Consider the following 56,723-nt stretch of genomic DNA (forward strand, 5'->3'; position numbering starts at 1 on the left):
GACGCAAACAGAATGCAGTCGGTCATCAGGTAGAGCCAGAAACCGTAGACGGTCATCTCGCCCGAGTCGTGGTGATGGTCATCATGCCCATGGTCATCGACATGGGTGTGTCCAGCATTGGTCACTAAGTTCGACATGGTTTAAGCCTGTTCCAACGAGGTTTCTACACGGTTGGCCGGAATCTTCTTCTCGGCTACCAGGCGAGCGTGCTGCTCGGCTTCGATGCGTTCGATCACGTCGACCGGCACCATGTAGCCTTGATCATCACGAGCCGCGTGGATCACGAAATAGATCACGGTACCGGCCAGGCTCGCGATCGCCAGCCACCAGATGTGCCAGATCATCGCGAAACCGAAGACGGTCAACAGAGCACCCATCACCAAGCCGGTGGCGGTGTTGTTTGGCATGTGGATCGGCTCGTAGCGAGCAGGCTTCTGGTACGCGGTACCGTTTTCCTTGGCTTCGGTGAACGGGTCGATAGTCTCGGCCTTAGGCAGCACGGCGAAGTTGTAGAACGGTGGTGGCGACGAGGTCGACCATTCCAGGGTGTGCGCATTCCATGGGTCGCCGGACACGCACTGGTTCTGCTTGCGGTCACGGATACTCACATACAGCTGGATCAACTGGCAGGCGATACCGATGGCGATCATCACCGCACCGAACATGGCGACGTACAGGTACGGCACCCACTCAGGGTTGGTGGTGGCGTTCAGGCGACGGGTCATGCCCATGAAGCCCAGTGCGTAGAGCGGCATGAACGCGACGAAGAAGCCCGAGATCCAGAACCAGAATGCAGCCTTGCCCCAGCCTTCGTGCAGCTTGAAGCCGAATGCTTTCGGGAAGTAGAAGCTGAAGCCAGCGATGTAGCCGAATACCGCACCGCCGATGATCACGTTATGGAAGTGCGCGATCACGAACAGGCTGTTGTGCAGTACGAAGTCAGCACCCGGGATGGCCAGCAGTACGCCGGTCATGCCGCCGATGGCGAAGGTCACCATGAAGCCCAGGGTCCACAGGACCTGGCTGGTGATACGCAGACGGCCGTGGTAGATGGTGAACAGCCAGTTGAATAGCTTCACCCCCGTCGGGATGGAAATCAGCATGGTCGCCAGGCCGAAGAAGGCGTTGACGCTGGCCCCCGAACCCATGGTGAAGAAGTGGTGCAGCCAGACCATGAAGCCCAGTACCGAGATCGCGCCGGAAGCGTAGATCATCGAGTGGTGGCCGAACAGGCGCTTGCCCGAGAACGTCGAGATGACTTCGGAGAAGATACCGAACGCCGGCAGGATCAGGATGTACACCTCAGGGTGACCCCAAGCCCAGAACAGGTTCACGTACATCATTGGATTGCCACCAAGTTCATTGGTGAAAATGTGGAAATCCATGTAACGGTCAAGCGTCAGCAGTGCCAGGGTAGCGGTCAGGATCGGGAACGAAGCGACGATCAGCACGTTGGCCCAGGTGCAGGTCCAGGTGAAGATCGGCATGTCCATCAGCTTCATGCCCGGAGTACGCATTTTCAGCACGGTGGCCAGGAAGTTGACCCCCGTTAGCGTTGTCCCCAGCCCTGATAGCTGTAGCGCCCAGATGTAGTAGTCAACACCCACGCCCGGACTGTATTGCAGCCCCGACAACGGCGGATACGCAACCCAGCCGGTCTTGGCGAATTCGCCGACGCCCAGGGACAGGTTGATCAGCACGACGCCGGAAACCAGCAGCCAGAAGCTCAGGGAGTTGAGGAACGGATAGGCCACGTCACGCGCGCCGATCTGCAGCGGCACTGCAAGGTTCATCAGGCCGGTGAAGAATGGCATCGCCATGAAGATGATCATGATCACACCGTGGGCGGTGAAGATCTGGTCATAGTGTTCAGGAGGCAGGTAGCCCGGCGAACCCTCGGTGGCCATGGCCAGCTGGGTACGCATCATGATCGCGTCGGCAAAACCGCGCAGGAGCATGACCATGGCGACGATGATGTACATCACGCCGATTTTCTTGTGGTCGACCGAAGTCAGCCATTCGGTCCACAGGTAGGACCACTTCTTGAAGTACGTGATACCCGCGACAAGCGCCAGACCACCGAGGATGATCATGGCAACGGTGACCATGACAATCGGCTCGTGGAACGGTATCGCGTCCAGACTTAATTTACCAAACATCGTTTACTCCTCTGCCCCAGCAGCTGAATGCGAGCTCATATCAGTCCCTTCCACAGCGGCCACTTCTTTCTTCTCGTGCTTGACCGGCTTGCCTGGTTTCATGCCTTCGTACTTGTCGACGATTTTCTGAAACAGGTCCGGCGTGTACGAGGAGTACAGCGCGACAGGGTTGTTCTGGCTTGGCTTGGCAAGGGCTTCGTATTCAGCTTGATCAAGCTGTTTAGGTGCGGCCTTGACTTCGGCTACCCAGGCGTCGAAATCTTCCTGGCTCGTCGAGATCGCTTTGAATTTCATGCCGGTGAAGCCAGCGCCACTGTAGTTAGCGGAGATGCCTTCCATTTCAGCTTTCTGGTTGGCGATCAGGTGCAGCTTGGTCTGCATGCCTGCCATCGCGTAGATCTGGCCGCCCAGAGCAGGGATGAAGAACGAGTTCATCACGGCGTCGGAGGTGATCTTGAAGTTCAGCGGAGTGTGCTCCGGGAACCGGATTTGGTTAACCGTAGCGATACCCTGGTCCGGGTAGATGAACAACCACTTCCAGTCCAGCGCGACCACTTCGATGTTGATCGGCTTGACGTCGGATTCCAGAGGACGATACGGGTCCAGCGCGTGGGTGGACTTGTAGGTCACATAACCCAGGGCAATGATGATGAGGATCGGAACCAGCCAGACCGCGATTTCGATCTTGGTGGAGTGCGACCACTTGGGCGCGTAGGTCGCGTTGGTGTTGGACGCGCGATATTTCCAGGCGAACGCGAAGGTCATCACGATCACCGGAATCACGACCAGCAACATCAGCAGGGTAGCGGTGATGATCAGGTTTCGTTCATCCAGACCGACCTGTCCTTTCGGGTCGAGCAAGGTCCATTTGCAGCCTCCCAGCAACAACATGCTGAGCAGCGGCAAAAAGCCTAGTAATCGGGGGTACCTGTTTTTACTCATCTCACGACCTCTAAAGCAGCTTGCGCAATGCAGTTGGGTTTTGATGGCCAACACTTCACCGTGCCAAGGGTTGGCATTTTTTCTTCGATTGAATAAGGGCCTGCCCTGCGCGTTACGCGCTGTCTGACAAATCCTGGGCTAGCAGTGAGTTCTTATTCGAATTCGTGGTCAAAGGCCTTGTTACAGACCAATTCCATTTGGTGCGGATATTTGGAAGGTGCCGACACCTGGGGTCGCATGGAGCGTTCAACGCCCCTCGACCGCCGCCGTAAGCTCAGGGTGAGCAGCGCCGGAAATTCAGTGCGGGCGATTGTAGATATGTAGCGTTTTATAAACCATGTCTTATCCCGAAATAATTTTTATCGGCTAGCGCAACAATGCGTGACGATTATTGCAACGGGGCGCGATCATATCGATATTCATTCGCAATAAAAAGCCCCGAAAACGCCTTCACGCCAGGTCGGAAAGGGCCCTTCCCAGCGGCGGAAAGTTCGCCCATGGCATCGCGCTATCCCTTGTAGTACGAGGGCTGAACCAATTTATTTAGATAGCAGGCTATGCTTGTTTGGCCGCCGCCGGCGCCAACATGAACTGACAGACTTTTTCCGTCTTCGAGATAAAAAAAACGCTGTGCCGTCATCCGCAGAAACACAGCTGCGACACCCATCGTGTGACAACATGTCGCACTTTTATCGCGCATCCGTTTGCCCCATGTCACGCCTCCTTCACACATTGTCCTACACGTAAAAAAGCCCCGGTTCCGAACATCGGCACCGGGGCTTTTGGGGCATGGGTCAGGCGTTTTGGCGACGGTTACGAATGATGCCCAACGGCACCAGTATCAGCGTCAGCACGAAGGCCACCAGCGCCCATTGCGCCAGGGACAGGCCTAGCACCGGCGGATACGGCGTGGAGCAGAAACCATCGACCTGAAACCCCAGCGGGAAGACGCTCGCCAATGGCAGGCTGTCGACAATGGGTTGCAGCACATCGACACCGCAGCTGACCGCGGGATGGGCCTGGGTGTAGACGTGATGCCCCGCCACCGCCGCACCGAACAATGCGCTGACGACGACCAGCGCTTCCAGCACGGTGATGCTGCGACGGGTGCGCATGGCCGCACCGATGAAAGCGAAAACGGCGATCAGCAGCAACGCGTAGCGCTGCAGGATGCACAGCGGGCACGGCGCCTCGCCCAGAACCACCTGCATGTACAGCGCACCACCGATCAGCGCCAGGCAGATCACTCCCAGCAACACCAGGAAGCGTCGCTCGCGCCCCAAGCGCAGTATGTCGTCTGTCATCCTCAATTCCTTTCTGTCTGTGGTTCAGCCCGACGGCGGCGTTTGCAGCTGCAGCATCAGGCTGAGGTTGTCTTCGATATGCCAATTGGCGGTGATTCGGCCATCGGCGATCTGATAGATATCGGTTGCCCGGAAGTCTACACGCTGTCCGTGGCCTTTGAGTGCATTGAAGGTCCCGCTGAAGTGGCCACGGAAATGCAGGTGCACCACCACGCGATCCCCGGCCACGATCATCTGTTCGATTTGCGCGCTCAGGTCCGGCACCGCCGTGCGAAAGAGCCGCGAGGCCAGCAGCGGCCCGGTCGGGCCCTGGCCCCGCCCTTCCGGCGGCGTCATATCGACGAAGTTCTCCGCCAATGCGGCCCTGGCCAGGCTTTCATCACCGCTGTTCCAGAAACTGCCATAGCGCCGCGCGGCCAGCTCCATGGCTTCACGTTGGGCCTGGGGCAAGCTCCGATCGACGATCAGCGCCTGTGCTTGAAGCAAGGCCGGCTCGGCGAAAACCAGGGGGCTGGCGAGCAAGGTTGCGGCCAGGGTAAAGCGGGGAATGGCTGAGAGCATGGAATGATCCTGATCAGTGCGAACGAGCGCCTATCATCAGCATCGGGGAATTAACGATAAACAGGTTAAGACCGGATTAACCTTTAAAGGATTTTTACGAGTGCGCCCTGTAGCCGCTGGCGCAGCCTGCGATCGGTTGCGCAGCGACCGTCAAGCCTAGCTCGCGGTTTGCCTGAGGTACTCGGGGACAGTGTTGCGAGCGCTACGCGCTCGATCGCAGGCTGCGCCAGCGGCTACAAAGAGGCCAGCCTCCGGGCGGAGGCTGGCCGGTGGGGTTACTCCAGCGCCGCGGCCGGGCCGAAGAACTCGTAGCGGCTTTGTTTTTCCGGTACGCCCAGGGCCTTGAGGTGGCGCTTGATTGCCGCCATGAAGGCTTTCGGGCCGAGGAAGTAGGCGTCCAGGTCACGCTCCTGCGGCAACCATTCGGCCAGTTGCTCCTGGCTCAGCAGACCCACCTTGTCCGCCGCCGGGCTGACGCCGTCGTCTTCGGCGTAGCAGTAGAAGCGCTTGAGTTGCGGATGGCGCGCGGCCAGGCTGTCGACCCAATCGCGGAACGCATGCACCCCGCCGTTGCGCGCGCAGTGGATAAAGTGCACCGGGCGCTCGGTGGCCAGCGCGGCTTCGAGCATCGGCAGGGTCGGGGTGATGCCGACGCCGCCACTGATCAGCACCAGCGGCTTGTCGCTGTCCGCCAGGGTGAACTCGCCCGCTGGCGGGAACAGCTGGATGCTGGCGCCGATCTGCAACTGGTCGTGCAGGTAATTGGAAGCGCGGCCACCGGCTTCGCGCTTGACGCTGATGCGGTATTGGCCAGCGTCGGACAGGGCCGACAAGGAGTAGTTGCGGCGGATTTCCTCGCCATCGAGGAACAGCTGCATGCCGATGTACTGACCGGGTTCGGCAGCGAGAATCGAGCCGTTATCCACAGGCTCGAAGTAGAACGAAGTGATTTCCGCGCTCTCCTGCTCGCGGCGGACCAGCTTGAATTCCCGCGCGCCGCGCCAGCCACCCGGGGCCTGGGCCTTCTGGTCGTAGATCGCGCCTTCGGCACCGATCAGGATCTCCGCCAGTTGGTTATAGGCCGCGCCCCAGGCGTTCATCACCGCTGGCGTGGCGATTTCCTCGCCCAGCACTTCGGAGATGGCGCGCAGCAGGCAGCTGCCGACGATCGGGTAATGCTCCGGCAGGATCTGCAGGGCCACGTGCTTGTTGATGATCTTGGCCACCAGATCGCCCAATTGGTCGAGCTGGTCGATGTGCCGGGCGTACATCAATACGCCGTTGGCCAGGGCCCGTGGTTGGTCGCCGCTGGCCTGGTGCGCCTGGTTGAACAGCGGGCGCACCTGCGGATACTCGGAGAGCATCATCCGGTAGAAGTGGGTGATCAGGGCTTCGCCACCGCTTTCCAGCAGCGGAACGGTGGATTTGATGATGGCACGATCTTCGACGCTAAGCATAAGTACAACTCCTGAGCTTTCTGACTACTTGCAGGTTGCCCTTTACCAGTCAGTTTTCGTGCCAACAATAAAATTTATATAAATCAATAAGTTGAAATAAGTGTAGTCATATCGACACTTCGGCCTTTATAGTCATTTAGACCATACGGAGTCATTATGACCGCAAAATCCCTGCTCACCGCCTTGTTGCCCCTGGTCTCCGACCTGTCCCGCGAACTGCCCGAGGGCGAGCGCTACCGCCGCCTGCTGGAAGCCATGCGCGCCCTGCTGCCTTGCGACGCCGCCGCGCTGCTGCGCCTGGACGGCGAATGGCTGGTGCCGCTGGCGGTGGACGGGCTGAGCACCGACACCTTGGGCCGCCGCTTCAAGGTCAGCGAGCACCCGCGTTTCGCCGCCCTGCTCAGCCACCCCGGCCCGACTCGCTTCGCCAGCGACAGTGACCTGCCGGACCCTTACGACGGCCTGGTGGATGGCCTGCATGAACACCTGGAAGTCCACGACTGCATGGGCTGCCCGCTGTTTATCGACGAACGCCCCTGGGGCCTGCTGACGCTCGATGCCCTCGACCCGCAGCGCCTGGAGCCTATCGAACTGGACGCCCTGCAAGCCTTCGCCAGCCTCGCGGCGGCCACCGTCAACGCCGCCGAACGCATTGAGCGCCTGGCCCTGCGCGCCGAGGACGAACATCAGCGCGCCGAGGTCTATCGCCAGGCCAGTGGCCAGAACCGCGAGATGATTGGCCAGAGCAAGGCCCACAAACGCCTGCTGGAGGAAATCGGCCTGGTCGGCGGCAGCGACCTGACCGTGCTGATCACCGGCGAAACCGGGGTCGGCAAGGAACTGGTGGCCCAGGCCATTCACGCCGCCTCGCCACGGGCCAGCAAACCGATCATCAGCCTCAACTGCGCCGCCCTGCCCGACACCCTGGTGGAAAGTGAGCTGTTCGGCCATGTGCGCGGCGCCTTTACCGGCGCCACCAGCGACCGTCGCGGCAAATTCGAGCTGGCCAATGGCGGCACGCTGTTTCTCGACGAAGTCGGCGAGCTGTCGCTGGCCGTGCAGGCCAAACTGCTGCGTGTGTTGCAAAGCGGCCAGTTGCAACGCCTGGGTTCGGACCAGGAACATCAGGTCGACGTGCGCCTGATCGCCGCCACCAACCGCGACCTGGCCGAAGAGGTGCGCAGCGGCCGCTATCGCGCGGACTTCTATCACCGCCTCAGCGTCTATCCGCTGCTGGTGCCGGCACTGCGCGATCGCGGCCGCGACGTGCTGCTGCTCAGCGGCTACTTCCTCGAACAGAACCGTTCACGCATGGGCCTGGGCAGCCTGCGCCTGACCAGCGATGCCCAGGCTGCACTGCTGGCTTACGCCTGGCCGGGCAACGTGCGTGAGCTGGAACACCTGATCGGCCGCAGCGCCCTCAAGGCCCTGGGCAATTGCCGCGAACGGCCGAAGATTCTCAGCCTGAGCGCTGCCGACCTGGACCTGCCGGACGCCTCGGCCCCGGTCGCGCCCGCAGCCCCGGCCCCCTCAGAATGGACAGACGGCCCAGGCATCGGCGACCTGCGCCAGGCCACCGAAAACTATCAGCGCCAATTGATCACCGCCTGCCTTGAGCGCCACCAGCACAACTGGGCCAGCGCCGCCCGCGAGCTGGGCCTGGACCGCGCCAACCTGGGGCGCATGGCCAAGAGGCTAGGCTTGAAGTGACTCACCTGTAGCCGCCGAAGGCTGCGATCGGCTTGGGCGGCATTAGAGCGAAACGCCAATGAACCCGACACATGCGGTGTGACCGAAACCACGCAATGGCTGATCTTGCGAGGACCGCGTGCTCGATCGCAGCCTTCGTCAGCGGCTACAGGTTACGCGGGTCGCGGATATTGGGATTAAACCTAAAGCCAGCCCTCCCCGCGTCGATAACCCGTTATCGCTAGCTGTTCGCGGCCCATGGCGCGAACCACCTTTTTTCCACAGAAGGTTTTTATGTCTTCCAACAAAGCCCGCGCAGATTCTCTTTCGCTTCTGCTGTTCACCTTGCGCAGCGGCAAGCTGATGGCGATCAACCTGCTCAAAGTCAGTGAAATCATCCCCTGCCCGCCGCTGACCAAGCTGCCGGAATCGCACCCGCACGTGAAAGGCATCGCCACCCTGCGCGGCAATTCGCTGTCGGTCATCGACCTGAGCCGGGCCATCGGCGAACGACCGCTGGAAGACCCCGAGGGCGGCTGCCTGATCGTCACCGACGTCAGTCGCTCCAAGCAGGGTCTGCATGTGCAGGCGGTGAGCAAGATCGTGCATTGCCTGACCACCGATATCCGGCCGCCACCTTATGGCTCCGGCGGGGTCAAGTCCTACATCACAGGGGTTACCCAGGTCGACGGCACGTTGGTGCAGGTGCTGGACATCGAGAAAGTCATCCACGGCATCGCCCCGGCGCAGATCGAGACCGCGCCGACCGAGCTGAGCATGGAAGACGCCGAACTGCTCGGCAACGCGCGGATCCTGGTGGTCGACGACAGCCAGGTGGCCTTGCAGCAATCGGTGCATACCCTGCGCAACCTCGGCCTGCAATGCCACACCGCACGCAGCGCCAAGGAAGCCATCGACTGCCTGCTGGACCTGCAAGGCACGGCCCAGGAAATCAACCTGATCGTCTCGGACATCGAGATGTCGGAGATGGACGGCTACGCCCTGACCCGCACCCTGCGCGAAACTCCGGACTTCGCTCACCTTTATGTCTTGCTGCACACCTCGCTGGACAGCGCCATGAACGCGGAAAAGGCCCGCCTGGCCGGGGCCAACGCGGTGCTGACCAAATTCTCCTCGCCGGACCTGACCCGCTGCCTGATCGAAGCGGCCCGGCACGTCGCCGCCCAGGGCGCCTGAACCGTGGCCGACGACTACTGCCTGCTGATGCGGCGCGACCTGACCGGGCAACCGGCGCCCGCCAGCTGGCCTGCCGCCTTCAGCCTCGAACGCTATCGACCGGAGCGGGCCGAAGCGGTGCATGGCCTGATGCATCTGGGCTACCAGGACGGCGGCGGTCACGTGCCAGCGCTGGACAGCTGGCGCCAGCGCTTCGAAAGCGATGCCGAATACGACCCGCAACTGTGCCTGGTGGCCCAGGACGGCGAAGGCGTCGTCGGCGTGATCCAATGCTGGACCAGCGCCTATATCAAGGACCTGGTGGTGCACCCACGGGCCCGTGGCCAGGGCCTGGGACGAGCCTTGCTGCTGCAGGCCTTCGAGGTCTTCCGCCAGCGCCGCGAAGCCTTTGTCGACCTGCGGGTGTTGGAAGACAACCAGCGCGCTCGCGGGCTCTACGACAGCGTCGGCATGCTGGTGATCCGCCGCGAGCAAGTCCCCCCAACGCCGCTGCAATCCCTGTAGCCGCTGCCGCAGGCTGCGATAAGGTCCGCAGGACCTTCAGCGACTTCAAGATCGCCGCGGCCGTTCCGGCCGATCGCAGCCTGCGGCAGCGGCTACAGATCTTTCATCACTCGCGCCTCAGGCATACTCCCTGCGCTTACCCGCGAACGAAGGAACGCCCCGCCATGAAAGCCCTGCCTCTGAGCCTCGCCTGCCTCACCCTCCTCGCCAGCCAGGCCCAGGCCTCCAGCCCGGACGCCTGGGCGGCCTTCGACAGGCAGGTACTCGCCAGTTGCACCCAGGCCAGCCAGTTGAAGAACGCCAAGGCCGTGGGCAACCCCGCGCAATTCGACGACCGGGTCGGCTACACCGCCGTGCTGCTTCAGGGCCAGTACCCGCAAAAACACATGAAGGGCCAGACCGGCATCCAATTGTGCCTTTATGACAAACAGCGCAAGAGCGCCCAGGTCACCGAGTGGAATTCGATCCGCCCCGCCCTCGAGGCCAAGGACCAGTGACTGGCGCATAACTTGCTTCGAAAGCGCAATTTAGAGGGCGACGTAAGTCATTGCGTCGCCGCCTCCACCTTTCGACGATGGCTGCTTGGCTCAATGAATACTCGTTTTTCCTGCGTAGGCTGCGGCAAGTGCTGCAACGATCACCATGTTCCCCTGACCCTCGGCGAAGCCCGCCAGTGGGCGCTGGATGGCGGCCAGGTGATCGTGCTGGTGGAGGGGTTCCTGAGCAATGGCCTGGGGCTGCCGGCCGAGCAGCGCGAACACGCCGAGCGACGTTCCTGCGTGGTGCCCAGCGGCAATGCCCAGGCCCATGTGGCGATCACTTTCGCCGCCTATAACGTCGGCCCCTGCCGGAATCTTGACGAAAACCAGCTGTGCCGGATCTATGAACGCCGGCCGTTGGTGTGCCGCATTTATCCGATGGAAATCAATCCGCACATCCCGCTCAACCCGGCGATCAAGGAATGCCCGCCCGAGTCCTGGGAAAAAGGTCCGCAGTTGATCGTCGGCGGCGAATTGGTGGATCGGGAACTGGCTGAGCTGATCCAGCGTTCACGCCAGGCCGACCGCGACGATATCCACAGCAAGCAAGCCATCTGCCAGCTGCTGGGGATTCACACCACGGCCCTCAAGGGCGATGGTTTTACCGCCTACTTGCCGGACATGGCCGCCCTGGCCGAAGCCATCGAGCGGGTCCAGGCGCAACCGTTGGCGGCGACGGCCAGCGAATGGCTGTTCCATGTATCTGGTGAAGACATTGCCGGGCAGGTGCAGGAGGCCGGCGCCCAAGTGGTGACCGAGGCGCCGCTCACCTACGCCTTCATTTCCTTGCGGGCAGCATGAAGCCCTGCCGCTGACCCGCAGAGTCTCCGGTGTCCGTCAAATAGTTGCGAGCGTGCCGCTCGTACGCAGCCTGCGGCAGCGGCTACACGGATGGGGATATCGCGACATTCGCGGAACTTGTAGCCGCTGCCGCAGGCTGCGATAAGGCCGGAGGCCTTCGGCGATCTTAAGGTCGTGCGCCCGCTTCGCGGTCGATCGTCCGAACGCGGCCCGAGCTTTCGCAGCGGCTACAGAGGCTTGGACTCAGCGTTTGCCCATCGAACGACGAGTGCCGGGTGGCGCTGCGCCTGGGGTCTTGGTGTGGCCGTTGGTGGCGCCATTCTTGTACCAGGGCTGCTGGGCATTCTTGGCCTGGGCGAACTCGGACGGTTTAAACGGAAACTTGAACGGCGCGATCGCCGGCTTGCTTTCGCCAGGCGCGCTGCTGTCGTCGACCTGGTCCGCGCTGGGGGCGTCGGTCACAGGCGGTTGTGCTGGGGTAGTCATGGAAGCTCCGGGGTAGAACCAAAGGCCGGGCCCGGGAAAGCGGGCCGCGAAGGCCGGCAGTATACCCGCGTTGCGGATCTTTGACCGTTGCAGCGCAGGCACACCGCGGCGCCTGCTTCGCCGGCAAGCCTGGCTCCTACGCAAGCTCACCTCCTCCGTAGGAGCGAAGCTTGCTCGCGATAGCGCTACAGCAGGCACACCGCAGCGCCTGCTTCGCCGGCAAGCCTGGCTCCTTCGCAAGCCAACCTCTCCTGTAGGAGCGAAGCTTGCTCGCGATAGCGCTACATCAGGCACACCGCAGCGCCTGCTTCGCCGGCAAGCCTGGCTCCTACGCAAGCCAACCTGCCCCGTAGGAGCGAAGCTTGCTCGCGATGGCGCCGCATCAGGCACACCGCACTTAAAACATCACAACTATTGCTTTTGGCGTAACAGTGCTTATCCTGTTCGGCGCTTTTTCCGGCTGTCGCGAAGTTATATTTTTGTCGCACCTAATTGAACTTGCTCTGCAAGAAGGTCTTCAGAAATGTCCAACAGTATGGGTATTGCCAGCGCGTTTGTTTTGTCCTCCCTGTTCTTGGCCCCGATGGCCATGGCCGAAGAATCGCAGACTTTCGCCGCGCATAACGCCGCACGCGCCGCTGCATTCCAACAAGCCCAGGAAACGCTGGCTGCCAAGCAACAGAATGCCGGTCAGCCGCAGAAAATAACGGCTGAACAACGCCAGGCCGAGGTTCAGAAAGACAGTTGATCTTCGCTGCCAACTTGTTTCCCTCGACAACTTCTCTGCTCTACCCCTGGAGTAAGTTGTCTTAAAGCCGCTGAATAACAGCGGCTTTTTTTTGCCCTGTAGATCGGCCCGTTTCATTCGTTTCACCCAGAACAAGAACCACCCGATTCGACAATAACAATTGTCATCATTCATCCAAGGAGCTTTATACCGGTGAAGGTCACGTCAACATTCAGCCCATTGTTCATTGCAATGGCTGCAACTATCACCACCTGCGCCCAGGCAGCCGATCAGGCCACCCCTGAAGGTTTCGTCGAAGGTTCCAGCCTCAAGCTCAACGCCCGCAATTACTACATGAACCGCAACCGCCACCAGCAGGCCGACGACAACATCGAATGGGGCCAGGGTTTCCTGGGGATCTTCGAGTCGGGTTATACCCAGGGCACGGTCGGTTTCGGCCTCGATGCCAACGCCATGCTCGGCTTGAAACTCGATGGCGGTGGCGGCACTGACAGCTCGAGCATCCTGCCAGTCAGCGATGGCAGCGGCAAAGCGCCGACGTCGTTTTCCACGGCTGGCGCCACCCTGAAAATCCGCGGCTTCGATACCGAGCTCAAGGCCGGCGACCTGTTCCTCAACAACCCGGTGATCGCCGGTGGCCAGAGCCGCATGCTGCCGCAGACCTTCCGCGGGGTCAGCCTGGCCAACCACAGCTTCGACGGCTGGCTAATCGAAGGCGGCCAGGCCAGCTTCACCAAGCCCTATAACCAGAGCGGCCGCCGACGCATCGATACGGCTTACGGTCGCCTGGCGAATGGCGATGAAAGCCGCCACCTGAACTGGGCCGGCGCGGCCTGGAGCGGCGTGCCCGGGCTGACCAGCAGCCTGTACGCCTCCGAGCTCAAGGACATCTGGAACCAGTACTACTACGACCTCGACTACAGCTACGCGCTGAACGAGCTGGTGACCCTGAACCCGGGCCTGCACTTCTATCACACCCAGGACACCGGCGACGCGCTGCTGGGCGACATCGACAACAACACCTACAGCCTGCATTTCACTCTCGGGGTCGGCCACCACAGCCTCACCGCTGCCTACCAGCGCGTGAACGGCAACACACCGTTCGACTACATCAACCAGGGCGACAGCGTCTACCTGGACAACTCGCAGCAGTATTCGGATTTCAACGGCCCCAACGAGCGCTCCTGGAAACTCAAGTACGCCTACGATTTCGCCGGCCTCGGCCTCCCGGGCCTGACCTCGGCGCTTTCCTATTCGCGAGGTGAGCTGGACCTGACCAAGGTCGATCCGCACAGCCGTGGCTACGCCCACTGGTACAGCGCCGGCGGCGAGCACGCCAAGCACTGGGAACGCGACCTCGACCTCAAGTACGTGGTCCAGGGTGGCCAGGCCAAGGACCTGGCAGTCCGTCTGCAGTGGGCCACCAACCGTGGCGGCAACGGTTATGGCGCGCTGGACAGTGACACCGACGAATACCGGGTGATCGTCGATTACCCGTTCAATGTGTTCTAAGCTCCAATAAGCAAAAGGCCAGTATCATTTTGCTGGCCTTTTTTTTGTCTGGGATTTATACATGCGCCCGCAGGCGCGATCGGTCTCTGCAACTCTGCTCGCTTCACCAGAAATACCTTTTAGAAAACGTACACAACGCAGAAGTCAGAACCATGAGTGTGAGCAGTGCGACACCCCGCAACACGACCACTTTGACCAGGTCGGAAAGGATGCTGATTCTCGGAAGCTCGCTGCTGGTTATCTCCATCCTGAGCATCGTGACGTTCTTGCTGATTCGTGAACGCGGCAGCGCCGAAATGGCCGCCACCCGTGCTGCTTCAAACATCGTGCAATTGATCGACGCCGACGTGCTGCGCAACGTCGAACTCTACGACGTCTCCCTGCGTGGCCTGATCAGCGCCTCGCAACGTGACGACCTGAAACAGGTGTCGCCGACCATTCGCCATATGGCCCTGTTCGACCGGGCGACCGCCGCGCCTTACAAGGGCAACATCCTGCTGCTCGATTCGCGCGGCGATGTGCTCGCCGATTCCGCCTCGGTCGAACCGCGCAAGGGTAACTTTGCCGACCGGGAATATTTCCAATCCCATGTGCACAATCCCGATCCGGGCATGTTCATCAGTCGCCCATTCCGGGCCCGCCCACCCGAGCTGGATTGGCGCATCAGTTTCAGCCGGCGGGTTTCCAACGAGCGCGGGGAATTCCTCGGCGTGGCCGAAGCGGCCATGCGCCTGGACTATTTCAACCAACTGTTCAAAAGCCTCAACATCGGCCGGGACAGCTCGATCAACCTGGTCAGCAGCGACGGCATCCTGCTGGCCCAGGAACCGCCGCGGGCCGATAACCTGATCGGCAAGGACTTCAGCCAACGGCCCAATTTCATCCGTATCCTGCGCGAGGGAAATGGCAGCTTCAAAGGCATGTCCAGCAGGCAACAGCCGCGCCTGTATACCTTCTCCCAGGTCGGCGATCTGCCGCTGATCGTGATCGTGGCACTCTCCACCCATGAAGTATTTGCCTCTTGGCAACGCACCGCGCTGGTGGTCGGTGGCGCCACCGGTGCGCTGTGCCTGGGCCTGCTGTGGCTGACCTGGCTACTGTGCCGGGAACTGCGCCGTCGCCAGAGTGCCGAGCAAGAGCTGGCGCAACTGGCCGCTACCGATGCCCTTACCGGCCTGGACAACCGCCGCAGCCTGGATCAGACCCTCGCCCGCGAATGGGGACGCGCACAACGCTCCCATAACGCCCTGTCGCTGCTGATGCTCGACGTCGATCACTTCAAGGTCTTCAACGACCGATACGGCCACCTGCTCGGCGACGACGCATTGCGCATCGTGGCCCGGGTCATCAGTGACAGTATCCGTCGTCCTGGCGACCTGGCCGCACGCTATGGCGGCGAGGAGTTCGCCGTGGTCTTGCCAGAGACCGACAACGAAGGTGCCCGGCGTATCGCCGAGCATATTCGCCTGGCGGTCGAACGCTTGCCACCGATCCGGGACGGTGCCTCGCCAATCACCATCAGCATCGGCCTCAGCACTTGGACTGGCACGTCGAAGTCCAGCCTGCAAGAGTTGTGCTCGACGGCCGACAAGGCGCTGTACCGAGCCAAGGCCGAAGGGCGAAACCGGGTGGTGGGTTAAGGGCCTCATCGCGGGCAAGCCTCGCTCCTACGGGTCCCGTGCTGCCCGCAACAATGTCATCAGTCGCGCAGGCATAAAAAAAGGCCACCCGAAGGCAGCCTTTAAAAACAAAAGGAAAGAGAGTGTTACTTACACGGCCGCAACTGGACGCATGTAAGAGATCGGTGCAGTGCTGGCATCTTCGAAGGTCACGACTTCCCAAGCGTCTTTCTGCTCAATGAGCTTGCGCAGGAGCTGGTTGTTCAGTGCATGGCCCGACTTGAAGCCTTTGAACTCACCTATCAGGCTGTTGCCCAGCAGGTAAAGGTCACCAATTGCGTCGAGGATCTTGTGCTTCACGAATTCGTCTTCGTAGCGAAGACCGTCCTCGTTCAGTACACCATCCGCGTCGACCACGATGGCATTTTCCACGCTGCCGCCGAGTGCGAGGTTGTGCTTGCGCAGGTACTCGATATCACTCATGAAACCAAAGGTACGGGCGCGGCTGACTTCTTTTACGAACGAAGTGCTGGAAAAATCCACGCTTGCACTCTGGGTGCGGTCACGGAAAACCGGGTGATCGAAATCGATCTCAAAGCTCACTTTAAAACCGTCGAAAGGCACGAAAGTGGCGCGCTTGTCGCCGTCTTCCACCGTCACCTCACGAAGGATGCGGATGAACTTCTTGGCTGCGTCCTGTTCTTCCAGGCCGGCAGATTGAATCAGGAATACGAAGGGTCCAGCGCTGCCATCCATGATCGGGACTTCGGACGCGGAGAGCTCGACGTAGGCGTTATCGATGCCCAGGCCAGCCATGGCCGAGAGCAAGTGCTCCACCGTGTCCACTTTGGTGTCACCGTTGACCAGGGTGGTCGACATAGTGGTTTCACCAACGTTTTCCGCGCGAGCAGGAATCTGCACCACAGGGTCCAGGTCGGCACGACAAAACACAATGCCGGTGTCGACAGGCGCAGGCTTGAGGGTCAGGTAAACCTTTTCCCCAGAGTGCAGGCCTACACCTGTGGCACGGATAATATTCTTCAGGGTGCGTTGTTTAATCATGGCTTGGGCCGCTTCAGCGCAAATTGCGAACTGGTATCAACAAAGGCTGGCGATAATAGCAGACCAGACCTTTGCTGAACACCAATCACCCTAATACCCCTGATACATTCCATCAATCGGCCTGGCGACGCAGGAAAGCCGGGATGTCCAGATAGTCCAGATCATCTTGCGGATTCAGCTTCGCCGCAGTCGCAGCACTGGCCTGAGCCTGGTTGCGCATGACGGTCGGACGGTCCAGATCACGGTAGTTGACCGACGGCAGTTCCTGACGGGCAGGTGCTGGCGCCTGTGCAGCAGCCATGGAAGTTTGCACGGTATTGTCGATGACCTTCACAGGCTTCTCGATTTTCGCGCCCAGACCAGTGGCAACCACAGTCACGTGCAGCTCGTCGCGCATGTCCGGATCGATAACGGTACCGACCTTGACCATAGCGTGCTCGGAGGCGAAGGCTTCGATGATGCTACCCACGTCGGAGTACTCACCCAGGGACAGGTCAGGACCGGCGGTGATGTTCACCAGGATGCCGCGCGCGCCTTGCAGGTTCACGTCTTCCAGCAGCGGGTTGCGGATTGCCGCTTCGGTCGCTTCACGTGCACGGTTCGGACCGCTGGCGCAGCCAGTGCCCATCATCGCCATGCCCATTTCGCTCATCACGGTACGCACGTCGGCAAAGTCGACGTTGATCATGCCCGGACGCTTGATGATGTCGGAAATACCGCGAACGGCACCGGCCAGTACATCGTCGGCCTTGGCGAAAGCCGACAGCAGGCTGGCGTCCTTACCGAGGATGGTCAGCAGCTTTTCGTTGGGAATGGTGATCAACGAATCGACGCTTTCGCTCAGCGCGCGGATGCCTTCATCGGCGATCTGCATGCGCTTGCGGCCTTCGAACGGGAACGGACGAGTCACCACCGCAACGGTGAGAATGCCCATTTCCTTGGCCACTTCGGCAATGATCGGCGCAGCACCGGTACCGGTACCACCGCCCATGCCGGTGGTGATGAACACCATGTTGGTGCCCGCCAGCACTTCAGCGATACGCTCGCGGTCTTCCAGGGCGGCTTGGCGGCCGACTTCAGGATTGGCACCAGCACCCAGGCCCTTGGTCACGCCGGTACCCAGCTGCAGGATGGTCCGCGCGCCGATGTTTTTCAGCGCTTGAGCATCGGTGTTGGCGCAGATGAACTCGACGCCTTCGATGTTGCTCTTGACCATGTGATTGACGGCGTTGCCGCCGCCACCGCCGACACCGATAACCTTGATTACCGGACTTGCGGGGACGTTGTCTACGAGTTCGAACATTTTCCCTCTCCTTTCATTTCTCTAGTTTTTTCGCCTACTGCTTACAACGGTGTTGCGGTAAATCTTCAGAAATTGCCCTGCACCCAGCTCTTGATGCGATCGAGCAAGGCGGCCTTGGGTTCGTCGCTGCTGTAGCTGTCCCGGCTGCCGATGCCGGAGAACGAGATACCGTCGGACTGCTTCTGCAGCCCGTACAACAGCAAGCCCACGCCGGTGGAATAAATCGGGTTGCGCACAACGTCGGACAGGCCCTTGACGGTGTGCGGCACGCCCAGGCGGACCGGCATGTGGAAAATCTCTTCGGCCAGCTCGACCGCGCCTTCCATTTTCGAAGTACCGCCGGTCAGCACGATGCCGGCCGGGATCAGGTCTTCGTAGCCGCTGCGACGCAGCTCGGCCTGGATCAGGGTGAACAGCTCGTCATAGCGCGGCTCGACCACTTCGGCCAAGGCCTGGCGGGACAGCTCGCGCGGCGGACGATCACCGACGCTTGGCACCTTGATGGTTTCGCCGGCACCGGCCAGCTTGGCCAGGGCGCAGGCGTAGCGGATCTTGATTTCTTCGGCGTACTGGGTCGGTGTACGCAATGCCATGGCGATGTCGTTGGTCACTTGATCGCCGGCAATCGGGATCACCGCGGTGTGGCGGATCGCACCTTCGGTGAAGATCGCGATGTCGGTGGTACCGCCACCGATATCCACCAGGCACACGCCCAGCTCTTTCTCGTCATCGGTGAGTACCGAATACGCCGAGGCCAGTTGCTCGAGAATGATGTCGTCGATCTCCAGACCGCAGCGACGCACGCACTTCTCGATGTTCTGGGCGGCATTCACCGCGCAGGTCACCACGTGCACCTTGGCCTCCAGGCGTACGCCGGACATGCCCAGGGGTTCGCGGACGCCTTCCTGGTTATCGATCACGTAATCCTGCGGCAGGGTGTGCAGCACCCGCTGGTCGGCTGGAATCGCCACGGCCTGCGCCGCATCGAGTACCCGCTCCAGGTCCGCCGAGCTCACTTCGCGATCACGAATCGCCACGATGCCGTGGGAGTTCAGGCTGCGAATGTGATTACCCGCCACGCCGACGAACGCCGAGTGGATACGGCAACCGGCCATCAGTTGCGCCTCTTCTACCGCGCGCTGGATCGATTGAACGGTGGACTCGATATTCACCACCACGCCCTTCTTCAGGCCGCGCGATGGATGGGTGCCGATACCGACGATTTCCAGCGTGCCATCGGCCGCGACCTCGCCTACCAGCGCCACCACCTTGGAGGTGCCGATATCCAGACCGACGATCATTTTGCCGCTTTGCACGTTTGCCATGGTCCTGCCTCTTCTCAATTCTTCGCGACGGCGGGTTGGGCCGTCGTGGGCGCTACAGGTTCCCGCCAGCCGACGGCCAGGCCGTTGGCATAACGCAGATCGATGCGCGCGATGTTCGTAATCTGTTCTTTCAGCGTTTTTTCATAAATGGCAATGAAGCGGCGCATCTTCTCCACCAGGTGATCGCGTCCGAGCAACAGTTCGATACCAGGACCGGCGCTGCCGGCCCCCGTGGTCAGGAACCAGCTGCCGCGCTCGCGCAACTCCAGACGGGCAATGGAAAAACCCATCGGGCGAAGCATCTGGCTCAACACCTGGTACTGCTGCATCACCTGCTGCTGGGCCCGCTGCGGGCCGAACAACTGTGGCAAGTGCTCATAGTTCGCCAGCTCACGCGGGGTGAATGCCTGGCCCTGGTTGTTCAACAGCGCCTCGTCACCCCAACGGGCCACCGGCAGTTGTTCTTCCAGGCGAATCACCACCTGGTCCGGCCACACACGCCGCACCTCGGCATGCGCGATCCACGGCATCTGCTCCAGCTCGGTACGCATGCTCGCCAGGTCGATGGTGAAGAAGCTCGATGCGACGTAAGGCGCGATCCGCTGCTGCACCGCCTGCTGGCTGATGTAACTCAGGTCGCCCTGCACCGCGACCTTGGTGATCGGCCGGTCGGCATAGGGCAGCAGGCGCTGCGCGCCTTCGTACGTCCCGAAGCCCAGCGCGACCAGCAACACCGGCCACATCAGGCTTTTCAGCACGCCAAAGTTGGCTTTCGGCAGGCGCGCCGACATCGGCTCCTTGGCCACCATCCGGCTGGCGCCACGCGGCACCGGCTTGCGGCCGGTTGCGGGTTGCTGATGACGTAGCTGGGCGCCTTGCATGGCCTTAACCCCGCGGCTCTGCGTTACTGACGACACTCTCCGCCAGGATGGCCAGAACCAACTGCTGGAAATCCAGACCGGCGGCACGGGCCGCCATCGGAACCAGGCTGTGATCGGTCATGCCGGGAGCGGTATTCACTTCCAGGAACCAGAACTGGCCATCGGCGTCCTGCATCACGTCGGCACGCGCCCAACCGGCGATACCAAGCGCCCCGCAGGCTTTCGCCGTCAGGTCCATGAGCTCCTGCTCTTTATTGCTGTCGAGGCCGCATGGAATCCGATACTGGGTATCGGAAGCCAGGTACTTGGCGTCGTAGTCATAAAACGTATGGGGCGTGCCCAGGGCGATCGGCGGCAACACCTGGCCGCGCAGCGTGGCAATGGTGAACTCCGGACCTTGAATCCATTGTTCGACCAGGACTTGTGAGTCGTAGGTGCTGGCCGCTTTCCATGCGTCGATCAGTTCGGACGCGGATGTCACTTTGGCCATACCAATACTGGAACCTTCATGCGCCGGTTTGACGATCAAAGGCATGCCCAGTTCCGTAGCCGCGCAAATACAATCGGCCTCGGAGCCAAGAACGGTGTGGCGTGGCGTCGGAATACCGAGGCTGTGCCAGACCTGCTTGGTGCGCAGTTTGTCCATCGCCAGGGCCGAAGCCAGGATGCCGCTGCCGGTGTAGGGAATGCCCATGCATTCCAACAGGCCCTGCATGCTGCCGTCTTCGCCGCCACGGCCGTGGAGGATGATGAAGGCGCGGTCGATCTTTTCGTTCAGCAGGCGCTGCAGGAAGTCGTCGCCGACGTCGATGCCAAACGCGTCCACACCGGCGCTCAGCAAGGCTTCCAGCACAGCGTTGCCAGACTTCAGCGAGACTTCGCGCTCGGCGCTCTTGCCGCCGAACAGTACGGCGACACGACCGAAGTCCTTCGGCGCGATGGTCGAAAACAGAGAGGTGTAAGCAGCGGTCATTTCGACTTCTCCTGACCGGCAGGCACGGCGCCCGCAAATAACGGACTGTTCAGCAGCTTCGGCGCAAGGCCGCCGATATCCCCGGCCCCCTGGCACAGAAGGATGTCGCCGGCGCGCAGCAGCGGCTTGACCAGTGGCGCCAGGTCGACCCCACGCTCGATGTAGATCGGGTCCAGCTGGCCGCGCTGGCGGATGCTGTGGCACAGCTGACGGCTGTCCGCTCCGGGGATCGGTTCTTCGCCCGCCGGATAGACTTCCATCAACAGCAGGACGTTGGCATCCGCCAGCACCTGGACGAAATCGTCGTACAGGTCGCGGGTGCGGCTGAAACGGTGCGGCTGGTAGACCATCACCAGGCGGCGCTCAGGCCAACCACCGCGCACGGCCTTGATCACCGCCGCGACTTCGGTCGGGTGGTGACCGTAGTCGTCCACCAGCATCACGTTGCCGCCATCCACCGGCAGTTCGCCGTAGACCTGGAAGCGACGCCCCACGCCCTGGAAGCCCGACAGGCCCTGAACGATGGCTTCATCGCTGATGCCTTCGTCGGTGGCGATGCAGATGGTCGCCAAAGCGTTCAGCACGTTGTGGTTGCCCGGCATGTTCACCGAGACATCCAGCGGCTCGCGATCGGGGCGCAGCACGGTGAAGAAGGTCTGCATGCCCTGCTGGCGTACATTGATCGCCCGCACGTCGGCGCCTTCGTTGAAACCGTAGGTGACGGTCGGACGCTTGACCTGCGGCAGGATCTCGCGCACCACCGGGTCGTCCAGGCACAGTACGGCCAGGCCATAGAACGGCAGGTTGTGCAGGAATTCGACGAAGGTTTTCTTCAGCTTGTTGAAGTCACCGTCGTAGGTCGCCATGTGGTCGGCGTCGATGTTGGTCACCACGGCCACCAGCGGCTGCAAGTGCAGGAAGCTGGCGTCGCTTTCGTCGGCTTCGGCGATCAGGTATCTGCTCGTACCAAGCTGTGCATTGGTGCCAGCTGCATTCAGCCGGCCACCGATGACGAAGGTCGGGTCCAGGCCACCGGCGGCGAACACCGAGGCCAGCAGGCTGGTGGTGGTGGTCTTGCCGTGGGTACCGGCAACGGCAACGCCGTGGCGGTAGCGCATCAGCTCGGCGAGCATTTCGGCGCGCGGCACCACCGGAATCCGGCGTTCCAGGGCGGTGGCCACTTCCGGGTTGGAAGTATTCACGGCGCTGGACACCACCAGTACATCGGCGTTGGCGGCGTTCTCGGCGCGGTGGCCGATAAAGATTTGCGCACCGAAGGTTTCAAGGCGCTCGGTAACCGGCGAGGCCTTGAGATCGGAGCCCGAGACCTGGTAGCCCAGGTTCAGCAATACTTCGGCGATCCCGCACATGCCCACACCGCCGATACCGACAAAGTGGATGCGACGGATGCGGCGCATTTCCGGTTGTGGCATGGCTTTCTGATTCTCAACCATGAGCCACCTCCAGGCAGATATCGACCACGCTACGGGTGGCATCGGGTTTGGCCAGGCGACGTGCGGCGTCGGCCATGCTGTTGAGTCGTTCCGGTTGCATCAAAACCTCTGTCAGGCGAGCGGCAAGGTCCGCTGCGCCAGTCGTTCTTTGCGGCATCAGGAAGGCGGCGCCTTCACGAGCCAAATAATCGGCATTGCGAGTCTGGTGATCGTCGATGGCGTGAGGCAAAGGCACGAGCATCGAAGGCAGACCGGCGGCAGCCAGTTCACTGACGGTCAACGCGCCTGCGCGACAGACCACCAGGTCAGCCCAGCCGTAGGCCTGGGCCATGTCTTTGATGAACGGCTGCACTTGCGCCTCGACGCCAGCGACGCGATAGCGCTCTGCAGTGACTTCATCGTGGTTTTTGCCGGCCTGATGAAACACTTCCGGACGCAGCTCGGGAGAGACCAGCGCCAGGGCTTCAGGCAACAATTTGTTCAACGGTTCTGCGCCAAGGCTTCCGCCCAGGATCAGCAAACGCGCCTTGCGTCCGGCCAGGGCCTCGCGCGGTGTATCGAGGAACAGCTCGGTACGCACCGGGTTACCGGTGGTACGCCGACTGCTGGAGACACCAAAGGTGTCCGGGAAAGCTTCGCAGACTCGAGCCGACAACGGCACCAGCAGCCGATTGGCGGTACCTGCGACTGCGTTCTGCTCGTGAACGATCACCGGCACACCGGACAGTTTTGCTGCAACGCCGCCAGGACCGGTCACATAACCACCAAAACCCAGCACACAGACCGGCTTGAGCTGGCGAATGATCCGGCGCGCCTGCAACACCGCCTTGATCAGCACGAATGGCGCCTTGAGCAGCGACAGCTTGCTCTTGCCGCGCAAGCCGGTGACGTTGATCAGGTGCAACTGCAGACCGGCGCCCGGGACCAATTCGTTCTCGATCCCGCGCGGGGTGCCAAGCCAGTGCACGGTATAACCGCGCGCCTGGAATTCACGGGCACAAGCCAGCGCCGGGAACACGTGACCGCCGGTACCACCGGCCATGATCAGCACATTAGCGCCCATGGCTTGGCTCCTCGGCGAAGTCACTCTCACTGAATTCCATCTCTTCGCTGCCCAGGTGGGTCCGGCTCTCCCATTCGATGCGCAGCAACAGGCCGAGACAGGCACAGCAGATCACCAACGAACTGCCGCCATAACTGAGGAACGGCAAGGTCAGGCCTTTGGTCGGCAGCAAACCGACGTTCACCCCGATATTGATCAGGAACTGGCCGATCCACAGGAAGGACAGGCCATAGGCCACATAAGCGGCAAAGAACTGCTTGGCTTTCTCGGCCCACAGACCGATGTACATGCCGCGAATACAGACAAAGACGAACAGCGCCAAGGTGCACATAGAACCCACGGCGCCCAGTTCTTCGGCCAGGACCGAAAACACGAAGTCGGTGTGGGCTTCCGGCAGGTAGAACTGTTTCTGCACGCTATTGCCCAGGCCGACGCCCAGCCATTCGCCACGGCCGAAAGCGATCAAGGCCTGGGACAACTGGTAGCCAGCGCCGAACTGGTCGGCCCAGGGGTCGGCGAAGTTGGTCAGGCGCGCCATTCGATAGGGCTGCATCTGAATCAGCAGCACCACCGCGGCGACCGCCAGGACCACCATCAAGGAAAACCTGAACAGCCCGACCCCACCGAGGAACAGCATCGCCGCCGCCGCCCCCATCATCACGACGGTGGCGCCGAAGTCCGGTTCCATCAGCAGCAGACCGGCCATCGGCAGCAGGACGATGAACGGCTTGAAGAAGCCCATCCAGCTTTCGCGCACTTCTTTCTGGCGACGTACCAGATAGCCAGCGAGGTAGATCACCACGAAGACCTTGGCGATCTCGGAAGGCTGGACGTTGAAGAAACTGAAGCCGATCCAGCGCATCGATCCGTTCACTTCACGGCCGATCCCCGGAATGATCACCATCACCAGCAAGCCGAATGCACCGAGCAGCATCATCCAGCCCAGGCGCTGCCAGGTGGCGATCGGAATCATCATGGTCACGATGCAGGCACCCAGGCCCAGCACGATGTAGATCAGGTGGCGAATCATGTAGTACAGGGCGCTACCCGACTGCACCGCCGCCACTTCAGTGGAGGCCGAGGCAATCATGACCAGCCCGAGGCCGAGCAGTGTCAGGCAGCCGACGAGCATCGGGAAATCGAGGTCGATGCCGCGCCCGGTAATGATCGGCGACGGATAAGGCTTGATGATGTTTCTCAGGTTCATGCCAGATCCTCCACGGCGCGGACGAACTGGTGACCACGGTCTTCGTAGTTCTTGAACATGTCGAAACTGGCGCAGGCCGGCGACAGCAGCACCACATCACCGGCCTGGGCGACGGCACGGCATTGCGCCACGGCTTCGACCAGGGAGCCGACACGAATCAGTGGCACGGCATCGCCGATGGCCTCGCCGATCTTGTCGGAATCCCGGCCCATCAGGATCACGGCGCGGCAGTTGGCCGCCACCGGGTCGCGCAGGTCCTTGAACTCGGCACCCTTGCCGTCGCCGCCGGCGATCAGCACGATCTTGCCTTCGATGTCCGCGCCCAGGCCTTCGATGGCTGCCAGTGCGGCGCCAACATTGGTGGCCTTGGAATCGTTGTAATAACCCACGCCGTCGAGGTCACGCACCCACTGACAACGGTGCTCGAGACCGGCAAAGGTGCGCAGGGCCGAGAGCATGGCGTCGAACGGCAGGCCGACCGCATGGCCCAGCGCCAGCGCCGCCAGGGCGTTGGACTGGTTATGGGCGCCGCGGATCTTCAGTTCGCGCACCGGCATCAGGTTCTGGAATTCGAAGGCCAGGTATTTCTCGCCATTCTCCTCACGCAGGCCGAATGCCTTGAAGTCGGGCTTGCTCAGGCCGAAGGTCCAGCACGGCAGGCCTTCGCCGATCAACGGCCGGGTCAGGGCATCCTGGCGGTTGAACACCACTTGCCGGGCACCACGGAAGATCCGGTGCTTGGCCAGGTGATACGCCGGCAGGCCGCTGTAGCGGTCCATATGGTCTTCGCTGATATTGAGCACGGTGGCCACTTCGGCACCGAGTTGATCGGTGGTTTCCAGCTGGAAGCTGGACAGCTCCATGACGTACAGCTCGACGTCGTCGCTGAGCAGGTCCAGCGCCGGCGTACCCAGGTTGCCGCCCACGGCGACCCGCTTGCCCGCCGCGGCCGCCATCTCTCCCACCAGGGTGGTCACGGTGCTTTTTGCGTTGGAACCGCTGATGGCGACGATCGGCGCCTTCGCGTTACGCGCGAACAGCTCGATATCGCCGGACAGTTTCACCCCACGGGCAGCGGCGGCTTGCAGGGCCGGGGTCGCCAGGGCCAGGCCGGGGCTCACGTAGAGCTCGTCGGCGCGGCACAGGAACTCGACGTCCAGCTCGCCACAACGCACTTCCACATGCGGATAGTCACGGCGCAGCGTGGCCAGTTCCGGTGGATTTTCCCGCGTATCGGCGACGGCAAACGACACGCCCCGGTTCGCCAGGAAGCGAACCAGGGACATGCCGCTCTTGCCGAGGCCGACAACGATGCGGAAGTGGTCAGAAGCGATCAGAGACACTCGTTCTACCTCAGCTTCAGGGTGGCAAGGCCGATCAGCACGAGAATCACGGTGATGATCCAGAAGCGGACGATCACACGCGGCTCGGGCCAGCCCTTGAGTTCAAAATGGTGGTGAATCGGCGCCATGCGAAACACACGACGACCGGTCAACTTGAAGGAGGCCACCTGAATGACCACCGACAGGGTTTCCATCACGAACACGCCGCCCATGATGAACAGGACGATTTCCTGGCGAACGATCACCGCGATGGTGCCCAGGGCCGCGCCCAGCGCCAATGCGCCGACGTCGCCCATGAAGACTTGGGCCGGGTAAGTGTTGAACCACAAGAAGCCCAGCCCCGCACCAATCAGCGCGCCGCAGAAAACGATCAGCTCACCGGCCCCCGGGACATAAGGAATCAGCAGGTATTCAGCGAATTTCACGTTACCCGACAGGTAGCAGAAGATGCCCAGGGCGCCGCCCACCATCACGGTCGGCATGATCGCCAGGCCGTCGAGGCCATCGGTCAGGTTGACCGCGTTGCTGGAGCCGACGATCACGAAATAGGTCAGGACCACGAAACCGATGCCCAGCGGAATGCTGACGTCCTTGAGCATGGGAATCAGCAAGGTGGTTTCGACCGGGGTTTGCGCGGTGACATACAAGAAAATCGCCGCGCCCAGGCCAAATACCGATTGCCAGAAATACTTCCAGCGGCTCGGCAGGCCACGGGAGTTTTTCTCGATCACCTTGCGATAGTCATCGACCCAGCCGATGGCACCGAACAGCAGGGTGACCAGCAGCACCACCCACACATAGCGGTTGCTCAGGTCGGCCCACAGCAGGGTGCTGATACCGATTGCCGAAAGAATCAGTGCGCCGCCCATGGTCGGGGTACCCGATTTGGAGAGGTGCGATTGCGGACCATCGTTACGCACGGCCTGGCCGATCTGGCGAGTCTGCAAAGTGCGGATCATCCACGGCCCCAGCCACAAGGACAGCACCAGTGCAGTCAGTACCCCGAGAATCCCGCGCAGGGTCAGGTACTGAAAGACCGCGAAGCCTTTGTAGAACTGTTGCAGGTACTCCGCTAGCAGCAGCAGCATCAATGTTTCTCCGTGCTGGAATCACACAAAGCCGCGACGATGTTTTCCATCACCGCGCTGCGCGATCCCTTGATCAAAATAGTGGTGTTTGTATCTTGCTCGGCGCCCAGGGCTGCGATCAGCTCGGCCTGGCTGGCGAAATGTTGGGCGTGCTCGCCGAAGGCCGCGACTGCATGGGCCATCATCGGGCCCACGGCATAGAGCGCCGACACCTTGCCGGCCGCATAAGCACCCACTTCGCGGTGCCCCTGCTCCGCCCAATCGCCCAACTCGCCGATATCTCCGAGCACCAGGACGGTGCGGCCGGAAAAGCCGGCGAGTATATCAACGGCCGCGCACATTGACGTGGGGTTGGCGTTATAGGTGTCGTCGATGACCCGCATGCCGTTTTTCGCCAGCTGGGCGACGGTGCGCCCCTTGACCGGCTGCACCGCATTGAGCCCGGTGGCGATGCCGAATAGAGACACGCCCAGGGCATGGGCGGCGGCGGCCGCGGCCAGGGCATTGGCAACGTTATGGGTTCCCAGCAGGTTCAGCTGGACATGTTCGGAGTCGTTGCCAGCGTGCAGGGTAAAGTTCGGGCAACCGCGGGCATCGCGTTCGATATCCGAGGCGTAAAAATCGGCTGCACTGTTGCTCAGGGCGAAACTCAGCACCCGGCGGCCAGCGGCGCGGGCTTTCCAGATTGGGAAGGCCTTGTCGTCGAGATTGAGCACGGCGATTCCGGAAGCATCCAGCCCTTCGAGAATCTCGCCCTTGGCCTCGACGATTTTTTCCGGCCCGCCAAACTCGCCCACATGGGCGGTCCCGGCGTTATTGATAATGGCTACCTGCGGCTTGGTCATCGCCACGGTGTAGGCGATTTCGCCGATGCGCGAAGCCCCCAGCTCGATCACTGCCGCGGTGTGCTCCGGGGCCAGTTCCAGCAGGGTCAAAGGTGCGCCCAGGTCGTTATTCAGATTGCCGCGTGTGGCAAGCACCGGCCCGCGCGTACGCAGGATGCTCGCCAGCATTTCCTTGACCGTGGTCTTGCCGCTGGAGCCGGTAATCGCCGCTACAGGCTGGGTGAATGCCGCTCGATTCAGTGCCCCCAGCTGGCCAAGCGCCTGCCGGGTATCGCTGACCAGCAACTGCGGCAGCGTGCTGTCTGGCACTTCGCGCTCGACCAGGGCACCGACGGCACCTTTGGCGGCGACTTCATTCAGGTAGTCGTGCCCGTCGAAACGCGGCCCGGCCAAGGCAATGAAGAGTTGTCCCGGCTTGATTGCCCGACTGTCGATGCTCACGCCATCGAAACTGCAATCGCCAGCCAGCAGGCGCCCCGCCAGCGGTCCGCTCAGTTCACTGAGTTTCATGGCCTTAAGCATGGGCCACCTCCCACGCGGTCAGCGCCCGATCGGCTTCCACCAAGTCGGAGAAGTCGAGGCGCACGCCGTTGATTTCCTGATAGTCCTCGTGACCTTTACCGGCCAGGACAATGACATCGTCCGCCGAGGCCCCGGCAACCAGTCGCGCAATAGCCAGGCCACGACCAGAAACAAACTCGACCTTGTCCACAGCACTGAAACCGGCACGAATGTCATCGAAGATCTGCGCCGGATCTTCCGTACGCGGGTTGTCGTCAGTGACCAGCACGCCATCGGCCAGGCGCTCGACCACTTCCGCCATCAATGGACGCTTGCCGCGATCGCGATCGCCACCGCAACCGAACAGGCACAGCAAACGACCCTTGGCGTGAGGACGCAGGGCCAGCAATACTTTTTCCAGGGCATCCGGGGTATGGGCGTAATCGACCACCACCAGCGGTTGCGAGCCGCCACCCAGGCGCTGCATGCGGCCGGCCGGACCTTCCAGCTTCGGCAGCACGCGCAGGATCTCATCGAGGGCGTAATCCAGGCCGAGCAAGGCGCCAACCGCAGCCAGCACGTTGCTCAGGTTGAAACGGCCGAGCAAGGTACTGCGCAGATGATGTTCACCCTGCGGCGTCACCAGGGTCGCACGCACGCCTTCGTCGTCGAATTGCGCTTCGCGGCAATACAGGTAGGCGCGAGGATCCTCGAGGCTGTAGGTGATGAGCCGCGAATCCTGCTCGTCGCCGGCCAACAGGCGGCCGAATTCATCGTCGAGATTGATGACCCGGCAACCCAGGTCGGTCCAGCCGAACAGCTTGGCCTTGGTGGAGCCATAGGCTTCCATGGTCCCGTGATAATCCAGATGGTCGCGAGACAGGTTGGTCAGCACCGCCACATCGAAGGCCAAGGCGCTGACGCGGCCCTGGTCGAGACCGTGGGACGACACTTCCATCGCGACGGCTTTGGCGCCGGCCTTTTTCAGGTCGGCCAGGGTGGCCTGCACGGCAATCGGGTTCGGCGTGGTGTGCATCCCGCTTTGCAGGGAGCCATAAAAACCAGTGCCCAGGGTGCCGACGATACCGCAGTGCTGGCCCAGCAGATCGAGCGCCTGCGCCACCAATTGGGTCACGCTGGTCTTGCCGTTGGTGCCGGTCACGCCAATCAGATTGAGGTTGCGACTCGGATCGCCATAAAAACGCCCGGCGATATCCGACAGTTGCGCAGCCAGGCCTTTGACCGGAATCAGCGGCACGTCGGTAATCGGCAGAACGGTAGCGCCTTCGACTTCATAAGCCACGGCAGCCGCGCCGCGCTGCAAGGCATCGGCAATGTGCGCACGTCCGTCGAACTTGCCGCCAGGCACCGCGAGAAACAGATCGCCAGCACGCACATTGCGGCTGTCGAGGGTCAGTTCGCGAATCAGCAGATCACGGCCAGCGTGGGCGAAAATCTTGTTCAGGCTAAGAGACATCAGCCGCGCCCTCCTTTAGCTGGTGCTGCATTGGCTTGTTGGGTAGGTGGCAGGTTGTCCGGCGAGACATTCATCAGACGCAGGGTGCCGGACATCACTTTGCTGAACACCGGTGCCGATACCAGGCCACCGAAGTAACCGGCCTTGCTCGGCTCGTCGATCACCACGACGATGGCGTAGCGCGGGTCGCTCATCGGGCCGAAACCGGCGAACAGCGAGCGGTAGGAGTTCTCGGCGTAGCCCTTGGTGCCAACCGAAGTCTTACGCGCGGTACCACTCTTGCCGGCCACGTGATAAGCCGGCACCTGGGCACGGAACACGCCACGCGGAGCCTCGATCACCTGCTGCAACATGCCTTGCATGGTCTTGGCGACTTTTTCCGGAATCACTTGGGTGGTTTCCGGTGTCCTGTCGGTTTTGATCAGAGTCAGCGGAGCGATGCGACCGTTATTGGCCAGCGCCGAGAAGGCGTGAACCAACTGAATCGCCGTCACCGAGATGCCATAGCCATACGACAGCGTGGCTGTCTCGGCCTTGCGCCACTCGCGGTAGTTCGGCAGGTTGCCGACGCGCTCGCCCGGGAAGCCAAGGCCAGTGTCCTGACCGAGGCCGATTTTCTGCGCCAGGCGGAAAATGGCTTCGCCGCCGATATCAAAGGCGATCTTGCTCATGCCGACGTTACTGGAGTTGATCAGAATCCCGGTCAGGTCGAGCACCGGACCTTCAGTCTTGGATACGTCGCGAATGGTGTATTTGCCGATCTGCAGCGTGCCCGGATAAACCTCGACGGTGTCGCTCGGCTTCCAACGGCCACTTTCCAGCGCCGCACTCATGGAGATGGCTTTCATGGTCGAACCCGGCTCGAACACATCGATCATGGCGCGGTTGCGCATCATCGCCGGTTGCAGGTTGCGACGGTTGTTCGGGTTGTAGGTCGGCTGGTTGACCATGGCCAGGATTTCGCCGGTTTTGACATCCATGATCACCAGGCTGCCGGCCTTGGCACCGTTTTCGACGATGGCATTGCGCAGTTCGCGGTTGGCCAGGTATTGCAGGCGCAGGTCAATCGACAACGCCAAGGGCTTGCCGGCCTTGGCGTTTTTGGTGACCTGGACATCTTTGATCAGTCTGCCGCGCCGATCCTTGATGACCTGGCGCTTGCCCGGGACCCCGGCCAACCACTCGTCGTAGGCCAGTTCGACACCTTCGCGGCCGCGGTCGTCGATGTCGGTAAAGCCGACCATGTGCGCCGTCACTTCGCCGGCCGGGTAGAAGCGCCGGAACTCTTCGATGCCATACACGCCCGGCACCTTGAGATCGAGAACTTGCTGGCCCTGCTCTGGGGTCAAGCCACGCACCAGGTAGATAAACTCTTTATTGGCTTGCGCTTCAAGACGCTCGGCCAGCGCTTTGGGATCTTGCCCCAAGGCAGCCGCCAACGATGGCCACTTGTCCTTGGCCTGTTGCATTTCCTTGGCGTTGGCCCAGAGGGTGGTCACGGGCGTACTGACCGCCAGCGGCTCGCCATTACGATCGGTAATCAGGCCACGGTGCGCCGGGATCGGAATATGCCGAACGCTGCGTGCATCGCCCTGCCCCTTGAGGAAATCGCGATCGACGACCTGCAGATCAATGATCCGCCAGGCAATCGCAGCCACCATGATGCCGAGCAATCCCAGCACCAGGCGGAACCGCCAGGGAAAGAGCGCGCCTTCAAGCTTCATCATGGCGCCACCATCTGGACTTCTGCTGCGCCAGGAATGCGCATTTTCAGTTGTTCAGTGGCCAACACTTCGATCCGGCTATGGGCGGTCCAGGTGCTTTGCTCGAGAATCAGCCGCCCCCACTCCGCTTGCGCCTTGTCGCGCACACTCAATTCGCCGTACAGCGTGTTGAGCAGCTGGCGATTCCAGTGGGCGCTGTAAGACACCGCAATCGCGGACACCAGGACGCCGATAAACAGCAGAAGCATGAAAAAGCTTCCGCCTGGAAGTGGTTTGGCGAAAAGCTTGCTCACCGCAGCTTCTCCGCAACGCGCATGACAGCACTACGGGAACGTGGGTTGGCTTTAAGCTCGGCATCGGAGGCCGTCTGCGCTTTGCCATGGACTTTGATTTTCGGCTCGAAAGCCACGTGACGCACCGGCAGGTTGCGAGGCAGGTTATCCGCCTCGCCCTTGACCAATTTGCGCATGAACAGTTTGACGATTCGGTCTTCCAGCGAATGGAAGCTGATGACCACCAGGCGACCGCCGATTTCCAGGCACTCCAGCGCGGCTTCGAGGCCGGCCTCCAGATCGCCGAGTTCATTGTTGACGTGAATGCGCAGCCCCTGGAACGCGCGGGTTGCCGGGTTCTTGCCCTTTTCCCACGCAGGGTTGGCGACTTTCAAGACTTCCGCCAGGTCGGCGGTACGCTCGAACGGCTTGATGTCACGGCGTTCCACAACGGCACGAGCCATGCGGCCGGAGAAACGTTCTTCGCCATATTCCTTGAATACCCGGGCGATTTCTTCCACCGGCGCGGTATTGACGAACTCCGCCGCGCTGATGCCGCGGGACGGGTCCATGCGCATATCCAAGGGGCCATCATTGAGAAAACTGAAGCCGCGCTCAGGATCGTCGAGCTGCGGCGAAGACACCCCCAGGTCGAGCAGCACGCCACTGACCTTGCCATCAAGGCCGCGCTCCGCGACTTCAGAACCCAGCTCGGCAAAGCTGCGCTGCACAACGACAAAGCGGCCGTCTTCGGCCGCTAGCGCTTGCCCGGTGGCAATCGCTTGAGGATCTTTGTCGAACCCGAGCAGCCGGCCATCCGGCCCAAGCTTGCTGAGGATCAAACGACTATGACCGCCGCGACCGAAGGTGCCGTCCAGATAGCAGCCATCAGGACGTACGGCGAGAGCCTCGACGGCTTCGTCAAGCAGTACGGTGATGTGGTTAAAGCCGCTATCAATAGTCACAGGATCAAATCACGCAGTTCATCAGGCATGGCGCCCGGTTGTTGAATAGCTGCCAGGTCCGCTGCGGAAACAGCATTCCAGGCATCCTCGTCCCACAATTGGAACTTGTTCAGTTGGCCTACCAACATTGCGCGCTTGTCCAACTTGGCATATTCGCGCAGACGCGGCGGAACCAGAAAACGACCACTGCCATCGAGCTCGAGATCGACGGCATTACCAATCAGCAAACGCTGCAAGCGACGGTTTTCCTCACGTAGCGAAGGCAGGGCACGCAGTTTGGTTTCAATAATTTCCCACTCATCGAGGGGATAAACACACAAACACGGATCAACGGCATCAATAGTGACGATAAGTTGCCCGGAACTACGCGAAACGAGCTCGTCACGGTACCGGCTCGGCATGGCGAGACGGCCCTTTGCATCGAGACTGATAGCGTTAGCTCCGCGAAACACGTCAGCGTTTCTCCAAATTTTAGCGTTTTACGCCCAAAAAACCCACTTCATGCCACTTTCCGCCACTTGCGCACACTATAGGAATGCGCCCACCACACCGTCAAGGCACGGAGCGACGGAAAAGCCTTATAGAACGGAGATTTAGGAGACTAAAAGGAGGGGTAACGGGAATTTGGCGAAGGATTTGATGCAATAACTTCAACCAGCTCAAGAAGCTGTGCCGCGAAGTTAAAGTGATTTATTAAGAGTAAGATCTTTTCGGTATTACAAAAGCACTTCTGCTATTGATTCAAGCAGGGAGGGAAAAGGTGGAGAGTCGATCTGTAAGCCGGGTTCTGTCGAGGACAGTCATTCCTCTACGATGGCCATCACTGGACATCTTTAGCAACCTACCCGGTTCCAGCGCGGGCCACGCCTTGGAACCCTATTTGGTCTTGCTCCGAGTGGGGTTTACCTAGCCACGAACTGTTACCAGACGTGCGGTGCGCTCTTACCGCACCTTTTCACCCTTACCGGCACCGAAGTGCTTAGGCGGTTATTTTCTGTGGCACTTTCCGTAGGCTCACGCCTCCCAGGCATTACCTGGCACTCCGCCCTATGGAGCCCGGACTTTCCTCCCCCCTCTAATTTTCATAGAGGGCAGCGACTGTCCAATCGACTCTCCGCCGCGCAGGTTAACGGCAGAGCGGCGGAAGAACAAGCGATAAAAGCCCTTTGCCATTCCGCCGACAGCGTTTACTCGCCTTTCTGTTTATCCAGCGCCACCTGATAGAGAACATTCTTGCGCACGCCGGTAATTTCCGCCGCCAATGCCGCAGCCCGCTTGAGCGGCATTTCCTTGAGCAGCAGATCGAGAACCCGCATCGCCTCACCACTCACGGCCTCGTCGCTGTCAGGGGCCGACCACCCCGCCACCAATACCACGCATTCGCCACGCTGCTGATTGCTATCCGCTTCAACGAAGGCTCGCAACTCTGCAAGCGGCAACCCCTTGAGAGTTTCAAAGGTCTTGGTCAACTCTCGAGCCAGCAACGCCGGACGCTCTCCACCGAACACCAATTCCATATCCTGCAAACATTCGAGGATGCGGTGTGGTGCCTCATAGAAGATCAGCGTGCGCGGTTCTTCCTTTAATAGCTCAAGGCGCCCACGCCGCCCGACAGCCTTGGCCGGCAAAAAACCCTCGAAAATAAAACGATCGGAAGGCAACCCAGCCGCCGACAAGGCTGCAATCAACGCACAGGCCCCAGGAATGGGAACGACATTGATACCCGCCGCCCGCGCCTGACGCACCAAGTGGTAACCAGGGTCAGAGATCAGCGGTGTGCCCGCATCGGAAATCAGCGCAACGCTGTCTCCCGCCAACAAGCGAGTCAGGAAACGACTGCCTTCATCCCGTTCGTTGTGCTCGTGACAGGCAGCCAATGGAGTGGAAATCCCGAAGTGCTGCATCAAGCGCTGCGAGTGACGAGTGTCTTCGGCGGCGATCAGCGCCACCTCGCGCAAGATCTTCAAGGCCCGGGCACTGATGTCGTCCAGGTTGCCGATGGGCGTCGCCACCACATAAAGCGAGCCAGCAGCGGAATTCAAAGAACCTGGAGCAGTCAAAGCGCACACCTCTTGATCGGTAAAAGCGCCATTGTAGCGCGTAGATGCCTTCGCAATACGCCTCGCAGGCAGCTTGTGCCTATCAATAGCAGCAGCCATTCCAAAGCCCTGCAACATTTGCACGACCTAAAATAGACGGTTTATTGCCAGCAACATCGCGCCCCGGCCAGCGCTTGGGTACAATTCCACGCTAATTTGATCGAGTATCAGGAACACTTACATGATCGCTTGCCTGCGGCTGCTCTCTGCCCTCTGCCTTGCTGCCCTTCTGGCGGCTTGCGCCAGCTCGCCCTCCTCCAGCCTTGGCGAACTTCCACGGACCCCGGATGCCAGCATCGAGCAACTGCTCGAACAGGCCGCCAACAGCAAGACACCTGACAAGGCAGCCCTGCTGCGCTTGAGCGCAGCCGACCTGGCCTATCGCCAGGGCAATGCTGGCCAGGCAGCGCAAATCCTGCAGCAAGTACCGATGGAGCAGCTCAAGCCCGGCCAACAGGTTTTTGCCAGCACCCTGGCCGCCGAACTCGCCATGAGCCGCAACCAGCCAAAGGCGGCCCTGACCGCTCTGAGCCACCCAAGCCTGCAACGCCTGGGCGAACTGCCGGAAGAGCAGCAGATCCGCACCGGCACTGTCCATGCTCGCGCACTCGAGGCGGACGGCCAGGCGCTTGCAGCAGCACGGGAGCGCATCTTCATTGCTCCACTGCTCAAGGACGATGCCGCCAGCAAAAACCATGAAGCCATCTGGGCCTTGATCGCCAGCTTGCCGACCGACCAACTGCAAGCCGTCAGCAACGACGACCTGGGCGGCTGGATGAGCCTGGCGCTGGCGGTAAAGACGGCTGGCACCCTGGAACAACAGCAGGCCGCCATCGACAACTGGCGCGCACAGAACCCCAAGCACCCGGCCGCCATTCAACTGCCGCTGCCGCTGACCAAACTCAAGGAACTGGCTAGCCAGCCGCTGTCCAAGATCGCCCTGCTGCTGCCGCAGGACGGCCCGCTGGCCGCGGTCTCCAAGGCCCTGCGCGATGGCTTCATGGCCGCGCACTATCAGGCCCAGCAAGCCGGCCAGAAACCACCCAGCATCGAGTTCTACGACAGCTCGCGCCTGACCTCGCTGGATGACTTCTATCGCAAGGCCCAGGCAGATGGCGTGCAACTGGTTGTCGGCCCCCTGGAAAAACCGCTGGTCAAACAACTCGCTGCTCGCCCGCAACTGCCTATCACCACCCTGGCATTGAATTACAGCGAAGGTGAACAAGGCCCTGCGCAACTGTTCCAGTTCGGCCTAGCCGCCGAAGACGAAGCCCGCGAGGTCTCCCGCCGTGCCCGCGCCGACGGCCTGCACCGCGCTGCGGTCCTGGTGCCACGCGGCGAATGGGGTGATCGCGTGCTCAAGGCTTTCCGCCAGGACTGGGAAAGCAACGGCGGTAGCGTGGTCGGTATCGAACGCGTCGATCAGCCGGTAGCCCTGGCCCAGCAAATTGCCGACCTGTTCCAACTGCGTCAAAGCGAAGCCCGCGCCAAGAGCCTGCAGAACGCCGCCGGCACCCAGGTAGCGGCACAACCTTCGCGTCGCCAGGACATCGAATTCATTTTCCTGGCCTCCACCCCGCAACAGGCACAGCAGATCAAACCGACCCTGAACTTTCAGTACGCCGGCGATGTACCGGTCTATGCCACTTCGCATGTCTTCAGCGCCAGCGGCGACCAGAACCAGTACAACGACATGAACGGCGTACGCTTCTGCGAAACTCCCTGGCTGCTGGATGCCAATGACCCACTGCGCCAGCAGGTAGCCGCGCAATGGCCACAAGCTGGCGGCAGCCTGGGCCGACTGTATGCAATGGGCGTCGACGCCTACCGACTGGCACCCCGCCTGGGGCAACTCAAGGCGCTGCCGGACAGCCGAATCGACGGCCTGTCAGGCAGCCTGACCATGAGCCCGAGCCAGCGCATTCAACGCCAGTTGCCGTGGGCCGAGTTCGTCAGCGGCCAGGTCACCCGCCTGCCTGATACCCCGCGCTAATGCCACAAAGATCACGCCTGCAAAGCGGTCAGGATGCCGAAGCCCAAGCGCTTCGGCATCTTGAACAACAGGGCCTGCGCCTGCTGGCGCAGAACTGGTTGTGCAAACGCGGCGAGCTTGATCTGGTCATGCTTGACGGCGATACAGTAGTATTCGTCGAAGTCCGCTACAGACAACACACGCAATGGGGTGGCGCACTCGGCAGTATCGACGCGCGCAAGCGTCAGAAACTGATACTCGCCGCGCAGTTTTTCCTGCAGCGCGAGTCGCGCTGGTCCAACCACCCTTGCCGTTTCGATGTGGTCGCCATAGACGGTGTCCCAGGCACGACAATTCATTTGAACTGGCTACGGAATGCCTTTGAAAGCTGATCGATGCTCTCGGGCCAAGCCGGATATTTTCACTCAACACTTTTGCTCTTTGCTTTGCGGGCAGCACATTCACGTGCCAGAAAGCCGCGCTACTTAAGGTCACACAGATGGACATGCAATCCCGAATTCGCCAGCTTTTTCAGGCCAGTATCGACACCAAGCAACAGGCGATGGACGTACTTGCACCGCACATCGAGCAAGCCAGCCAGGTCATGGTCAATGCACTGCTCAACGAAGGGAAAATGCTGTCCTGCGGCAACGGCGGCTCGGCCGGCGATGCCCAGCATTTTTCGTCCGAGCTGCTCAACCGCTTCGAGCGCGAACGCCCGAGCCTGCCAGCCATTGCACTGACCACCGACAGCTCGACGATCACCTCGATAGCCAACGACTACAGCTACAACGAAGTCTTTTCCAAGCAGATCCGCGCCCTGGGCCAGCCCGGCGATGTCCTGCTGGCGATTTCCACCAGCGGCAACTCGGCGAACATCATTCAAGCGATCCAGGCCGCACATGATCGCGAAATGATTGTCGTAGCATTGACCGGGCGCGATGGCGGCGGCATGGCATCCCTGCTATTGCCAGAAGATGTCGAGATTCGCGTACCGGCCAATGTCACCGCACGTATCCAGGAAGTCCACCTGCTGGCGATCCATTGCCTCTGCGACTTGATCGACAGCCAATTGTTCGGGAGTGAAGAATGACCCCTAATCGCCTTGGCCTACTGGCCCTGACCCTAGCCTTGAGCATCAGCGGTTGCAGCTCGGTGATTACCGCCACCCGCGAAAGCCCGATCGAAGACGACCGCGGCACCCGCACCTTCGGCAGCAAGATCGATGATTCGTTGATCCAGACCAAAGTCGAAGTGAACGTCGCCAAGGCCAGCCCGGACCTGGACCACAATTCGCACATTGTGGTGACCAGCTTCAACGGCATCGTCCTGCTCGCCGGCCAGACCCCACGCGCCGACCTCAAGACGCTCGCCGAGCAGGCTGCCAGCGCCGTACAGCGAGTGAAAAAAGTCCACAACGAACTGCAGGTTCTGCCACCCTCCTCCCTGCTGGCCCGGCAGAACGACGCCTGGCTGACCACCAAGATCAAGACCCAGATGCTGACCGACTCCAGCATTCCTGGCTCGCGCATCAAGGTGGTGACGGAAAACGGCATCGTCTACCTGATGGGCCTGCTGACCCAACAGGAAGCCACCCAGGCGACCAATCTGGTGCAGGGCGTTTCCGGCGTGCAGAAAATCGTCAAACTGTTCGAGTACATCGACTGATGTAAACGAAAGGTACAGGTACAAAAAAGGCGATCCGGATGGATCGCCTTTTTTATTACTTCACGACCTTCAGACTAGGCCGACCACTTGGGCGTGGCGGCTCGGTATCCGGTGGCGGGATGTCATCATCCGGCTCGATTTCATCGTCCTCGTCATCCAGGGGCGACTCCAGATCGAACACCATACCCTGACCATTCTCCCGAGCATAAATACCCAGGATCGCTGGCACAGGAACGTACAAACTATGCGGGACGCCACCGAAGCGCCCCTCGAAAGTCACCACTTCGTTATCCATGTGCAGATGGCGCACGGCACTTGGCGAAATGTTCAGGACAATCTGCCCGTCACTGGCAAAACCCTGAGGCACCTGCACCGCCGGATACTCGGAATTGACCAGCATGTGCGGGGTGCAATCGTTGTCCACAATCCACTCGTAGAGCGCGCGGACCAGATAAGGTCGACTGGAGTTCATAGCGGCTCCTTAAGCCTTAGCGCATGTCGCGTTCAACGCCAGACAGGCTTGCCTGGAACGTCTCACGGGCGAACTGGCGCTCCATATAATCAAGCAACGGCTTGGCTTGCCGTGGCAATTCAATACCCAGAATCGGTAATCTCCAGAGTATTGGCAATAGGCAGCAATCCACCAGACTTTGTTCCTCACTGAGGAAAAACGGCTTTTCCGCGAACAGCGGCGACACACCGGTCAGGCTCTCACGCAGCTCTTTACGGGCCTGGGCCCGAGCCGCTTCCTTGGTCCGGGAATCCAGTATCTGGTCCACCAGCCCACACCAGTCGCGCTGGATCCGGTGAATCAGCAGGCGGCTGTTGGCACGCGCCACAGGGTAAACCGGCAGCAGTGGCGGGTGCGGGTAACGCTCATCCAGATATTCCATCACCACGGTCGACTCCCACAACGCCAGGTCACGATCGACCAGCGTGGGCAGACTGCCGTAAGGGTTCACTTCGATCAGTTTCGGCGGCTGACGCCCCGCCTCCACACTGATGATCTCGGCGCTGACACCCTTCTCTGCGAGCACGATGCGTACCCGGTGGGAATAGTGGTCGGCGGGGTCGGAGTAACAGGCCAACCGATTGGTCACGCCCATGGCGGTCCTCCTCGCTTGTTGAAATTATCGGAAGCAGAAAAACGAGCGCGCCCAGAGGGCGCCTCCCGTAACGCCTGGATGACCCAGACTCGTTACACCTTCAGAGACGCCCTTGGGCGCGCACGATTAACAGCAATGAATTACAGCTTTATCAATGAACGTCTTTCCAGTATTCGCGCTTGAGCAGATAGGCGAATACGAAGAAGAAGGCCAGATACAGTAACACATAGGTGCCGATACGTTGATGCTCCAGCTTGACCGGGTTGGCCGAGTAGGCCAGGAAGGTCACCAGATTCTTGACCTTCTCGTCGAACTGCTCTTCGTTGAGCGTGCCGGTTTTTGGCAGCACGGTCAGCTGGTCGCAGGCTTCATGGGTCAACGCGGTGCCGGTCAGCGGATCGTATTGTTTCTTGCCGTCTTCAACGATCTGCACCTGTTTGCAGCCAACGACCTGGCGCCCTTGCAGGCCGACCAGAACGTTAGGCATACCCACGTTCGGGAAGACCTTGTTGTTCACGCCCCATGGACGCGCAGGGTCTTCGTAGAAGGAACGCAGGTAGCCATAGAGCCAATCGGTACCACGCACACGAGCCACCAGGGTCAGGTCGGGCGGAGCCGCACCGAACCAGGTCTTGGCGTCTGCCGGCTGCATACCGATATTCATGTGATCACCGATTTTCGCACCCGTGAACACCAGCTTGCTCATCATCAGATCATGAGGAATCCCCAGATCGTCGGCGACGCGCTCATAGCGCTGGAACTTGGCGCTGTGACAACCCATGCAATAGTTGGCGAATGTCCGCGCACCATCTTGCATGGCGGCCTTGTCGGAGAGGTCGATGTCGACTTTTTCCAACTCAGGACCACCGTGCTCGGCCGCAAAGGACAATACAGGCATAGCAGCAAGAATCAGTACAGCAAATAGCTTTTTCATCAGCCAGTCACCCTTTCCGGAACCGGTTTGGTCTTCTCGAGCCTGGTGTAGAACGGCATCAGAATGAAGTAGGCGAAGTACAGGAAGGTACATACCTGCGACAGCAACGTACGACCTGGAGTCGGTGCCAGAACGCCCAGGATCCCCAGGATCACGAACGACACACAGAACACCAGCAGCCAGATCTTGCTCAGCCAGCCCTTGTAGCGCATGGATTTGACCGGGCTGCGATCAAGCCACGGCAGCACGAACAGCACAGCGATCGCCGCACCCATCGCAATCACGCCCAGCAGCTTGTCCGGAACCGCACGCAAGATCGCGTAGAACGGGGTGAAGTACCAAACCGGCGCAATATGCTCAGGCGTCTTGAACGGGTTGGCCTGTTCGAAGTTCGGCTTCTCGAGGAAATAACCCCCCATTTCCGGGAAGAAGAACACGATCGAACAGAAGATGAACAGGAACACCACGACACCGACGATATCTTTCACGGTGTAGTACGGGTGGAAAGCAATGCCATCCAGCGGTATGCCGTTTTCGTCTTTGTGCTTCTTGATGTCCACGCCATCCGGGTTGTTCGAACCCACCTCGTGCAACGCCAGGATGTGCAGCACCACCAAACCGAGAATCACGATCGGCAGGGCTACGACGTGCAAGGCGAAGAAGCGGTTCAGGGTAATACCGGAAATCAGGTAGTCACCACGAATCCACTGGGTCAGGTCGTTACCGATGACCGGGATCGCACCAAACAGCGAGATGATCACCTGGGCGCCCCAGTAGGACATTTGTCCCCAAGGCAGCAGGTAGCCCATGAACGCTTCGGCCATCAGCGCCAGGTAGATCAGCATGCCGAACAGCCATACCAGCTCACGCGGCTTCTGGTAGGAACCGTAGAGCAGGCCACGGAACATGTGCAGATAAACCACGATGAAGAACGCCGAAGCGCCGGTGGAGTGCAGCAGACGCAAGATCGAGCCGTACTCGACGTCGCGCATGATGTATTCGACGGAAGCAAAAGCCTCTTCCGCCGACGGGGTGTAGCTCATGGTCAGCCAGACACCGGTGACGATCTGGTTAACCAGAACCAGCAGAGCCAGGGAACCAAAGAAGTAGAAGAAGTTGAAGTTCTTCGGGGCGTAATACTTGCTGAGATGATCTTCCCACATTTTGGTCGCTGGGAAGCGCGCATCAACCCAATCCATGAACTTGCTCATCACGCTTTCTCCGTATCGACGCCGATGACAATAAGGTCATCCGACTCATAGGAATGCGGGGGTACTGGCAGGTTCAAAGGCGCGGGTTGCGACTTGTAGACGCGGCCAGCCAGATCGTAATGGGAGCCGTGGCAAGGGCAGAAATAGCCACCTACCCAATCCTTGCCCAGATCCGCAGGCGCCACTTCAGGGCGGAAGGTCGGCGAACAACCCAGGTGGGTGCAAATACCGATCAGCAACAGAATCTCTGGCTTGATCGAGCGCACTTCCGGATCGACATAGGTTGGTTGAACAGAGTTCTTGGAGTCGGGATCGGAAAGTTGCCCCTCGATCTTTTTGAGATTCCCCAGGATTTCCTGTGTACGGCGGACGATGAATACCGGCTGACCACGCCATTCAGCAATCATCTGCTGACCTGGGTCGATCTTGCTGATATTCACTTTCACCGGTGCCCCTGCGGCTTTCGCCTTGGCACTGGGAAACCATGACCCCACGAACGGGACCGCAGCCCCCACCGCTCCTGCAGCACCCACCACGGATGTGGCTGCTACAAGGAAGCGACGCCGGCCTGCATTCACGCCGTCATTGCTCATTCAGTCCTCTCCCATCAGCTTTGTGGCCTGTTAAATCAGGCATCTACTAAGTAAAAATCTGAACTTATAAAAATTTTGCCGAATGGTAATGAAAAGCCCCTACTCTGACAAGGTAATTACCAACTTGGCCCTGCCCCAAGCCCTGTAGTATAGGGGCTCCACGGATGTGGCAAGTTGTCACACCGTAAAATAATCGCCCATAAAAAAACGCCCAACTCCGCGAGGAGATTGGGCGTTTTTTTGAACGCGAAAGCGAATTAACGCTTCGAGTACTGCGGACGCTTACGCGCCTTACGCAGACCAACTTTCTTACGTTCAACTTCACGTGCGTCACGGGTTACGAAACCGGCTTTACGCAGGGCGCTGCGCAGAGTCTCGTCGTAATCCATCAGAGCGCGAGTGATGCCGTGGCGGATAGCGCCAGCTTGGCCACTCACACCACCGCCGATAACAGTGACGTAGATGTCGAACTTCTCGACGGTCTCGGTCAGTTCCAGCGGCTGACGAACTACCATGCGGGCAGTTTCGCGACCGAAGAAGTTATCCAGGGAGCGGTTGTTGATGGAGATGTTACCAGTGCCCGGACGCAGGAAAACGCGTGCGGTTGCAGTCTTGCGACGGCCAGTGCCGTAATTTTGAGTCGCCGACATAATGAACTATTCCGTTAAATCTTCAGTTCTTGGGGCTGCTGAGCAGTATGAGGGTGTGCAGCGCCCGCATAGACTTTCAGCTTACGGTACATGTCGCGACCCAGCGGGTTCTTAGGCAGCATGCCTTTTACCGCGGTCTCGATCACGCGCTCAGGGGCCTTGGCGATCAGCTTTTCAAAGTTGATCGACTTGATGCCGCCCGGGAAACCGGAGTGGGAGTAGTACATTTTGTCAGTGGTTTTAGCGCCAGTAACACGTACTTGCTCAGCGTTGATCACGACGATGTAGTCACCGGTGTCGACGTGAGGGGTGTACTCAGGCTTGTGCTTGCCACGCAGACGGCTCGCGATTTCGGTGGCCAGACGACCCAGGGTCTGACCAGCAGCGTCGACGACAAACCAGTCGCGCTTAACTGTTTCCGGTTTAGCAGTAAAAGTTTTCATTCTTTATAGCCTCAGGGGCCGCCCTGTAAATTAGACGGCGGATCTTACTGAATAGTGCGTACTTTGACAAGTCAAAGGCAGCCGGATACAGACGCTATCGGGGGCTCGGGTCAGCGCGTCCGTTATACGGCAAGATTCTTCGGCAGGCGGCGCATCACTTCCACTGCAGAAAGAGCTGCGGAATTATGCAGATTGCGAAAAAAATTTCAACCTGCTTTTATGATTGTTTTGCCGAAGGAGCACCCGATGGACTATCGCCAGCTAGGCCGAACCGACCTGAACGTGAGTGCAATCTGCCTGGGAAGCATGACCTGGGGCGAGCAAAACAGTGAATCCGAAGCCTTCGCCCAGATCGAACGGGCCAAGGCAGCAGGAATCAATTTCATCGACACCGCCGAGATGTACCCGGTGCCGCCAAAAGCCGAAACCTACGCCACCACCGAGCGCTACATCGGCAACTGGTTCAAGGCTCGCGGCGATCGCGGCGACTGGATCCTGGCCAGCAAGATCGCCGGTCCCGGCAACACCATCGACTACATCCGCGACAATCAGCTCAAACACAACCGCAAGCATATCGTCGAAGCCGTGGATGCCAGCCTCAAGCGCCTGCAGACCGACTGGATCGACCTCTACCAGTTGCACTGGCCTGAGCGCAGCACCAACTTCTTCGGCCAATTGGGCTACAAGCACAAGGAAGAAGACTTCACCCCGCTGGAAGAAACCCTCGAAGCCCTGGACGAACAGGTCAAGGCCGGCAAGATCCGGCACATCGGCCTTTCCAACGAAACGCCCTGGGGCACCATGAAGTTCCTGGCCCTCGCCGAGAGCCGTGGCTGGCCACGGGCGGTATCGATCCAGAACCCGTACAACCTGCTCAACCGCAGCTTTGAAGTGGGCCTGGCGGAAATCGCCATTCGCGAACAATGCGGATTGCTGGCGTACTCGCCGCTGGCGTTCGGTTTCCTTTCCGGCAAATACGAAGGCGGGGCGCGCCCGGCCAAAGGCCGCCTGAGCCTGTACAGCCGCTTCAGCCGCTACTTCAACCCGCAATCGGAAGCGGCCTGCAGCCGGTATGTCGCCCTGGCTCGCGAGCATGGCCTGGATCCGGCGCAAATGGCACTGGCGTTTGTCACTCAGCAACCGTTCGTCACCAGCAACATTATTGGCGCAACCACCCTCGAACAACTGGACAGCAATATCGCCAGCCTCGAGCTGAAGCTGTCGAATGAAGTGCTGGCCGGTATCGAGGCGATCCACAAGGATCACCCGAATCCGGCGCCGTAACCTGCCCTCCCGAATAGAAGCGAGCTGGCCCGCCAAGCTCGCCTCTACGCAGGAGACAACGCGCTACAGGGAGCGAGCGATGATTTCCTTCATGATTTCGTTGGTCCCGGCATAGATCCGCTGCACGCGCGCATCCGCCCAGGCCCGGGCCACCGGATATTCCCACATGAAGCCGTAGCCACCGTGCAACTGCACGCACTCGTCGAGCACCTTGCATTGCAGGTCGGTACCCCAGTATTTAGCCATCGCGGCAGTCGGTACATCGAGCTTGCCTTGCAGATGCAGCTCCAGGCAGCGATCGACGAAGACCCGCCCGATCTGGATCTCGGTGGCCATTTCCGCCAGCTTGAAACGGGTGTTCTGGAAGTCGGCGATCGACTTGCCAAAAGCCTTGCGCTCGCGGGTGTATTCCAGGGTCCATTGCAACGCCGCCTCGGCGGACGCCAGACCACCTACCGCCACCGTCAGGCGCTCTTGCGGCAACTCCTGCATCAGATAGGCAAAGCCCATTCCGGCCTGCCCCAGCAGGTTTTCCTTGGGCACACGGACGTCCTGGAAGAACAGCTCGGAAGTGTCCTGGGCCTTCATGCCGACTTTTTCCAGGCGCTTGCCCTTGGAAAAACCAGGCGTATCCGCCTCCACCAGGAACAGGCTGGTGCCCTTGGCGCCGGCCTTGGGATCCGTCTTGGCCACGACAATCACCAGGTCGGCGAGGTAGCCGTTGGTAATAAAGGTCTTGGACCCGTTGATCACGTACTCGTCGCCGTCCAGCACCGCCGTGGTTTTCACCCCCTGCAAGTCGGAGCCAGCGCCCGGCTCGGTCATGGCAATGGCCGTGACCATCTCGCCGGACACCAGTTTCGGCAGGTACTTGTGCTTCAGCGCCTCGCTGCCGTAATGCAGGATGTAGGGCGCGACAATATCGGAGTGCAAGGAGAAACCGATACCGGTCAGGCCAAGGCGCCCCACTTCCTCGATTACCACCGCGCTATAGAGAAAGTCGGCGCCCAGCCCACCGTACTCCTCGGGAAGATGCGAGCAGAGCATTCCCGCCTCGCCGGCCTTGTTCCACAAGGCGCGGTCGATGTAGCCCTGTTTTTCCCATTGCCCATGGAATGGCACGGCCTCCTTTTCCAGGAAGGTACGCACGCTGTCACGAAAAAGTTCGTGCTCAGAGCTGAACAAGGTTCTGGGGATCATGGGGCCACCTGTCGTTATTGTTAGCCGGGATTGGCCCACAGAGCCTAAGCCCACGCGCACGACACGGGACACTGGACACATCCGACAAAAAATAAGACGATCCAGCCGTCTGGTGACCACTTTCCCCTATAAGAACAATTGAATTATGTCTAACCAAACCTCCACGCCTTTGCGGCGCGTCAGCATCCTGGCAATCGACCGGGTTTTCGCCTCCACCCTCATGCAAGCCAAGGACTTCTTCCATCTGGCCAGCCTGCGCTACGGCAAGCAACTGGGCCAGGGCTTGACCCCGGCCTTCGAAACCCGCTTGGTCAGCCCCGATGGAAAACCGGTGTGCAGCTTCAGCAATGTGATCATGCCGGTGGACGGCGCCCTCGAAGATACCGACGTGATCATCCTCCCGGCGTTCTGGGACGATTTCGAAACCCTCTGCCAACGTTACCCACAGATCCTGCCCTGGCTGCGCCAGCAGCATGCCCGCGGCGCCGTGCTTTGCGGCGAAGCCACCGGGGTGTTCTGGCTGGCCGAGGCCGGGCTGCTCGACGGCAAGGAGGCCACCACTTACTGGCGCTTCTTCAATGCCTTCAGCGAGCGCTTCCCCAAGGTCCAGCTCAATCAGGACAAACACCTGACCGATGCCGACAACCTGTTTTGCGCCGGAGGCACCACCTCGGCCTGCGACCTGTACATCTACCTGATCGAGCGATTCTGCGGCGCCAACGTCGCCCAGGCCGTGGCCCGCGACATTCTCTATGAAGTGCAGCGCAGCTATTCCCCGGGCCGTATCGGTTTTGGCGGTCAGAAGCTGCACCAGGACGTGATCATCCTGCAGATCCAGCATTGGCTCGAAGAACACTTCGCCGACAAGTTCCGCTTCGAGGACGTAGCCCGCGAACACGGCATGAGCATTCGCAATTTCATGCGGCGCTTCCAAACTGCCACCGGCGACAAACCGCTGCATTACCTGCAGCGCTTGCGCATCGAAACCGCCAAGGGCCTGCTCTCGGGGACGCGCAAGAGCATCAAGACCATCAGCTACGAAGTCGGTTATGACGATGCGAGCTTCTTCGCCCGCCTGTTCCGCCAGCACACCGAGTTGTCACCGAACCAGTACCGGCAGCAATTCCACCAACAAGCCGCGTAAATGAAAAAGGGCCTGCAAATGCAGGCCCTTTTTTTATCCGGATAACCGTTAAGGCTTGTGCGCCCGCGAAAGAAATTCGTGGGACTGCATCTCCAGCAGACGGCTGAGGGTGCGCTGGAACTCGAAGGTCAGGCGACCGCCGGTGTACAGATCCTTGAGCTCGACTTCAGCGGAAATGATCAGCTTGACGTTACGGTCGTAGAACTCATCGACCATGTTGATGAAGCGACGGGCGATGTCGTCAGTGGTGACGCTCATCTGCTCGACACCACTGACCAACACCGCATGGAAGATCTTACCCAGCTCGATGTAGTCGTTCTGGCTGCGCGGGCCATCGCACAGTTCGCGGAAGTCGAACCAGGCCACGTCATCACAGGTACGCAAGGCACGGATTTCACGGTTCTCGACGATCAGCACGTCGTTCTCCACCGCCTGGGTGCATTCCGGCGTCAGCGCGCGGAAGCTCTTGCGCAGGCTTTCGTGAGCCGCTTCGTCCAACGGGAAATGGAACAGCTCGGCCTGCTCCAGGTGCCGCAGGCGATAGTCCACGCCGCTGTCGACATTGACGATCTCGGTATGCTGCTTGATCAGGGCTATGGCCGGCAGGAAGCGCGCGCGCTGCAGGCCGTCCTTGTACAAGCCGTCCGGCACGATGTTCGAGGTGGCCACCAGGGTCACGCCGTTCTTGAACAGCTCCTCCATCAGCGTGCCAAGGATCATGGCGTCAGTGATGTCGGAAACGAAGAACTCGTCGAAGCAGATCACCCGGGCCTCGTCGGCGAAGCGCTTGGCGATGATGGTCAGCGGGTTCTTTTCGCCGCCCAGGGTCTTCATCTCTTCATGGACACGCTTCATGAAGCGGTGGAAGTGAGTCCGGACCTTTTGCTTGAACGGCAGGGCTTCAAAGAAGGTATCGACCAGATAAGTCTTGCCCCGCCCTACCCCGCCCCAGAAATACAGGCCCTTGACCGGCGCCTGGTCTTTCTTGCCAAACAGCTTGCCCAGCAGGCCCGGCTTGTTGTTCGACGCAGCGATCAAGTCGTCGTACAGGCGCTGCAAATGACGCACGGCGGTTTCCTGCGCAGCGTCGTGGAAGAACTCCGGGCGTTTCAGATCAGCTTGATATCGTTCTAGGGGCGTCATAATTCGTTAGCAAGGCAACAAAAACGGGCCGTCACTGTAGCGACGGCCCTTGAGAATGGCAATCAGCCCTTGGTCGGGAGATTGCGGTTAGTCCTGCGCGGGCGTCAGGGCAACGCGCAACGCGTCGATCGCGGCATCGCGGGCCGCCGCGTCGGCAAAGGCCGGGCTGTCGGCTACGCACTGGCCTTCCAGCCAGATGCTGAAACTCAATGCCTCGCTGCGTACATCCAGAGCCTGGCCGGCTTGCAGCTGCTTGGTCACAGCGCCCGCGGTCTTGCCATCGGCGAAATTGCGCGACAGCAGCAATTGCTCGCCATCGGCGGCCAACAGGCGGAAGCGGAAGCTGCCGTCGTCTTCGCGGAAGCTGACGAAGCGCGCGGCCTTGGCCGCTTTCTTCTTGGTGGTCGCCGCCACTTGCACCTGGTTGACGAACGAACGCAGGCCCACCGCCTCACGCAGCTCGTTGAGGAACGGCGTGGCCACGGCACGGGCTTTCCTGGCGCCGGCCTGGAGGATGTCTTCCAGGTCCGAAGGACGCTCGATCAACTGGTGATAACGCTCGCGCGCCTCGCCCAGTTGATTGTCCAGCAACTGGAACAGGCGATTCTTCGCCTCGCCCCAACCCAGGCCCTGCAACAGTTCGCTGCGGAACTCGTCAGCCTGGGCCGGGGTGGCAAAGGCCTGGAACAAGGTGAACAAGTGAGCGTTATCCGGATCCTTGGCTTCGCCAGGCGCACGGGAGTCGGTGACGATGCGCGAGATCGCGTCCTTCATGTCCTTGGCGCTGCTGAACAACGGGATGGTGTTGTCGTAGCTCTTGGACATCTTGCGGCCATCGAGGCCCGGCAAGGTGGCGACGCTTTCCTCGATCAGCGCCTCGGGCATGGTGAAGAATTCCTTGCCCTGGCCAAACAGATGGTTGAAGCGCTGGCCGATATCACGGGCCATTTCCACATGCTGGATCTGGTCGCGGCCGACCGGCACCTTGTGCGCGTTGAACATCAGGATGTCCGCGGCCATCAGCACCGGGTAGCTGTACAGGCCCATGGTGATGCCGGCATCCGGGTCTTCGCCGGCCTCGACGTTCTTATCCACCGACGCCTTATAGGCGTGGGCGCGGTTGAGCAAGCCCTTGGCCGCGACGCAGGTCAGCAGCCAGGTCAGTTCAGGGATTTCCGGGATGTCCGACTGGCGATAGAAAGTCACGCGTTCCACATCCAGGCCACCGGCCAGCCAGGTCGCGGCGATCTCCAGGCGCGAACGCTGGATACGCAGCGGGTCGTCGCACTTGATCAGGGCGTGATAGTCGGCCAGGAAGTAGAACGAGTCGGCATTGCTGTCGCGGCTGGCGAGGATCGCCGGACGGATGGCGCCGGCGTAGTTGCCCAGGTGCGGCGTGCCAGTGGTGGTGATACCGGTGAGGATGCGCGTACGAGTAGTCATGGGTAATCGCTTATCAGACTGCAATCAGTTCGAGAGTCGTGGCAGCACCAGATCCTTGAGGTCGGTGAGCTTGCCATGAAAAAAGTGTCCGCATTCTGCCACTTTCAGCAGCTCATGGGGGCGCTCAAGCGCGTCGGACCAGTCGTAGACCAGCTGCGGGTCGACCACTTCGTCGGTTTCCGGCTGGATCAGGGTCAGCGGGCAGTTCTGCGGCAGCAGGTCAGTGTCACGCAGACGCATTACCGCGGCGGCGACCATGAACAGGTGCTTGAGCTGCACGCCCTTGGCTTCCAGGCGCCCGCCGAGGCTGGCCGCGACGAAACCGCCAAAGGAGAAACCGAGCAGGGTCATCGGCAGGTCCGGGTGCTTGGCCCGCAGCCACTCGGCAGCCGCCTGCGCGTCGTCGACTTCGCCACTGCCCATGTCATGGCTGCCTTCGCTGGCGCCAACGCCACGGTAGTTGAAACGCAAAGTGATCAGGCCGGCGTCACGCGCCGTACGCTGCAGGGTCGAGACCACCTTGTTGAGCATGGTGCCGCCCTGCACCGGGTTCGGATGGCAGATCAGCGCCACGCCACGGGCATCAGCAACGTCCAGATACAGGGCTTCCAGTTGACCGACCGGGCCGGCAATCACTACGGGGGTTTCACGCATAAGCAAGGAAGGAACTCCGTGACCTCGAATCGGGTCGACTCGTCTAGCAAATTGTCTGTGCCAATCTATTGCGAGTGAATCGCGGTATACAGCGCAGGTTCGAGCCGTTAACGTAAAGCAAAGCCGTTTATAGAGGAAGGACTCGTGGAACACTCGCTCTTAGTTTGGTTGTTGCCGACTCTTGCCCTGATCGCGGGTGTCGCCATTGGATTTCTGGTCGCTCGCCTGCTGCCGAATGCCGCGCCTAACAGCACGCAACGTCAGCTGGATGATATTCAGGAACGTTTTGACAGCTATCAGAACGAAGTGGTCACCCACTTCAACAGCACCGCTACGCTGGTGAAAAAACTCACTCAAAGCTATCAGGAAGTGCAAGACCATCTCGCCGAAGGCGCCAACCGCCTGGCCCTGGACGAGCTGACCCGCCAACGCCTGCTGGCCGCGCTGCACTCCGACTCGGTGCAAGCGCCACGGGAGCGCCTGACGCCACCGCGCGACCAGGAGCCACCACGGGACTACGCGCCAAAGACGCCTAACGCGCCTGGCATGCTCGACGAGCACTACGGCCTGAAGAAGTAATCGGTTTTTCAACCGCCGTAAAAAAGCCCGCCCGATCATTGATCGGGCGGGCTTTTTAATGCCTGGGGTTCAGCCGGGCGTGTTACGGGTATTGCTGGTAGGTCTGGCCTTGTTGCTGCTGGTACTGCTGGCCAGGAATAGCCTTGAGGTTCACTTCCACCCGACGGTTCTGGGCACGGCCATTGACGTCGCTGTTGCTGGCGATCGGGTTATCCGGGCCAGCGCCACGGGCCGACAGGTTGGCACCGCTGACACCTTGCGAAGTCAGGTAGGTCGCCACGCTTTGGGCGCGACGCTGGGACAGGTCCATGTTGTGCTGGCGGCTGCCGGTGCTGTCGGTGTAGCCGACGATTTCGATCTGGTTCTGGTTGAACTCCTTGAGGGAGCTGGCCAGGTTGTTCAGCGGTTGATAGAAGCTTGGCGCGATGTTCGCCGAATCGGTGGCGAACGTGATGTTGCCCGGCATGATCAGTTTGATCTGATCGCCCTGGCGCTGCACTTCGACCCCGGTGTTGGCCATGCTGGCACGCAGTTTCTTTTCCTGCTGGTCGGCGTAGTAGCCATAGCCAGCGGCGGAAGCACCGACCACTGCGGCACCAATCAGCGCGCCCTTGCCCCGGTTGTCGTGGTTGATGGCAGCACCGGCCAGCGCACCGGCCAAGGCACCCAGGCCACCGTATTTTGCAGTTTTGCTCATGCCCGTGGAGCCGTCGGCCTGCCCCTGATTGTCATAGGGGTTAGGCGAAGCACAGCCGGACAACAAGGCCACAGCGGTAGCAACAACGATCAAACGACGCGAGGTGAACATGGAGAAGCTCCTACATTTTACATTCTGTGATGCAGCGGACGTTGGCAACAGACCTTTGCTGGCGTTTGAACACAGCCGCTGACAAAAATTCCATGAAACTTTTGACAGCAAATGTCAGGCCCTGACAAAAGGATTTTCACGCATTTCATCGCCCAGGCGGGTGTCCGGACCATGCCCGGCCACTACCGTCGCGTCTTCGTCGAGGGTGTACAGACGCTGCTTGATCGAACGCACGATGGTGGCCTGGTCGCCACCCCACAGATCCGTGCGCCCTACCCCGCGCTTGAACAGCGTGTCGCCGGCAATCAGCAGCTTAGCCTCGGACGTTAATGTAGGGTACCCAACGTGAGCAAAGTATAGAGCTCGCTGCTATACCTGCCTTCGAACGAGGAGACATCATCGTGCATGAACAACACGACCTCAATATCTCAGTGCGAACCTTCTGGCGTGTGCATGGCCGCAAATACCTACGCGAGTTTCATATCGATCTCTTTGAACTAGGAATTGTCTCAAAAAGCTGGGTGACGGCGGGACTGCGCCTAATAAGCCAATCGTCCCTTGGGGAGCCTACCCCCCGCGACTATTTATGGTGCATCGTCGAATGCATCAAATTACTAGCAGCAGATTCGAACGCTTCAGGCTTGATCAACTTGGGATCTGAGGAGATAAGCTCGCCTGAGCTAAGAGACCTGTTCACTATTCTGGATGACGCTCTGCTCAAAAGCCCCAATAACACGGCCGAAGTCAAAAAGAAATTTTCATATAGCTTTCGAAGCTTTCCTTTCCGCTACGGTTTGGTCGACCAAAAGCATATCAACAGAGACTCTGTTCGATACAAATCAAAAATTGGAAAATTGAAGTCCCTCCCAAGAGAGCTCCTGAACGACACCCCCAAGAACAATATGACTCACTTCGAGCCTATGGGGGCTATTAGCCATGAAAACTACCAAGACCTCGTTGAAAAAACCCTAAAAAAATTAAATGGCGATTTACAAACTATTATAGATGCTTGCCTTGCTGACATTAGAGCTGCTGACGAGCTTCGCCAGAAGATCCGAGATGCTGAAAGCTCACCAACACCAGAAGCGTACATAAAAATAATTGAACGGTTCGTCGTCAAACACTGTACTACTTCGTACGATCATAGATTTTATGACTCCATACCGTTTAAGCACAAACTCCCAAGCTATCTAATAGCATTAAACAACAAAAAACTTTTCAATGCCGGCACCTCATGGAGAAGCTATAAGTTAAGCAAGCTGCTCAACGACACGCTTGTGAGTATTCCTCCAGGTTTCCCCCCCTTACAAATCATGGCACTTTCACAACGCGCGTGCACAATTGAAATTCAAGCCATATTCATTCTTCTTCTTTGCCGTACCGGGTGGAACAAGTCTTCACTGTACAACATGGAGTTGGGCATGATCACCAAGGACGAGATCGATGGACACTATGAACTTCAAGGCTACAAAAGCAAAACAGATGATCTTACCCCACCCGTCTTCATTGACAGCCGTGAGCTTTACTATCACGACGCAGTAACGATGCTGCTATGGAACCACTCCCAACTAATTAAACTGGGGCACATCATACCAACCGAGCAACGCTTGTGGTTTACATGGACTGGAGGCTCAACACCTTACACGGAGCAAACTGTAGTTATACAAATGGCCACAGCGTGCTTCGCATCAAGACACAACATATTCAATTTTTCATACGAACAAATACGCACTCAAGTAGGGAATATTGCAAGCTGTTCATTGAAGAGCATAAACGAAGCGCAAATAATTTACGGACACAAGAACATAGCCACAACCGGTCACTATTTAGACCAACTACTTAACCACAAACTACTTTCATCTATGAATCTAGAGTTTCAAAGGCGACTGGAGAAAAAAATCCTGTTCAACATGAACCAATCGCTTTCGAAAAACCTGATCCCGATAGGGGATGGAGCATTATGCTCAAACCCAATAGACCATCCATTTAAGGAGATACAAGGTGAAGGCGACTGCAGGGCAGAATATTGTCACAGCGGGGACGGCTGTATTAACAGAGTAATTCTGATCAATGAAGAAAGAATCGCTGAACTTATTAGGACCCGTAACTTCTTTCACAGTAACTGGAAAGACCTACACGCTGAAAACCAAGAAAACTTCAAAGCCCGAATAGCACCTCGCATCATTTTCAACAGTGCTCTCTATGAATTCATCAAAGCTTCCGCTTACGGTCACATATTAAAAAAAATAGAAGGGACGATTGACAATGAACGATAAGACCGCAGCCGATTCCCTTGCGCTCATTTCGGCACTTAAGCTTCACAGCGATCTGACCATAACGATTAATGGCTTTCTGAGAATAAGGCGATGTGATGCTAGACATGACGAGCTTGGCTATCGAGAGATTGATCTAAAACGTTTTCATCTTCCTATAAACTCTGTTGATAACGCTCCGCAGAAGCTGATCAACCAACCCCAGATGCTGATTCCAGCTTTGCATGCTATTAGTGAGTACTCCAGTATCACCTCAGATTCAAAAAGCAAGGCAAACCGAATAGCCTTTATGCTTTCTAACATCATGAAATTTCTAGAGTACTTATGGCTGAATGATGTATATAAACTTAGCCAAACACCACCATCTCTAATTTCTGGCCTTCCAAAGATTCTGGCGATTGGGGGCTGGCATAGTGCTCTTAAAATCTCCGACAGGCTCAACTTTTTCCTAGAAACAATGGACGCCCCCCTACATCCTTTGTTCAACTCTACAAATTGGAAAGTGAGTCTAAGCAGCGCTGGATTGCAGCTTGCCATTGGTACCAACATAGCAAACAAGGAGACTACTTGCTACTTCAACCAAGTTCAGCAGTTCAGAGAAACAAAAGGTTGGATGCATTCTGAATACACAATACCCCCCACAACATTTCCTGCCCTGAATTACAGCAGTTTGAGACAGACCTTGGAGTCGATAAACTTCCTTTTTTTTGTTCCAGAAGACCTTCGCCTCGCCTCCATCCCGTTTCCAGATTATGTGAGGATCGCAAAAAAATTAACGACCTCTCCTGGAAGGACTAAGAACATTGATAGCCATGGTGCTGGAAAACTGATGGAGAAGTCGCTAGCCCTCATATACAAACGAAGCGAAGCGATATTAGGTTTACTGAGTAACGCCATAAAGATACTTAGAGACAACCCCGACCACGACAAAAAACTCAAAACAATAACTGACTACGTAAAAGACGCAGAATTATTCGATTTAATCGAGCACAGAAATCAGGAACAGAGATCAATCAAAATAATCGACCTTAATAATTTGCTTAGAGACTTAATTACCGCCTGCTTTCTTTGCATTGCAGTATTCAACGCTCGTCGCAGGGATGAAATACTTCATCCAAAGCTGGGCTTATACCTAGGTTGTTGCACTACATACAACTCAGACCTCAGAATATATGAGATGATGTTTTACATCGAAAAATCACGCAAAGACTATGCGCCATTCTATGTAGGCGACGCCACTCAGAAGGCAGTCGAAACTTTGGAGAAACTTCAACTTATCTTCTCAAGCAAAGGTCATTGCAACCACCGTTGCGGGACGATAATTGACCGTCACCTTGCATTATTTCGATATAAAACACTAACGCATCGCGGCCCCGCCGAAAAATTCACAAACTATAATTTTGAAGCCTACGAAGGTGGACAAGCCTATCACTTCGTTGCCCATCTAAACTTAGCAATAGACGCCACCCCTCATATGTTTAGACGACTCTACTGCACAATATTCATGAATCAGCATGAATACCCACATCTTCCAGCACTTTCCCATCAGCTACAGCATGATAGTTTAGCCACCACCCAGATCTATATCACCAGCCCGGTCTCTCAAAATGAAGCCGCTTTTTTAAGCCGCGTCTATGACTGGAAAATAGATAGTTACAAAACGGATCACCAACAACACAATGAAGAAATCGCTATTCAAATGGCAGACGCCACAAAAGAAAAGTTCTCAGAGATCATCTATTCAATTCTTTCGAAAAAAAGTTCATCTGGAGGCTATTCGAAACTCATCCTGACTCTCTACAAACGCCTATATCACGTAGTTAAATTCGATGCGTTAGACAACAAAGATAGAATCGAGTCTTTTATAAAAAAGTTAGCCGCACGCGGCCACTCCCCCACACCTTTCAAGCATGCACATTGCCTGTCTGAAAACATAAAAATTAGATCATCCTCTAAATGCTACAACAAGGCTGACAATCAGCTGCACAAGGAAAACGCATCTCCAGTTCTTTGCAAGAACTGCCCCTACTCTTGGACATCACCAGAGCATGTCCTCACCTTAGAATCGGCTCACAGAAAGAAAATAATTGCGCTGAATAGTTTTGAAGGCGATTCAATCATACGAAGGGCATTGGAAATAGAGATAAAAAATCTGCAAGCAGTATTGGTTTATCACAAACGCAACATGGAGCCTCTCTGATGAAAACGGCCGAAGCCAACCAAAAAAGAGCGCTGGAAAATATTCTTCTCAAGATAACAGCTCTCCGCGCCATCACCACACATGAGAGCCTAAAAAACGAACGTGAGTATTACCCTAAAACGATCAGGCAATTCAACATATGGAACGCCAGCCAAAATTCGATGCGGTTTTGCGAAAAGTTCCCAAGCCTAGACACTAACGCCAACGCGACACTGAATAAATATCCAGACTTGATAATTGAGCTTAAATCAATTTTCGAATCAGCAAAACTTGAGGCGATAGAGGAAAGCCAGAAAAAGAAGACTTCCAAGCTGCTGG

54 protein-coding genes, 1 other RNA gene and 1 pseudogene (2 of these 56 cut by a window edge) are annotated in these 56,723 nt (G+C 59.3%); 18 read left to right on the forward strand and 38 right to left on the reverse strand.

Features of this window, described 5'->3' with window-relative positions; genetic code table 11:
• The 6 genes from BLV20_RS14540 to hmpA form a co-directional block, all read right to left on the reverse strand.
• On the reverse strand, positions 1-137 hold the start of the coding sequence (locus tag BLV20_RS14540) for a cytochrome o ubiquinol oxidase subunit III (RefSeq protein ID WP_092302553.1). Its footprint begins 490 nt before the window's first position; only the first 137 of its 627 coding nucleotides appear in the window; it begins with the start codon at positions 135-137; its stop codon lies off the left edge, out of view.
• A gap of 3 nt (positions 138-140) precedes the next feature.
• Positions 141-2,159 carry a cytochrome o ubiquinol oxidase subunit I gene (gene cyoB, locus BLV20_RS14545; RefSeq protein WP_092302555.1) on the reverse strand — a complete coding sequence of 673 codons (2,019 nt, stop codon included), beginning with the start codon at positions 2,157-2,159 and terminating at the stop codon, positions 141-143.
• A 3-nt stretch (positions 2,160-2,162) separates the two neighbouring features.
• Positions 2,163-3,101: a ubiquinol oxidase subunit II gene (gene cyoA / locus BLV20_RS14550; RefSeq protein ID WP_092302557.1), complete on the reverse strand. Its 939-nt coding sequence runs from the start codon at positions 3,099-3,101 to the stop codon at positions 2,163-2,165.
• Positions 3,102-3,895: 794 nt separating this feature from the next.
• The gene (locus BLV20_RS14560) at positions 3,896-4,405 is read right to left on the reverse strand and encodes a disulfide bond formation protein B (RefSeq protein WP_092302559.1); all 510 of its coding nucleotides are present in this window, start codon (positions 4,403-4,405) and stop codon (positions 3,896-3,898) included.
• A 24-nt stretch (positions 4,406-4,429) separates the two neighbouring features.
• Complete coding sequence (locus BLV20_RS14565) at positions 4,430-4,966, reverse strand: ester cyclase (protein ID WP_092302561.1); 537 nt, start codon at positions 4,964-4,966, stop codon at positions 4,430-4,432.
• A gap of 275 nt (positions 4,967-5,241) precedes the next feature.
• On the reverse strand, positions 5,242-6,423 hold the full coding sequence (gene hmpA, locus BLV20_RS14570; protein ID WP_092302563.1) for an NO-inducible flavohemoprotein: 1,182 nt from the start codon (positions 6,421-6,423) through the stop codon (positions 5,242-5,244).
• 156 nt (positions 6,424-6,579) lie between these two features.
• Here hmpA and norR point away from each other — a divergent pair, with 156 nt between their 5' ends.
• From norR to BLV20_RS14595, 5 genes are all read left to right on the forward strand, one after another.
• A complete protein-coding gene (gene norR / locus BLV20_RS14575) occupies positions 6,580-8,133 on the forward strand; it encodes a nitric oxide reductase transcriptional regulator NorR (protein ID WP_092302565.1) in 1,554 nt (517 codons plus the stop codon).
• A 273-nt stretch (positions 8,134-8,406) separates the two neighbouring features.
• On the forward strand, positions 8,407-9,309 hold the full coding sequence (locus tag BLV20_RS14580; RefSeq protein ID WP_092302567.1) for a chemotaxis protein CheV: 903 nt from the start codon (positions 8,407-8,409) through the stop codon (positions 9,307-9,309).
• 3 nt (positions 9,310-9,312) lie between these two features.
• Entirely contained in the window at positions 9,313-9,813 is a 501-nt protein-coding gene (locus tag BLV20_RS14585) for a GNAT family N-acetyltransferase (protein WP_092302569.1), read from the forward strand.
• A gap of 164 nt (positions 9,814-9,977) precedes the next feature.
• Positions 9,978-10,310, forward strand: a complete 333-nt coding sequence (locus BLV20_RS14590) for a hypothetical protein (RefSeq protein WP_092302571.1) — start codon at positions 9,978-9,980, stop codon at positions 10,308-10,310.
• A 93-nt stretch (positions 10,311-10,403) separates the two neighbouring features.
• Positions 10,404-11,153, forward strand: a complete 750-nt coding sequence (locus BLV20_RS14595) for a YkgJ family cysteine cluster protein (protein WP_092302573.1) — start codon at positions 10,404-10,406, stop codon at positions 11,151-11,153.
• Positions 11,154-11,396: 243 nt separating this feature from the next.
• On the opposite strand, the gene BLV20_RS14600 is transcribed toward BLV20_RS14595, so the two are convergent.
• Positions 11,397-11,639 (reverse strand): hypothetical protein, encoded by a 243-nt coding sequence (locus BLV20_RS14600; protein ID WP_092302575.1) that lies wholly within the window; start codon positions 11,637-11,639, stop codon positions 11,397-11,399.
• A 523-nt stretch (positions 11,640-12,162) separates the two neighbouring features.
• On the opposite strand from BLV20_RS14600, the gene BLV20_RS14605 reads away from it, so the two are divergent.
• The 3 genes from BLV20_RS14605 to BLV20_RS14615 all read left to right on the forward strand — a co-directional run bounded on the left by BLV20_RS14605 (position 12,163) and on the right by BLV20_RS14615 (position 15,539).
• Complete coding sequence (locus BLV20_RS14605; protein WP_092302577.1) at positions 12,163-12,387, forward strand: hypothetical protein; 225 nt, start codon at positions 12,163-12,165, stop codon at positions 12,385-12,387.
• 231 nt (positions 12,388-12,618) lie between these two features.
• On the forward strand, positions 12,619-13,899 hold the full coding sequence (locus tag BLV20_RS14610) for an OprD family porin (RefSeq protein ID WP_092302579.1): 1,281 nt from the start codon (positions 12,619-12,621) through the stop codon (positions 13,897-13,899).
• A 152-nt stretch (positions 13,900-14,051) separates the two neighbouring features.
• Positions 14,052-15,539, forward strand: a complete 1,488-nt coding sequence (locus BLV20_RS14615) for a sensor domain-containing diguanylate cyclase (RefSeq protein ID WP_092302581.1) — start codon at positions 14,052-14,054, stop codon at positions 15,537-15,539.
• 129 nt (positions 15,540-15,668) lie between these two features.
• On the opposite strand, the gene lpxC is transcribed toward BLV20_RS14615, so the two are convergent.
• The 18 genes from lpxC to rsmI form a co-directional block, all read right to left on the reverse strand.
• Positions 15,669-16,580, reverse strand: a complete 912-nt coding sequence (lpxC, locus tag BLV20_RS14620; RefSeq protein ID WP_009045509.1) for a UDP-3-O-acyl-N-acetylglucosamine deacetylase — start codon at positions 16,578-16,580, stop codon at positions 15,669-15,671.
• A 112-nt stretch (positions 16,581-16,692) separates the two neighbouring features.
• Positions 16,693-17,883, reverse strand: coding sequence for a cell division protein FtsZ (gene ftsZ, locus BLV20_RS14625; protein WP_007922129.1), 1,191 nt, complete (start codon positions 17,881-17,883; stop codon positions 16,693-16,695).
• Between the two features lie 65 nt (positions 17,884-17,948).
• Positions 17,949-19,208, reverse strand: a complete 1,260-nt coding sequence (ftsA, locus tag BLV20_RS14630; protein ID WP_007922131.1) for a cell division protein FtsA — start codon at positions 19,206-19,208, stop codon at positions 17,949-17,951.
• Positions 19,209-19,222: 14 nt separating this feature from the next.
• On the reverse strand, positions 19,223-20,089 hold the full coding sequence (locus BLV20_RS14635) for a cell division protein FtsQ/DivIB (RefSeq protein WP_092302583.1): 867 nt from the start codon (positions 20,087-20,089) through the stop codon (positions 19,223-19,225).
• 4 nt (positions 20,090-20,093) lie between these two features.
• Positions 20,094-21,062 (reverse strand): D-alanine--D-alanine ligase, encoded by a 969-nt coding sequence (locus tag BLV20_RS14640; protein WP_092302585.1) that lies wholly within the window; start codon positions 21,060-21,062, stop codon positions 20,094-20,096.
• On the reverse strand, positions 21,059-22,516 hold the full coding sequence (gene murC, locus BLV20_RS14645; protein WP_092302587.1) for a UDP-N-acetylmuramate--L-alanine ligase: 1,458 nt from the start codon (positions 22,514-22,516) through the stop codon (positions 21,059-21,061). Before murC ends, BLV20_RS14640 begins: the two co-directional genes overlap by 4 nt.
• The gene (gene murG / locus BLV20_RS14650) at positions 22,509-23,579 is read right to left on the reverse strand and encodes an undecaprenyldiphospho-muramoylpentapeptide beta-N-acetylglucosaminyltransferase (RefSeq protein WP_092302589.1); all 1,071 of its coding nucleotides are present in this window, start codon (positions 23,577-23,579) and stop codon (positions 22,509-22,511) included. Before murG ends, murC begins: the two co-directional genes overlap by 8 nt.
• Complete coding sequence (ftsW, locus tag BLV20_RS14655; protein WP_092302591.1) at positions 23,569-24,786, reverse strand: putative lipid II flippase FtsW; 1,218 nt, start codon at positions 24,784-24,786, stop codon at positions 23,569-23,571. The genes murG and ftsW overlap by 11 nt, the downstream gene beginning before the upstream one ends.
• Positions 24,783-26,129, reverse strand: a complete 1,347-nt coding sequence (gene murD / locus BLV20_RS14660) for a UDP-N-acetylmuramoyl-L-alanine--D-glutamate ligase (RefSeq protein WP_092302592.1) — start codon at positions 26,127-26,129, stop codon at positions 24,783-24,785. Before murD ends, ftsW begins: the two co-directional genes overlap by 4 nt.
• Before the next feature lie 5 nt (positions 26,130-26,134).
• Positions 26,135-27,217: a phospho-N-acetylmuramoyl-pentapeptide-transferase gene (gene mraY, locus BLV20_RS14665; RefSeq protein WP_007928475.1), complete on the reverse strand. Its 1,083-nt coding sequence runs from the start codon at positions 27,215-27,217 to the stop codon at positions 26,135-26,137.
• A complete protein-coding gene (gene murF, locus BLV20_RS14670; protein WP_092302594.1) occupies positions 27,217-28,584 on the reverse strand; it encodes a UDP-N-acetylmuramoyl-tripeptide--D-alanyl-D-alanine ligase in 1,368 nt (455 codons plus the stop codon). Before murF ends, mraY begins: the two co-directional genes overlap by 1 nt.
• Positions 28,577-30,040 (reverse strand): UDP-N-acetylmuramoyl-L-alanyl-D-glutamate--2,6-diaminopimelate ligase, encoded by a 1,464-nt coding sequence (locus tag BLV20_RS14675; protein WP_092302596.1) that lies wholly within the window; start codon positions 30,038-30,040, stop codon positions 28,577-28,579. The genes murF and BLV20_RS14675 overlap by 8 nt, the downstream gene beginning before the upstream one ends.
• A complete protein-coding gene (locus BLV20_RS14680; protein ID WP_175540200.1) occupies positions 30,040-31,764 on the reverse strand; it encodes a peptidoglycan D,D-transpeptidase FtsI family protein in 1,725 nt (574 codons plus the stop codon). The genes BLV20_RS14675 and BLV20_RS14680 overlap by 1 nt, the downstream gene beginning before the upstream one ends.
• Positions 31,764-32,057, reverse strand: coding sequence for a cell division protein FtsL (gene ftsL, locus BLV20_RS14685; RefSeq protein ID WP_009050721.1), 294 nt, complete (start codon positions 32,055-32,057; stop codon positions 31,764-31,766). Before ftsL ends, BLV20_RS14680 begins: the two co-directional genes overlap by 1 nt.
• The gene (gene rsmH, locus BLV20_RS14690) at positions 32,054-33,001 is read right to left on the reverse strand and encodes a 16S rRNA (cytosine(1402)-N(4))-methyltransferase RsmH (RefSeq protein ID WP_371914318.1); all 948 of its coding nucleotides are present in this window, start codon (positions 32,999-33,001) and stop codon (positions 32,054-32,056) included. Before rsmH ends, ftsL begins: the two co-directional genes overlap by 4 nt.
• Positions 32,998-33,453, reverse strand: coding sequence for a division/cell wall cluster transcriptional repressor MraZ (gene mraZ / locus BLV20_RS14695; protein WP_003205355.1), 456 nt, complete (start codon positions 33,451-33,453; stop codon positions 32,998-33,000). The genes rsmH and mraZ overlap by 4 nt, the downstream gene beginning before the upstream one ends.
• Before the next feature lie 308 nt (positions 33,454-33,761).
• Positions 33,762-34,115: RNase P RNA component class A (gene rnpB / locus BLV20_RS14700), an RNA gene on the reverse strand.
• A gap of 73 nt (positions 34,116-34,188) precedes the next feature.
• Positions 34,189-35,061 (reverse strand): 16S rRNA (cytidine(1402)-2'-O)-methyltransferase, encoded by an 873-nt coding sequence (rsmI, locus tag BLV20_RS14705; RefSeq protein ID WP_256577793.1) that lies wholly within the window; start codon positions 35,059-35,061, stop codon positions 34,189-34,191.
• Positions 35,062-35,281: 220 nt separating this feature from the next.
• On the opposite strand from rsmI, the gene BLV20_RS14710 reads away from it, so the two are divergent.
• From BLV20_RS14710 to BLV20_RS14725, 4 genes are all read left to right on the forward strand, one after another.
• On the forward strand, positions 35,282-37,093 hold the full coding sequence (locus tag BLV20_RS14710; RefSeq protein ID WP_092302600.1) for a penicillin-binding protein activator: 1,812 nt from the start codon (positions 35,282-35,284) through the stop codon (positions 37,091-37,093).
• Positions 37,093-37,464 (forward strand): YraN family protein, encoded by a 372-nt coding sequence (locus BLV20_RS14715; protein WP_092302602.1) that lies wholly within the window; start codon positions 37,093-37,095, stop codon positions 37,462-37,464. The genes BLV20_RS14710 and BLV20_RS14715 overlap by 1 nt, the downstream gene beginning before the upstream one ends.
• A 107-nt stretch (positions 37,465-37,571) precedes the next feature.
• Positions 37,572-38,165: a phosphoheptose isomerase gene (locus BLV20_RS14720; protein ID WP_007928463.1), complete on the forward strand. Its 594-nt coding sequence runs from the start codon at positions 37,572-37,574 to the stop codon at positions 38,163-38,165.
• Positions 38,162-38,740 carry a BON domain-containing protein gene (locus BLV20_RS14725; protein ID WP_092302604.1) on the forward strand — a complete coding sequence of 193 codons (579 nt, stop codon included), beginning with the start codon at positions 38,162-38,164 and terminating at the stop codon, positions 38,738-38,740. The genes BLV20_RS14720 and BLV20_RS14725 overlap by 4 nt, the downstream gene beginning before the upstream one ends.
• A 55-nt stretch (positions 38,741-38,795) precedes the next feature.
• On the opposite strand, the gene BLV20_RS14730 is transcribed toward BLV20_RS14725, so the two are convergent.
• From BLV20_RS14730 to rplM, 7 genes are all read right to left on the reverse strand, one after another.
• Positions 38,796-39,212 carry a ClpXP protease specificity-enhancing factor gene (locus tag BLV20_RS14730; protein ID WP_092302606.1) on the reverse strand — a complete coding sequence of 139 codons (417 nt, stop codon included), beginning with the start codon at positions 39,210-39,212 and terminating at the stop codon, positions 38,796-38,798.
• A 16-nt stretch (positions 39,213-39,228) separates the two neighbouring features.
• Entirely contained in the window at positions 39,229-39,846 is a 618-nt protein-coding gene (locus BLV20_RS14735; protein WP_075121597.1) for a glutathione S-transferase N-terminal domain-containing protein, read from the reverse strand.
• A 151-nt stretch (positions 39,847-39,997) separates the two neighbouring features.
• Positions 39,998-40,780, reverse strand: coding sequence for a cytochrome c1 (locus tag BLV20_RS14740; protein WP_092302608.1), 783 nt, complete (start codon positions 40,778-40,780; stop codon positions 39,998-40,000).
• On the reverse strand, positions 40,780-41,991 hold the full coding sequence (locus BLV20_RS14745) for a cytochrome b (RefSeq protein ID WP_092302610.1): 1,212 nt from the start codon (positions 41,989-41,991) through the stop codon (positions 40,780-40,782). Before BLV20_RS14745 ends, BLV20_RS14740 begins: the two co-directional genes overlap by 1 nt.
• On the reverse strand, positions 41,991-42,584 hold the full coding sequence (gene petA / locus BLV20_RS14750; protein ID WP_007928454.1) for a ubiquinol-cytochrome c reductase iron-sulfur subunit: 594 nt from the start codon (positions 42,582-42,584) through the stop codon (positions 41,991-41,993). Before petA ends, BLV20_RS14745 begins: the two co-directional genes overlap by 1 nt.
• 257 nt (positions 42,585-42,841) lie before the next feature.
• On the reverse strand, positions 42,842-43,234 hold the full coding sequence (gene rpsI / locus BLV20_RS14755; RefSeq protein WP_003228056.1) for a 30S ribosomal protein S9: 393 nt from the start codon (positions 43,232-43,234) through the stop codon (positions 42,842-42,844).
• A gap of 14 nt (positions 43,235-43,248) precedes the next feature.
• The gene (gene rplM / locus BLV20_RS14760; RefSeq protein WP_007928449.1) at positions 43,249-43,677 is read right to left on the reverse strand and encodes a 50S ribosomal protein L13; all 429 of its coding nucleotides are present in this window, start codon (positions 43,675-43,677) and stop codon (positions 43,249-43,251) included.
• A gap of 246 nt (positions 43,678-43,923) precedes the next feature.
• On the opposite strand from rplM, the gene BLV20_RS14765 reads away from it, so the two are divergent.
• Positions 43,924-44,961: an NADP(H)-dependent aldo-keto reductase gene (locus BLV20_RS14765; protein WP_092302612.1), complete on the forward strand. Its 1,038-nt coding sequence runs from the start codon at positions 43,924-43,926 to the stop codon at positions 44,959-44,961.
• A gap of 63 nt (positions 44,962-45,024) precedes the next feature.
• Here BLV20_RS14765 and BLV20_RS14770 read toward each other — a convergent pair whose 3' ends face one another.
• On the reverse strand, positions 45,025-46,161 hold the full coding sequence (locus BLV20_RS14770) for an acyl-CoA dehydrogenase family protein (RefSeq protein WP_092302614.1): 1,137 nt from the start codon (positions 46,159-46,161) through the stop codon (positions 45,025-45,027).
• Positions 46,162-46,405: 244 nt separating this feature from the next.
• On the opposite strand from BLV20_RS14770, the gene BLV20_RS14775 reads away from it, so the two are divergent.
• Positions 46,406-47,305 carry a GlxA family transcriptional regulator gene (locus BLV20_RS14775; RefSeq protein ID WP_175540203.1) on the forward strand — a complete coding sequence of 300 codons (900 nt, stop codon included), beginning with the start codon at positions 46,406-46,408 and terminating at the stop codon, positions 47,303-47,305.
• 48 nt (positions 47,306-47,353) lie between these two features.
• Here BLV20_RS14775 and zapE read toward each other — a convergent pair whose 3' ends face one another.
• From zapE to BLV20_RS14790, 3 genes are all read right to left on the reverse strand, one after another.
• Complete coding sequence (gene zapE, locus BLV20_RS14780) at positions 47,354-48,448, reverse strand: cell division protein ZapE (protein ID WP_092302618.1); 1,095 nt, start codon at positions 48,446-48,448, stop codon at positions 47,354-47,356.
• Between the two features lie 87 nt (positions 48,449-48,535).
• On the reverse strand, positions 48,536-49,891 hold the full coding sequence (locus tag BLV20_RS14785) for a tryptophan--tRNA ligase (protein WP_092302620.1): 1,356 nt from the start codon (positions 49,889-49,891) through the stop codon (positions 48,536-48,538).
• Between the two features lie 24 nt (positions 49,892-49,915).
• Positions 49,916-50,545: an alpha/beta hydrolase gene (locus BLV20_RS14790; protein ID WP_092302622.1), complete on the reverse strand. Its 630-nt coding sequence runs from the start codon at positions 50,543-50,545 to the stop codon at positions 49,916-49,918.
• Between the two features lie 144 nt (positions 50,546-50,689).
• Between BLV20_RS14790 and BLV20_RS14795 the strand changes: the two genes are divergently transcribed.
• Positions 50,690-51,124: a Z-ring associated ZapG family protein gene (locus tag BLV20_RS14795; RefSeq protein WP_092302624.1), complete on the forward strand. Its 435-nt coding sequence runs from the start codon at positions 50,690-50,692 to the stop codon at positions 51,122-51,124.
• Between the two features lie 82 nt (positions 51,125-51,206).
• Here the strand turns inward: BLV20_RS14795 and BLV20_RS14800 are convergent, their stop codons facing one another.
• Positions 51,207-51,932 (reverse strand): YiaD family glycine zipper/OmpA-like lipoprotein, encoded by a 726-nt coding sequence (locus tag BLV20_RS14800; RefSeq protein ID WP_092302626.1) that lies wholly within the window; start codon positions 51,930-51,932, stop codon positions 51,207-51,209.
• Positions 51,933-52,046: 114 nt separating this feature from the next.
• Positions 52,047-52,250 (reverse strand): annotated as a pseudogene (locus tag BLV20_RS14805) (MBL fold metallo-hydrolase); the annotation flags it as partial.
• A gap of 83 nt (positions 52,251-52,333) precedes the next feature.
• On the opposite strand from BLV20_RS14805, the gene BLV20_RS30990 reads away from it, so the two are divergent.
• The 3 genes in view from BLV20_RS30990 to BLV20_RS14815 are tightly spaced (each overlapping or abutting the next) and all read left to right on the forward strand, a layout consistent with a single transcriptional unit that may run on beyond the window.
• Positions 52,334-54,208: a hypothetical protein gene (locus BLV20_RS30990; protein WP_139192704.1), complete on the forward strand. Its 1,875-nt coding sequence runs from the start codon at positions 52,334-52,336 to the stop codon at positions 54,206-54,208.
• Positions 54,198-56,405: a site-specific integrase gene (locus BLV20_RS30995; RefSeq protein WP_139192705.1), complete on the forward strand. Its 2,208-nt coding sequence runs from the start codon at positions 54,198-54,200 to the stop codon at positions 56,403-56,405. Before BLV20_RS30990 ends, BLV20_RS30995 begins: the two co-directional genes overlap by 11 nt.
• On the forward strand, positions 56,405-56,723 hold the 5' portion of the coding sequence (locus BLV20_RS14815; protein ID WP_092302630.1) for a hypothetical protein. It continues 158 nt past the right edge of the window; 319 of the gene's 477 nt are visible here — the first part of the coding sequence; its start codon is at positions 56,405-56,407; its stop codon lies beyond the right edge, outside the window. The genes BLV20_RS30995 and BLV20_RS14815 overlap by 1 nt, the downstream gene beginning before the upstream one ends.

Source organism: Pseudomonas sp. NFIX28, assembly GCF_900107395.1.
In the GTDB taxonomy this organism is placed as follows: domain Bacteria; phylum Pseudomonadota; class Gammaproteobacteria; order Pseudomonadales; family Pseudomonadaceae; genus Aquipseudomonas.

What these genes read in the sequence shown, in the direction of transcription:
- BLV20_RS14725 (WP_092302604.1), top strand. Translation starts at nt 38,162, where the DNA reads ATGACCCCTAATCGCCTTGGCCTACTGGCCCTGACCCTAGCCTTGAGC.
- norR (WP_092302565.1), top strand. Translation starts at nt 6,580, where the DNA reads ATGACCGCAAAATCCCTGCTCACCGCCTTGTTGCCCCTGGTCTCCGAC.
- BLV20_RS14800 (WP_092302626.1), bottom strand. Translation starts at nt 51,932, where the DNA reads ATGTTCACCTCGCGTCGTTTGATCGTTGTTGCTACCGCTGTGGCCTTG.
- BLV20_RS14680 (WP_175540200.1), bottom strand. Translation starts at nt 31,764, where the DNA reads ATGAAGCTTGAAGGCGCGCTCTTTCCCTGGCGGTTCCGCCTGGTGCTG.
- petA (WP_007928454.1), bottom strand. Translation starts at nt 42,584, where the DNA reads ATGAGCAATGACGGCGTGAATGCAGGCCGGCGTCGCTTCCTTGTAGCA.
- murG (WP_092302589.1), bottom strand. Translation starts at nt 23,579, where the DNA reads ATGGGCGCTAATGTGCTGATCATGGCCGGTGGTACCGGCGGTCACGTG.
- BLV20_RS14785 (WP_092302620.1), bottom strand. Translation starts at nt 49,891, where the DNA reads ATGACTACTCGTACGCGCATCCTCACCGGTATCACCACCACTGGCACG.
- BLV20_RS14560 (WP_092302559.1), bottom strand. Translation starts at nt 4,405, where the DNA reads ATGACAGACGACATACTGCGCTTGGGGCGCGAGCGACGCTTCCTGGTG.
- ftsW (WP_092302591.1), bottom strand. Translation starts at nt 24,786, where the DNA reads ATGAACCTGAGAAACATCATCAAGCCTTATCCGTCGCCGATCATTACC.
- BLV20_RS14770 (WP_092302614.1), bottom strand. Translation starts at nt 46,161, where the DNA reads ATGATCCCCAGAACCTTGTTCAGCTCTGAGCACGAACTTTTTCGTGAC.
- ftsA (WP_007922131.1), bottom strand. Translation starts at nt 19,208, where the DNA reads ATGGCAAACGTGCAAAGCGGCAAAATGATCGTCGGTCTGGATATCGGC.
- BLV20_RS14615 (WP_092302581.1), top strand. Translation starts at nt 14,052, where the DNA reads ATGAGTGTGAGCAGTGCGACACCCCGCAACACGACCACTTTGACCAGG.
- BLV20_RS14590 (WP_092302571.1), top strand. Translation starts at nt 9,978, where the DNA reads ATGAAAGCCCTGCCTCTGAGCCTCGCCTGCCTCACCCTCCTCGCCAGC.
- BLV20_RS14675 (WP_092302596.1), bottom strand. Translation starts at nt 30,040, where the DNA reads ATGTCTCTTAGCCTGAACAAGATTTTCGCCCACGCTGGCCGTGATCTG.
- BLV20_RS14605 (WP_092302577.1), top strand. Translation starts at nt 12,163, where the DNA reads ATGTCCAACAGTATGGGTATTGCCAGCGCGTTTGTTTTGTCCTCCCTG.
- zapE (WP_092302618.1), bottom strand. Translation starts at nt 48,448, where the DNA reads ATGACGCCCCTAGAACGATATCAAGCTGATCTGAAACGCCCGGAGTTC.
- cyoB (WP_092302555.1), bottom strand. Translation starts at nt 2,159, where the DNA reads ATGTTTGGTAAATTAAGTCTGGACGCGATACCGTTCCACGAGCCGATT.
- BLV20_RS14790 (WP_092302622.1), bottom strand. Translation starts at nt 50,545, where the DNA reads ATGCGTGAAACCCCCGTAGTGATTGCCGGCCCGGTCGGTCAACTGGAA.
- BLV20_RS14735 (WP_075121597.1), bottom strand. Translation starts at nt 39,846, where the DNA reads ATGGGCGTGACCAATCGGTTGGCCTGTTACTCCGACCCCGCCGACCAC.
- rplM (WP_007928449.1), bottom strand. Translation starts at nt 43,677, where the DNA reads ATGAAAACTTTTACTGCTAAACCGGAAACAGTTAAGCGCGACTGGTTT.
- BLV20_RS14740 (WP_092302608.1), bottom strand. Translation starts at nt 40,780, where the DNA reads ATGAAAAAGCTATTTGCTGTACTGATTCTTGCTGCTATGCCTGTATTG.
- murC (WP_092302587.1), bottom strand. Translation starts at nt 22,516, where the DNA reads ATGGTTGAGAATCAGAAAGCCATGCCACAACCGGAAATGCGCCGCATC.
- BLV20_RS14745 (WP_092302610.1), bottom strand. Translation starts at nt 41,991, where the DNA reads ATGAGCAAGTTCATGGATTGGGTTGATGCGCGCTTCCCAGCGACCAAA.
- BLV20_RS14600 (WP_092302575.1), bottom strand. Translation starts at nt 11,639, where the DNA reads ATGACTACCCCAGCACAACCGCCTGTGACCGACGCCCCCAGCGCGGAC.
- lpxC (WP_009045509.1), bottom strand. Translation starts at nt 16,580, where the DNA reads ATGATTAAACAACGCACCCTGAAGAATATTATCCGTGCCACAGGTGTA.
- BLV20_RS30995 (WP_139192705.1), top strand. Translation starts at nt 54,198, where the DNA reads ATGAACGATAAGACCGCAGCCGATTCCCTTGCGCTCATTTCGGCACTT.
- BLV20_RS14720 (WP_007928463.1), top strand. Translation starts at nt 37,572, where the DNA reads ATGGACATGCAATCCCGAATTCGCCAGCTTTTTCAGGCCAGTATCGAC.
- BLV20_RS14730 (WP_092302606.1), bottom strand. Translation starts at nt 39,212, where the DNA reads ATGAACTCCAGTCGACCTTATCTGGTCCGCGCGCTCTACGAGTGGATT.
- mraY (WP_007928475.1), bottom strand. Translation starts at nt 27,217, where the DNA reads ATGCTGCTGCTGCTAGCGGAGTACCTGCAACAGTTCTACAAAGGCTTC.
- BLV20_RS14565 (WP_092302561.1), bottom strand. Translation starts at nt 4,966, where the DNA reads ATGCTCTCAGCCATTCCCCGCTTTACCCTGGCCGCAACCTTGCTCGCC.
- cyoA (WP_092302557.1), bottom strand. Translation starts at nt 3,101, where the DNA reads ATGAGTAAAAACAGGTACCCCCGATTACTAGGCTTTTTGCCGCTGCTC.
- BLV20_RS14595 (WP_092302573.1), top strand. Translation starts at nt 10,404, where the DNA reads ATGAATACTCGTTTTTCCTGCGTAGGCTGCGGCAAGTGCTGCAACGAT.
- BLV20_RS14635 (WP_092302583.1), bottom strand. Translation starts at nt 20,089, where the DNA reads ATGCAAGGCGCCCAGCTACGTCATCAGCAACCCGCAACCGGCCGCAAG.
- BLV20_RS14610 (WP_092302579.1), top strand. Translation starts at nt 12,619, where the DNA reads ATGGCTGCAACTATCACCACCTGCGCCCAGGCAGCCGATCAGGCCACC.
- ftsZ (WP_007922129.1), bottom strand. Translation starts at nt 17,883, where the DNA reads ATGTTCGAACTCGTAGACAACGTCCCCGCAAGTCCGGTAATCAAGGTT.
- BLV20_RS14715 (WP_092302602.1), top strand. Translation starts at nt 37,093, where the DNA reads ATGCCACAAAGATCACGCCTGCAAAGCGGTCAGGATGCCGAAGCCCAA.
- hmpA (WP_092302563.1), bottom strand. Translation starts at nt 6,423, where the DNA reads ATGCTTAGCGTCGAAGATCGTGCCATCATCAAATCCACCGTTCCGCTG.
- BLV20_RS14580 (WP_092302567.1), top strand. Translation starts at nt 8,407, where the DNA reads ATGTCTTCCAACAAAGCCCGCGCAGATTCTCTTTCGCTTCTGCTGTTC.
- BLV20_RS14640 (WP_092302585.1), bottom strand. Translation starts at nt 21,062, where the DNA reads ATGACCGCTGCTTACACCTCTCTGTTTTCGACCATCGCGCCGAAGGAC.
- BLV20_RS14765 (WP_092302612.1), top strand. Translation starts at nt 43,924, where the DNA reads ATGGACTATCGCCAGCTAGGCCGAACCGACCTGAACGTGAGTGCAATC.
- murF (WP_092302594.1), bottom strand. Translation starts at nt 28,584, where the DNA reads ATGCTTAAGGCCATGAAACTCAGTGAACTGAGCGGACCGCTGGCGGGG.
- rpsI (WP_003228056.1), bottom strand. Translation starts at nt 43,234, where the DNA reads ATGTCGGCGACTCAAAATTACGGCACTGGCCGTCGCAAGACTGCAACC.
- BLV20_RS14710 (WP_092302600.1), top strand. Translation starts at nt 35,282, where the DNA reads ATGATCGCTTGCCTGCGGCTGCTCTCTGCCCTCTGCCTTGCTGCCCTT.